Source organism: Enterobacter cloacae complex sp. P13B, assembly GCF_014895915.1.
GTDB classification, from domain to species: Bacteria; Pseudomonadota; Gammaproteobacteria; order Enterobacterales; family Enterobacteriaceae; genus Enterobacter; species Enterobacter bugandensis.
In genome coordinates this window covers 798-44554 of record NZ_JADBQN010000031.1, presented here as the reverse complement: position 1 = coordinate 44554, position 43757 = coordinate 798, and the positions used below count along the sequence as shown (strand labels likewise).

The 43757-nt window shown below is 58.4% G+C and carries 35 protein-coding genes and 1 pseudogene; 13 read left to right on the top strand and 23 right to left on the bottom strand.

The features are described from left to right. Window positions 1–102: 102 nt before the first annotated feature. Window positions 103–546: an Lrp/AsnC family transcriptional regulator gene (locus tag IM273_RS13860; RefSeq protein WP_041909598.1), complete on the bottom strand. Its 444-nt coding sequence runs from the start codon at window positions 544–546 to the stop codon at window positions 103–105. A 107-nt stretch (window positions 547–653) separates the two neighbouring features. Here IM273_RS13860 and IM273_RS13855 point away from each other — a divergent pair, with 107 nt between their 5' ends. Beyond that, entirely contained in the window at window positions 654–1550 is an 897-nt protein-coding gene (locus IM273_RS13855; protein WP_028013441.1) for a DMT family transporter, read from the top strand. Here IM273_RS13855 and narI read toward each other — a convergent pair. The 5 genes from narI to IM273_RS13830 all read right to left on the bottom strand — a co-directional run bounded on the left by narI (window position 1547) and on the right by IM273_RS13830 (window position 9986). Beyond that, window positions 1547–2224 (bottom strand): respiratory nitrate reductase subunit gamma, encoded by a 678-nt coding sequence (narI, locus tag IM273_RS13850; RefSeq protein ID WP_193051685.1) that lies wholly within the window; start codon window positions 2222–2224, stop codon window positions 1547–1549. The two genes, IM273_RS13855 and narI, sit on opposite strands and share 4 nt — an antisense overlap. Further along, window positions 2224–2934: a nitrate reductase molybdenum cofactor assembly chaperone gene (narJ, locus tag IM273_RS13845; RefSeq protein WP_193051684.1), complete on the bottom strand. Its 711-nt coding sequence runs from the start codon at window positions 2932–2934 to the stop codon at window positions 2224–2226. Before narJ ends, narI begins: the two co-directional genes overlap by 1 nt. Next, window positions 2931–4466, bottom strand: coding sequence for a nitrate reductase subunit beta (narH, locus tag IM273_RS13840; protein ID WP_028013444.1), 1536 nt, complete (start codon window positions 4464–4466; stop codon window positions 2931–2933). The genes narJ and narH overlap by 4 nt, the downstream gene beginning before the upstream one ends. Further along, on the bottom strand, window positions 4463–8206 hold the full coding sequence (locus IM273_RS13835) for a nitrate reductase subunit alpha (protein WP_193051683.1): 3744 nt from the start codon (window positions 8204–8206) through the stop codon (window positions 4463–4465). The genes narH and IM273_RS13835 overlap by 4 nt, the downstream gene beginning before the upstream one ends. A 382-nt stretch (window positions 8207–8588) precedes the next feature. Then, the gene (locus tag IM273_RS13830) at window positions 8589–9986 is read right to left on the bottom strand and encodes a NarK family nitrate/nitrite MFS transporter (RefSeq protein ID WP_047364940.1); all 1398 of its coding nucleotides are present in this window, start codon (window positions 9984–9986) and stop codon (window positions 8589–8591) included. A 309-nt stretch (window positions 9987–10295) separates the two neighbouring features. Here IM273_RS13830 and narX point away from each other — a divergent pair, with 309 nt between their 5' ends. Further along, complete coding sequence (gene narX / locus IM273_RS13825; RefSeq protein ID WP_069732828.1) at window positions 10296–12092, top strand: nitrate/nitrite two-component system sensor histidine kinase NarX; 1797 nt, start codon at window positions 10296–10298, stop codon at window positions 12090–12092. Continuing rightward, the gene (narL, locus tag IM273_RS13820) at window positions 12085–12735 is read left to right on the top strand and encodes a two-component system response regulator NarL (RefSeq protein ID WP_003856701.1); all 651 of its coding nucleotides are present in this window, start codon (window positions 12085–12087) and stop codon (window positions 12733–12735) included. Before narX ends, narL begins: the two co-directional genes overlap by 8 nt. A gap of 3 nt (window positions 12736–12738) precedes the next feature. On the opposite strand, the gene IM273_RS13815 is transcribed toward narL, so the two are convergent. From IM273_RS13815 to nasR, 7 genes are all read right to left on the bottom strand, one after another. Continuing rightward, window positions 12739–14145: a YchO/YchP family invasin gene (locus IM273_RS13815; protein WP_059354254.1), complete on the bottom strand. Its 1407-nt coding sequence runs from the start codon at window positions 14143–14145 to the stop codon at window positions 12739–12741. 75 nt (window positions 14146–14220) lie between these two features. Continuing rightward, window positions 14221–16719 (bottom strand): nitrate reductase, encoded by a 2499-nt coding sequence (locus IM273_RS13810; protein ID WP_193051682.1) that lies wholly within the window; start codon window positions 16717–16719, stop codon window positions 14221–14223. Beyond that, on the bottom strand, window positions 16716–20702 hold the full coding sequence (nirB, locus tag IM273_RS13805; RefSeq protein WP_193051681.1) for a nitrite reductase large subunit NirB: 3987 nt from the start codon (window positions 20700–20702) through the stop codon (window positions 16716–16718). Before nirB ends, IM273_RS13810 begins: the two co-directional genes overlap by 4 nt. Before the next feature lie 13 nt (window positions 20703–20715). After that, entirely contained in the window at window positions 20716–21504 is a 789-nt protein-coding gene (locus IM273_RS13800; RefSeq protein ID WP_028013451.1) for an ABC transporter ATP-binding protein, read from the bottom strand. Window positions 21505–21513: 9 nt separating this feature from the next. Then, the gene (ntrB, locus tag IM273_RS13795) at window positions 21514–22392 is read right to left on the bottom strand and encodes a nitrate ABC transporter permease (protein WP_028013452.1); all 879 of its coding nucleotides are present in this window, start codon (window positions 22390–22392) and stop codon (window positions 21514–21516) included. A gap of 2 nt (window positions 22393–22394) precedes the next feature. Next, a complete protein-coding gene (locus tag IM273_RS13790; protein WP_126325878.1) occupies window positions 22395–23642 on the bottom strand; it encodes a CmpA/NrtA family ABC transporter substrate-binding protein in 1248 nt (415 codons plus the stop codon). 227 nt (window positions 23643–23869) lie between these two features. Continuing rightward, on the bottom strand, window positions 23870–25054 hold the full coding sequence (nasR, locus tag IM273_RS13785) for a nitrate regulatory protein NasR (RefSeq protein ID WP_193051680.1): 1185 nt from the start codon (window positions 25052–25054) through the stop codon (window positions 23870–23872). A 73-nt stretch (window positions 25055–25127) separates the two neighbouring features. On the opposite strand from nasR, the gene IM273_RS13780 reads away from it, so the two are divergent. From IM273_RS13780 to IM273_RS13770, 3 genes are all read left to right on the top strand, one after another. Beyond that, window positions 25128–25481 carry a DsrE/DsrF/TusD sulfur relay family protein gene (locus IM273_RS13780; protein WP_028013455.1) on the top strand — a complete coding sequence of 118 codons (354 nt, stop codon included), beginning with the start codon at window positions 25128–25130 and terminating at the stop codon, window positions 25479–25481. Window positions 25482–25587: 106 nt separating this feature from the next. Continuing rightward, window positions 25588–27372, top strand: a complete 1785-nt coding sequence (locus IM273_RS13775) for a methyl-accepting chemotaxis protein (RefSeq protein WP_193051679.1) — start codon at window positions 25588–25590, stop codon at window positions 27370–27372. A 194-nt stretch (window positions 27373–27566) separates the two neighbouring features. Continuing rightward, window positions 27567–27806: a DUF1883 domain-containing protein gene (locus tag IM273_RS13770; RefSeq protein WP_013096243.1), complete on the top strand. Its 240-nt coding sequence runs from the start codon at window positions 27567–27569 to the stop codon at window positions 27804–27806. A 29-nt stretch (window positions 27807–27835) separates the two neighbouring features. Here IM273_RS13770 and IM273_RS13765 read toward each other — a convergent pair whose 3' ends face one another. Both IM273_RS13765 and chaB read right to left on the bottom strand, forming a co-directional pair. Next, window positions 27836–28531, bottom strand: coding sequence for a gamma-glutamylcyclotransferase (locus IM273_RS13765; RefSeq protein WP_028013457.1), 696 nt, complete (start codon window positions 28529–28531; stop codon window positions 27836–27838). A 177-nt stretch (window positions 28532–28708) separates the two neighbouring features. After that, entirely contained in the window at window positions 28709–28939 is a 231-nt protein-coding gene (chaB, locus tag IM273_RS13760; RefSeq protein ID WP_014884191.1) for a putative cation transport regulator ChaB, read from the bottom strand. 269 nt (window positions 28940–29208) lie between these two features. Here chaB and chaA point away from each other — a divergent pair, with 269 nt between their 5' ends. After that, on the top strand, window positions 29209–30309 hold the full coding sequence (gene chaA, locus IM273_RS13755) for a sodium-potassium/proton antiporter ChaA (RefSeq protein ID WP_041909576.1): 1101 nt from the start codon (window positions 29209–29211) through the stop codon (window positions 30307–30309). Window positions 30310–30383: 74 nt separating this feature from the next. Here chaA and kdsA read toward each other — a convergent pair whose 3' ends face one another. From kdsA to hemA, 6 genes and pseudogenes are all read right to left on the bottom strand, one after another. Continuing rightward, window positions 30384–31238: a 3-deoxy-8-phosphooctulonate synthase gene (kdsA, locus tag IM273_RS13750; RefSeq protein ID WP_028013459.1), complete on the bottom strand. Its 855-nt coding sequence runs from the start codon at window positions 31236–31238 to the stop codon at window positions 30384–30386. A gap of 36 nt (window positions 31239–31274) precedes the next feature. Further along, window positions 31275–32084 (bottom strand): invasion regulator SirB1, encoded by an 810-nt coding sequence (sirB1, locus tag IM273_RS13745; RefSeq protein WP_028013460.1) that lies wholly within the window; start codon window positions 32082–32084, stop codon window positions 31275–31277. 32 nt (window positions 32085–32116) lie between these two features. After that, window positions 32117–32209: pseudogene (locus IM273_RS22455) on the bottom strand (siroheme synthase); the annotation flags it as partial. Window positions 32210–32217: 8 nt separating this feature from the next. Then, on the bottom strand, window positions 32218–33048 hold the full coding sequence (gene prmC, locus IM273_RS13740; RefSeq protein WP_193051678.1) for a peptide chain release factor N(5)-glutamine methyltransferase: 831 nt from the start codon (window positions 33046–33048) through the stop codon (window positions 32218–32220). Then, window positions 33048–34130 carry a peptide chain release factor 1 gene (gene prfA, locus IM273_RS13735; RefSeq protein WP_021240360.1) on the bottom strand — a complete coding sequence of 361 codons (1083 nt, stop codon included), beginning with the start codon at window positions 34128–34130 and terminating at the stop codon, window positions 33048–33050. Before prfA ends, prmC begins: the two co-directional genes overlap by 1 nt. Before the next feature lie 41 nt (window positions 34131–34171). Then, a complete protein-coding gene (gene hemA, locus IM273_RS13730; RefSeq protein ID WP_021240361.1) occupies window positions 34172–35428 on the bottom strand; it encodes a glutamyl-tRNA reductase in 1257 nt (418 codons plus the stop codon). Between the two features lie 201 nt (window positions 35429–35629). Here hemA and lolB point away from each other — a divergent pair, with 201 nt between their 5' ends. The 4 genes from lolB to dauA all read left to right on the top strand — a co-directional run bounded on the left by lolB (window position 35630) and on the right by dauA (window position 39984). Then, window positions 35630–36241 carry a lipoprotein insertase outer membrane protein LolB gene (gene lolB / locus IM273_RS13725; protein WP_028013462.1) on the top strand — a complete coding sequence of 204 codons (612 nt, stop codon included), beginning with the start codon at window positions 35630–35632 and terminating at the stop codon, window positions 36239–36241. Continuing rightward, window positions 36238–37107: a 4-(cytidine 5'-diphospho)-2-C-methyl-D-erythritol kinase gene (gene ispE, locus IM273_RS13720; protein WP_063437396.1), complete on the top strand. Its 870-nt coding sequence runs from the start codon at window positions 36238–36240 to the stop codon at window positions 37105–37107. The genes lolB and ispE overlap by 4 nt, the downstream gene beginning before the upstream one ends. Window positions 37108–37232: 125 nt before the next feature. Further along, window positions 37233–38180, top strand: coding sequence for a ribose-phosphate diphosphokinase (gene prs / locus IM273_RS13715; protein WP_003856663.1), 948 nt, complete (start codon window positions 37233–37235; stop codon window positions 38178–38180). Window positions 38181–38304: 124 nt separating this feature from the next. Next, the gene (gene dauA / locus IM273_RS13710) at window positions 38305–39984 is read left to right on the top strand and encodes a C4-dicarboxylic acid transporter DauA (RefSeq protein WP_193051677.1); all 1680 of its coding nucleotides are present in this window, start codon (window positions 38305–38307) and stop codon (window positions 39982–39984) included. On the opposite strand, the gene IM273_RS13705 is transcribed toward dauA, so the two are convergent. Both IM273_RS13705 and ychH read right to left on the bottom strand, forming a co-directional pair. Next, the gene (locus IM273_RS13705) at window positions 39970–41028 is read right to left on the bottom strand and encodes a MerR family transcriptional regulator (protein WP_193051676.1); all 1059 of its coding nucleotides are present in this window, start codon (window positions 41026–41028) and stop codon (window positions 39970–39972) included. The two genes, dauA and IM273_RS13705, sit on opposite strands and share 15 nt — an antisense overlap. A gap of 120 nt (window positions 41029–41148) precedes the next feature. Further along, a complete protein-coding gene (gene ychH / locus IM273_RS13700) occupies window positions 41149–41424 on the bottom strand; it encodes a stress-induced protein YchH (protein ID WP_008499505.1) in 276 nt (91 codons plus the stop codon). Window positions 41425–41698: 274 nt separating this feature from the next. Between ychH and pth the strand changes: the two genes are divergently transcribed. Then, on the top strand, window positions 41699–42283 hold the full coding sequence (pth, locus tag IM273_RS13695) for an aminoacyl-tRNA hydrolase (protein WP_008499504.1): 585 nt from the start codon (window positions 41699–41701) through the stop codon (window positions 42281–42283). A gap of 126 nt (window positions 42284–42409) precedes the next feature. Continuing rightward, window positions 42410–43504: a redox-regulated ATPase YchF gene (ychF, locus tag IM273_RS13690; RefSeq protein ID WP_003856650.1), complete on the top strand. Its 1095-nt coding sequence runs from the start codon at window positions 42410–42412 to the stop codon at window positions 43502–43504. The last annotated feature ends 253 nt before the right edge of the window (window positions 43505–43757 follow it).

Below are 43757 nucleotides of genomic sequence, written 5' to 3'. Positions count from 1 at the left end.
ATCCTTCCCCCACCACCATCACTTCAAAAAACCCGAACAAAATCGAACCGAGTCCGCCTTCGTAGGCCGGGTAAGGCGCAGCCGCCACCCGGCGACAGACAACTACATTGGCGGCAAACGACGCTTCACTGGCGAACTTTTCACAATCGACGTATTACATTGGGCATGCTCTGCCAGCCCGTCCAGCAGCGCATCCAGTTGTTCTATCGATCGCACCACCAGCCTAATCACAAAGCAGTCTTCCCCGGTCACCTTGTCGCTCTCAATACACTCCGGCATCGCCTGTATGTATTTATCCACCTTATGCAACAGCCCCGGCAAAGGCCGCACGCGTACCAGCGCCTGCAGCGTATACCCCAGCGCCGCCAGATTCACCCGTGCGCCATACCCCTGAATCACACCGCGCTCTTCCAGCCGCTTCAGACGCTCTGCCGTGCTGGGTGAGGTCAGCCCGATGCGGCCGCTGAGCACCTTCAACGACATGCGCGCATCCTCAACCAGGCAGGCTAAAATTTGCCGATCGATATCATCAATAAGGTATTCCACTCGTTTCACCTAATTTAAAAATGCAATTAACACCTTCAACCTTATCTCATCCCTGTAAAACCCAACAGCGATTTCCGACAATAGCGTTATTAATCAGGAGGTGAATAATGCGTGATTTACATAAAGGCGTCTGGCAGATGAGTCTGGCGATGTTAATTTCCGGCTCTATCGGCGCGTTTGTTTTGCTCAGCGGTCTGCCGGTGACGGAAGTGGTGTTCTGGCGCTGCCTTATTGGGGCAATAGCGCTTTTCATTTTTATCCGGATAAGTCAAAAGCCCTTTAGCCCCCTCACCCGCACCACGCTGCTGCTGGCGATTCTCGGCGGTGTGGCATTAGTGGTGAACTGGCTGCTGCTCTTCGCAGCCTATGAGCGGATCTCTATTGGTCTTTCGACCGTGGTCTATAACACCCAGCCGTTTATGCTGGTCCTGATGGGGATGTTTTTAGGCGAGCGCGTCAGCGTGGTGAAATGGGGCTGGCTGTTCCTCGCCTTCGGCGGCGTGGTGATACTGCTCTCCAGCGAGCTGACCGGCACCCACGACACTGAATGGCTGGAGGGTATCGGTCTTGCAATGGCCGCGGCTTTCTTCTACGCGCTGACGGCAATCATTGCGCGCAAACTGAAAACAATCGCACCGCAGCATATTGCCTTTATTCAGGTGCTGACGGGCGTCGTGATGCTTATGCCGTTTGCCAGCCGGCCGTCATTTTCCGGTGATTTTCCCTGGCCGATCCTGCTGACGCTCGGCATCGTCCATACCGGCATTATGTATCAGCTGCTCTACAGCGCGATTCAGAAGCTACCTACCCCCATTACCGGCTCCCTGTCGTTTATCTATCCGGTGGTGGCGATCGTTGTCGATAACCTGGTGTTCGGACACTCGCTGAACCTGACGCAGCTGGCGGGCGGCGCGTTGATCCTGTTTGCTGCAGCGGGCAACAACCTGGGCTGGGGCGAAAAAAAACCCCGCGAATGCGGGGTTGGTATCAAGACGCTGAATTAGCGACGGGCACGCACAATCTGGTATTTGCGCGTCAGGTACTCCACCGGCGCGCTCCAGATATGCACCAGACGGGAGAACGGGAACAGCACAAACAGCGTCATCCCCAGCACAAGGTGAACACGGAAGATAAACGCCACGCCCTCCAGGTGCTCAGACGCTCCGCCGTGGAAGGTCACGACGGACTGCGCCCACCCCACCAGCTTCATCATTTCACTGCCGTCCATATGCTGCGCAGAGAATGGAATAGTCAGCAGACCCAGCGCGCACTGCACCATCAGCAGGGAGAGGATCAGGATGTCCGCTGCAGTGGTGGTTGCACGCACGCGCGGGCTGAACAGACGACGTTTCAGCAGCAGCAGGCCACCCACAAGGGTCATCACACCGCAGGTACCACCGGCGATCATCGCCATCTTCTGCTTCACTTCAATCGGCAGCCACGCTTCGTACATCCAGTGCGGCGTCAGCATCCCAAGGAAGTGACCGGCAAAAATCCCCAAAATACCGATGTGGAACAGGTTAGACGCGACGTGCATCCCTTTGCGGTCCAGCATCTGGCTGGAGGCAGCACGCCAGGTGTACTGGCCGTAGTCATAGCGCAGCCAGCTTCCCACCAGGAACACGGTGCCCGCGATATACGGGTAAATGTCAAAGAAGAACATATTCAGGAAGTGCATTAGTGCCGTCCTCCGTTAGAGATATTCAAATATTGCGGGGCAACCGCGTCGGCAAAACGACGCTGGTGAGCGGAGATTTCAGACTCGCCGCAGTTCTGGTCAGCAAAGAATTTCACCTGCTCTTCTTCCCAGACCGCATCCAGCGCTTGCGGGGTATCGTCGCGGGCTTCATCCGCGATTTTCTCCGCCACTTTTTCACTGTCTACAGAGGCGTTCGCCAGCTTCACCAGCAGATCGAACAGTACGGCATAGCGGCTCTCGCGCTGCTGTAGACGCGCGCCGAGCAGCGCAAGAATCGGGGCGATATCCTGCAGACCGCCCAGCGCCTCTTCTTTCGGCAGCTGCGCCAGATACTCCAGGTACAGCGGCAGGTGGTCCGGAAGCTCGCGGCTGTCGAGCTGCAGGCCGTGCTGCTCGTACTGGGCCATCAGGTCCACCATCGCCTGACCGCGGTCGCGGGATTCCCCGTGAACGTGTTCAAACAGCAGCAGCGACGTCGCGCGCCCTCGGTCAAACAGCTGGCTGTAGTCCGCCTGCGCGTCGAGCAGATCGCGTGCCAGCAGATCGCGGAGGAAAACGCCCAGCTTCTGGGCATCCTCTTTATCCAGGTTTTCAGATGACGCGAGTGCATCAAAGAGTTCCTGTTGATGCTGCGCAAGCGCAGCGTCAGGGTACTCGAGCAGGCGCGAAACAATGACGAGTTCGATCATTGGTGCGGCTCCGTTTTGCTGGTCACATCCATCGCGTCGATGCGGCGGCTGTTGAACAGGTTGAATTTACTGTCTGACCCGTGGCAACCGTCGCCAAAGGTAAAGCCACACCCGCTTTTCTCCGGGAAGGCCTCGCGGGCCAGCTCGCGGTGGCTGCTTGGCACCACGAAACGATCTTCGTAGTTAGCGATTGCCAGATAGCGGTACATCTCCTGCGCCTGCGCTTCGGTCAGGCCGACCTCTTCCAGCGCGCGGGTATCGTTAACGCCGTCAACGGTTTCCGCACGTTTGAAGTGACGCATTGCCAGCATACGTTTTAGCGCCAGCAGCACCGGCTGGGTATCTCCGGCGGTCAGCAGGTTTGCCAGGTACTGAACCGGGATACGCAGGCTTTCCACGTCTGGCAGAATACCGTTGCTGCCCAGCTCACCCGCGTCCGCCGCAGACTGAATCGGAGACAGCGGCGGCACGTACCAGACCATCGGCAGGGTGCGGTATTCCGGGTGCAGCGGCAGAGCCAGCTTCCAGTCCATCGCCATTTTGTACACCGGCGACTGCTGTGCGGCGTCGATGACGCTCTGCGGAATGCCGTCTTTCAGCGCCTGCTCAATCACCTTCGGATCGTTCGGATCGAGGAAGACGTCCAGTTGACGCTGATAGAGATCTTTCTCATTCTCGGTGCTTGCGGCATTCTCAATCGCGTCCGCGTCGTACAGCAGCACGCCGAGGTAACGAATACGACCTACGCAGCTCTCGGAGCAGACGGTCGGCATACCGGCTTCGATACGCGGGTAGCAGAAGATGCACTTCTCAGACTTACCGCTCTTCCAGTTGAAGTAGATTTTTTTGTACGGACAGCCGGTGATGCACATGCGCCAGCCGCGGCACTTGTCCTGGTCGATCAGTACGATGCCGTCTTCTTCACGCTTGTAGATGGCACCGCTCGGGCAGGTCGCGACGCACGCCGGGTTCAGGCAGTGTTCGCACAGGCGCGGCAGATACATCATGAAGGTGTTTTCGAACTGGCCGTACATCGCCTTCTGCATGTTCTCGAAGTTCTGGTCTTTGGCGCGCTTTTCGAACTCGCCGCCCAGAATTTCTTCCCAGTTTGGACCGCTGGTAATTTTGTCCATGCGCTGACCAGTGATCAGCGAGCGAGGACGGGCGATCGGCTGGTGTTTGCTTTCCGGCGCGTTGTGCAGGTTCTGGTAGTCGTAATCAAACGGCTCGTAATAGTCCTCAATGCCCGGCAGGTGCGGGTTAGCGAAGATTTTACCCAGCAGCATTGCGCGGTTACCCATGCGCGGCTGCAGCTTGCCGTTGATTTTGCGGATCCAGCCGCCCTTCCACTTCTCCTGGTTTTCCCAGTCGGTCGGGAAGCCGGTGCCCGGCTTGCTTTCCACGTTGTTGAACCAGGCGTACTCCATACCTTCGCGGCTGGTCCAGACGTTTTTACAGGTGACCGAGCAGGTATGACAGCCGATGCATTTATCCAGATTCAGCACCATGCCGACTTGTGAACGAATTTTCATTTTACGCTCTCCTGTACCTGGTCATTACCTTCGCCGTCTAACCAGTTAATATTCTTCATCTTACGTACCACCACGAACTCATCGCGGTTCGATCCTACGGTGCCGTAGTAGTTAAAGCCGTAGGCCAGCTGCGCATAGCCACCGATCATGTGGGTCGGCTTCGGCGTAATACGGGTCACGGAGTTGTGAATACCGCCGCGCTGCTCGGTGATCTCTGAACCCGGCAGGTTCACGATACGTTCCTGCGCGTGATACATCATGGTCATCCCGGCCGGTACGCGCTGGCTCACCACCGCACGCGCCGTCAGGGCGCCGTTGCTGTTGAACACTTCAATCCAGTCGTTATCTTCGATACCCAAGTCTTTGGCGTCCGCTTCGCTCATCCAGACAATCGGACCACCGCGCGACAGGGTAAGCATCAGCAGGTTGTCGCTGTAGGTGGAGTGGATACCCCACTTCTGGTGCGGCGTCAGGAAGTTCAGCGCCTTCTCAGGGTTACCGTTCGATTTCGCGCCCATTACCGCTTTCACGGAGCGGGTGTCGATTGGCGGACGGTACACCAGCAGGCTTTCACCGAAGTCGCGCATCCACTGGTGGTCCTGATACAGTGACTGACGGCCGGAAAGCGTGCGCCATGGGATCAGCTCGTGAACGTTGGTATAACCAGCGTTATAGGACACATGCTCATCTTCCAGACCAGACCAGGTCGGGCTGGAGATAATCTTGCGCGGCTGGGCCTGAATATCGCGGAAGCGGATTTTCTCTTCCTCTTTATTCTTCGCCAGATGCGTGTGGTCGCGACCGGTAAATTCACTCAGGGCCGCCCACGCTTTCACCGCCACGTGGCCGTTGGTTTCCGGTGCCAGAGTCAGGATCATCTCCGCCGCATCAATTGCCGTGTTGAGCATTGGCTGGCCTTTGGCCGGGCCGTCTGCTTTGGTGTAATTGAGCTTGCGCAGCAGGTCCATTTCGCTCTGGGTGTTCCAGGCGATGCCTTTGCCGCCGTTACCGATTTTCTCCATCAGCGGACCAATAGAGGTAAAGCGCTCGTAGGTTGCCGGGTAATCACGTTCAACCGGAATGATGTGCGGCGCGGTCACGCCCGGGATCAGGTCGCATTCGCCTTTTTTCCAGTCCTTCACGTCAAGCGGCTGCGCCAGTTCGGCTGCGGAGTCGTGCTGGATTGGCAGCGTCACCACGTCGGTCTCTTTGCCCAGGTGACCTACGCAGACTTCGGAGAATTTCTTCGCGATGTCTTTGTAAATATCCCAGTCGCTTTTCGATTCCCACGCCGGGTCAACGGCGGCAGACAGAGGGTGAATAAACGGATGCATGTCCGAGGTATTCATGTCGTCTTTTTCGTACCAGGTGGCGGTTGGCAGCACGATATCGGAGTACAGGCAGGTGCTGGACAGACGGAAGTCCAGCGTCACCACCAGATCCAGCTTGCCGTCCAGACCGTTGTCTTTCCACTCCACTTCTTCTGGCTTCACGCCGCCCTGCTTGCCGAGGTCTTTACCCTGAATACCGTTCTCGGTGCCCAGCAGGTATTTCAGCATGTACTCGTGACCTTTACCGGACGAGCCCAGCAGGTTGGAGCGCCAGATGAACAGGTTGCGCGGATGGTTTTTGCCGTTCTCAGGCTGTTCTGCCGCGAAGCGGATGGAGCCTTCCTTGAGCGATTTCACGGTGTAATCCACCGGCGACATGCCCGCTTGCTTCGCCTCTTGTGCAATGCGCAGCGGGTTAGTGCCCAGCTGCGGCGCAGACGGCAGCCAGCCCATGCGTTCAGCGCGCACGTTGAAATCAATCAGGTGGCCGCTGTAGCGGGATTTATCCGCCATCGGCGACAGCAGTTCCTGCGCGGTAACCGTCTCGTAGCGCCACTGGCTGGAGTGGTTATAGAAGTAGGAGGTGCTGTTCATGTGACGTGCCGGACGCTGCCAGTCAAGGGCAAACGCCAGCGGCTGCCAGCCGGTCTGCGGACGCAGTTTTTCCTGGCCCACATAGTGCGCCCAGCCGCCGCCGCTCTGACCGACGCAGCCGCAGAAGATCAGCATGTTGATCAGACCGCGATAGTTCATATCGAGGTGATACCAGTGGTTCAGACCGGCACCCACGATGATCATCGAGCGACCGTGGGTCTTGTCGGCGTTTTCCGCAAACTCGCGGGCGATACGAACGATCTGCGCGCGCGGTACGCCGGTGATCTGCTCCGCCCAGGCCGGGGTGTAGGCCTTCACGTCGTCATAGCTGGTTGCGCAGTTTTCGTCGTTCAGACCGCGCTCCAGGCCGTAGTTCGCCATGGTCAGGTCATAGACGGTGGTGACCAGCGCGGTAGAACCGTCGGCCAGCTGCAGGCGTTTAACCGGCAGCTTGTGCATCAGCACGTTTTTTAGTTCGACCTTGTTGAAGTGCTCGGAACCTTCACCACCAAAGTATGGGAAGCCAACCTCGGCGATCTCGTCCTGGCTGCCCAACATGCTGAGGCGCAGCTCCGTCTCTTCACCGGTGGTGCCGTTGCGCTGCTCAAGGTTCCACTTGCCCTTCTCGCCCCAGCGGAAGCCGATAGAGCCGTTTGGCGCCACCAGCTCGCCGTTGCTGTTATAGGCAACGGTTTTCCACTCAGGGTTGTTTTCCTGGCCCAGCGCGTCCACCAGATCGGCGGCGCGCAGCGTGCGGCCCGCGGCATAGTAGCCCTCACGCTCTTCCAGCATCACCAGCATCGGCATGTCGGTGTAGCGACGCACGTAGTCGGTGAAGTACTGGCTCGGTTTGTCGAGGTGGAATTCGCGCAGCATGACGTGGCCCATCGCCATCGCCATCGCGGCATCGGTACCCTGTTTCGGTGCCAGCCACAGGTCGCACAGCTTGGCGATTTCCGCGTAGTCCGGGGTGACCGCAACGGTTTTTGTCCCTTTGTAGCGTACTTCGGTAAAGAAGTGCGCGTCCGGGGTACGGGTCTGCGGAACGTTAGAGCCCCAGGCGATGATGTAGCTGGAGTTGTACCAGTCGGCGGATTCCGGCACGTCGGTCTGCTCACCCCAGGTCTGCGGAGAGGCAGGCGGCAGGTCACAGTACCAGTCGTAGAAGCTCAGGCAGGTCCCGCCGATAAGCGACAGGTAGCGCGCGCCGGAAGCGTAAGAGACCATCGACATCGCCGGGATTGGCGAGAAGCCCGCCACGCGGTCAGGACCGTAGGTTTTTACGGTATAGACGTTGGAGGCGGCAATCAGCTCGTTCACCTCTTTCCAGGAAGATCGAACGAAACCACCGCGACCGCGCGCCTGCTTGAAGCTTTTCGCTTTGTCGGCATCTTCAATGATAGAGGCCCACGCATCAACCGGGTCGCTGTGCTGCACTTTCGCTTCACGCCACATTTTCATCAGGCGTTTGCGCATCAGCGGGTATTTCAGACGGTTGGCGCTGTAGAGATACCAGGAGTAGCTGGCCCCGCGCGGGCAGCCGCGCGGTTCATGGTTCGGCATATCCGGACGGGTGCGCGGATAGTCGGTCTGCTGCATTTCCCAGGTCACCAGACCGTTTTTAACGAAAATCTTCCAGCTACATGAGCCAGTGCAGTTTACGCCGTGGGTAGAACGGACGACTTTGTCATGCTGCCAGCGCTGGCGGTAACCGTCTTCCCAGTCCCGGTTGGTATCCAGAACCTGGCCGTGCCCATCGGCAAAAGTTTCACCCTTCTGTTTGAAGTAGCGAAACCGGTCCAAAAATTTGCTCATCGGGTATCTCCTGTATGGAGCCTGTGGCTCTCTAAATCGACATTGCTGATTTGCAGCGAAGGTAACGCCCTGAAAGAGGGGGAGAATTGATAACGATCAAGACGAAGAGGGACTGTAAAAGGAGGGGTTAGACCAAATACCACCAAAGCGGTATATTTTTAAAACGAATAAATGAATGATTTATAAAGATATTTATCATTCATCGTACAATAACCCCGGCAAAATTTAACATCTCAGGTATTAAGGGGTAGACATCCCTGCAAAGCGATGGCGATCACGGTGTTACCCGCAGATGACTGCTGTAAAAGCTTTCAGTATGTTGTAACTATTATTCAGTCGAAAAAAAACGCGGCCCGAAGGCCGCGTTAACGGATAATCACACTTACTTATTTTTCTTGGTATTACGGCCATATACCAGCCACGTAATCACGACGCAGGCGATATAGAAGACGAGGAAGACTTTCATGGCGCCAGCCGGAGATCCGGTCAGGTCAAGCGAGATGCCGAACGCTTTCGGAATAAAGAAGCCGCCAATTGCGCCAATAGCCGAGATAAAGCCCAGGGCCGCAGCCGTATCCGTCGCCGCTTCACGCATAGCCTGCTCTTCGCTTCCGCCCTGCGCTTTCACGCGATCCATCGTCAGCTTGCGGAAGATCACGGAGATCATCTGGAAGGTGGAAGCACTCCCCAACCCGGCCGTCAGGAACAGCACCATAAACACGCCGAAGAAGGCAAAGAAGTTACCGCCCTGCCCGTCAGAAGGCAGCGTCAGGAACAGCAGCGCGCAGAAGACTGCCATCACAATAAAGTTCACCAGCGTAACGCGAGTCCCGCCCAGACGGTCAGAGATCATGCCGCCCAGCGAACGCGCCAGTGCGCCAATGAACGGACCGAAGAAGGCGAATTGCAGGATCTGCACGTCCGGGAACTGGGTTTTCGACAGCATGGCAAAGCCCGCTGAGAAGCCGATAAACGAACCGAAGGTAGCCAGATACAGCAGCGCCATCACCCACAGGTGTCCACGCTTCAGCACCGGAAGCTGCTCGCTCAGGGATGCTTTCGACGCGCTCAGATCGTTCATAAAGAACCACGCAGCGAGGGTGAACACCACCAGGAACGGAACCCAAATCCAGGCCGCGTTCTGCAGGTAGAGGGAAGAACCATCCGCCTGCTCAACGCCGCCGCCACCGAAGGCGGCAAAAATAGAAACAGAGATCGCCAGCGGCGCAATCAACTGCATCACGCTTACGCCCATGTTGCCCAGACCGCCGTTAATACCCAGCGCGCCGCCCTGCTTCGCTTTCGGGAAGAAGAAGCTGATGTTCGCCATGCTGGAGGCGAAGTTAGCGCCGGCGAAACCGCACAGCAGGGAGATAATCACGAACACGCTGAACGGCGTGGAGGTATCCTGCACCGCGAAACCTAGCCACACGCAAGGGACGATCATGATGCCCGTACTGAACGCCGTCCAGCGACGTCCACCGAATACCGGGACCATAAACGCGTAAGGGACACGCAGCAGCGCGCCAGACAGCGACGGCAATGCGGTAAGCATAAACAGCTGATCGGTCGTGAACGTAAACCCTACTTTCGGCAGGTTTACCGCGACCGCGCTAAACAACATCCATACGCAAAACGCTAAAAGCAGACACGGAACGGAAATCCACAGATTCCGGCTTGCTACACGATGGCCGCGCTGTTGCCAGAACGCCGGATCCTCTGGACGCCAGTCTGTAATAACGGCACCATTTTCCCTTTCGGGAGCGGATGAGTGACTCATAGACACCTCTGATTCTCGAATGATGCTGCAAACATTAGGGTTTTAGGGCGGCGGTAAGTTGATATAAATCAAAGGAAAAGTGCGGGGATTTGCGGCGCAAAAAAAGGGGTTATCCTTAGTGAGTAGGATAATTCGGTAAAAAAGACGTGGTTTTTCACTGCACTGAAGGTTCCTTGCTACCACCGCTTCTTCACCTATACTCCGTTGGCAATTTAGGGGTAATCCTTTATTGGTATGGGTATACTCCAGGGTATGCACCAGAATAGCGCCATTCCTGCAAGCAGGCCACGTCAGGAGCCCGGCAACTCTATGTTAAAAAGATGTTTATCACCGCTGACTCTCGTCAATCAGCTAGCCCTGATTGTTTTGCTGTCTACCGCCCTTGGCGTGGCCGGCATGGCGATTTCCGGCTGGCTGGTACAAGGGGTACAGGGTAATGCACATGCCATCAACGAGGCAGGTTCTCTACGCATGCAGAGTTATCGTCTGCTGGCGTCGGTCCCCCTGACGCAGGACGATCGGCCCTTAATTGATGAAATGGAGCGCACGGCCTTCAGCCCCGAACTGGAAAACGCCGCCATTCGCGCCGGCCAGCAGTCCCAGCTGAAAGCCCTGCAGGGCTACTGGCACACCCAGCTGGAACCCGGTCTGAAACAGGCGCGCAGCACCGAAACCGTTGCGCAGGACGTAGCGGGTTTCGTCTCCCGCATTGACGCGCTGGTCTCCTCTTTCGACCAAACCACCGAATTACGCATCGACCGGGTGGTAATGGTACACCGTGCCATGGCGCTGTTTATGGGCCTGCTGCTGATCTTCACCATTATCTGGCTCCGGGCGCGGCTGCTGAATCCCTGGAAACAGCTGCTGGCGATGGCGCGCGCCGTAACGAACAGAGATTTTACCCAGCGCACGCACATCAGCGGCCGCAACGAGATGGCCATGCTCGGCCAGGCGCTGAACACCATGTCGGCGGAGCTCTCCGAAAGCTACGCGGTGCTGGAGCAGCGCGTGCAGGAAAAAACCGCCGGGCTGGAGCAGAAAAATGAGATCCTCTCCTTCCTGTGGCAAGCCAACCGTCGGCTGCACATGCAAGTGCCGCTATGTGAACGCCTTTCGCCGGTGCTTAACGGCCTGCAAAATCTGACCCTGCTGCATGACCTGGAGCTGCGGGTTTACGATGTGGAAGATGAAGATAATCATCAGGAGTTTACCTGTCAGTCCGACATGTCCTGCGATGATAAAGGCTGCCACCTGTGCCCGCGCGGCCTGCCGCTGCAGGCTTCTGGCGGCACTACCCTGAAGTGGCGGCTGACGGACAGCCACACCCAGTACGGTATTCTGCTGGCCACCCTGCCAGCCGGACGTCATCTGAGCCACGACCAGCAGCAGCTGGTAGACACCCTGGTTGAACAGCTAACGGCCACGCTGGCGCTCGACAGGCACCAGGAAAAACAGCAGCAGCTGATCGTCATGGAAGAGCGCGCGACCATCGCCCGCGAGCTCCACGACTCTATCGCCCAGTCGCTCTCCTGTATGAAAATGCAGGTGAGCTGCCTGCAGATGCAGGACGCGGAAATGCCGGAAAGCAACAAACAGCTGCTGAGCCAGATCCGCAACGAGCTGAACACCTCCTGGATACAGCTGCGCGAGCTGCTGACCACCTTCCGCCTGCAGCTGACCGAGCCGGGGCTGCGCCCGGCGCTGGAATCCAGCTGCCAGGAATTTAGTGCCCGGCTTGGCTTCCCGGTGAAGCTGGATTACCAGCTGCCGCCGCGGTTTGTCCCTTCCCATCAGGCGATTCATCTGCTGCAGATCGCCCGCGAAGCGCTGAGCAACGTGCTCAAACACGCTGAAGCGACGGCGGTTACGGTTACCGTCAGCCAGCACGCTAATCAGGTCAGGCTGACGGTTCACGACAACGGTCGCGGCGTGCCGGAAAATGCCGAACGCACTAACCACTATGGTTTAATCATTATGCGAGACCGCGCCCAAAGCCTGCGCGGTGATTGCCAGGTTCGACGGAGAGAGACGGGTGGCACGGAAGTTGTGGTCACCTTTATTCCCGAAAAACCGCTTACAACTGCTCAAGGAGAAACCCATGACTAATCAGGAACCGGCATCCATCCTGTTGATCGACGACCATCCGATGCTGCGTACTGGCGTAAAACAGCTGGTCAGCATGGCACCCGACATTACCGTGGTGGGCGAAGCCAGCAACGGTGAACAGGGTATTGAGCTGGCCGAATCCCTCGATCCGGATCTGATCCTGCTCGATCTCAACATGCCCGGCATGAACGGTCTGGAAACCCTCGACAAGTTGCGCGAGAAATCCCTTTCCGGTCGCGTGGTGGTCTTTAGCGTCTCCAACCACGAAGAGGATGTGGTCACGGCGCTGAAGCGCGGCGCGGATGGCTATCTGCTGAAGGATATGGAGCCAGAAGACCTGCTGAAGGCGCTGCAGCAGGCCGCCGCAGGCGAGATGGTGCTGAGCGAGGCCCTGACGCCGGTGCTGGCCGCCAGCCTGCGGGCGAACCGCGCCACCTCTGACCGCGACGTCAGCCAGTTAACCCCGCGCGAACGCGATATTCTGAAGCTGATTGCCCAGGGCCTGCCGAACAAAATGATCGCCCGCCGCCTGGATATCACCGAAAGCACGGTTAAAGTGCACGTGAAGCATATGCTCAAGAAAATGAAGCTAAAATCCCGCGTTGAAGCCGCGGTGTGGGTCCATCAGGAACGTATTTTTTAAGCATTACTCATCCGGCAGCAGCTTCCAGCGCGGGTCGTCGTCAGGTAATGCGACCAGCGGCTGCACCACAGCGAGCGTGATCTCATTGGATGAGACGCGCTGGCCCTTCGCATCTTCCACCACCGCCGAGAGATGCCAGCGGTTTGTCGCCCCTTCAGCGTCATTCCAGGCAGGCATGATCACGCTCCAGCCGTCGGTGCTGTCACTTTTACCCGGGGACGTCAGGCTCAATGCCTGGGTATCACCCTGCCAGTGGATCTGACGAATTCCGTGAGTGCTGCGAACCTGCAGCTTCAGCATGACGGTTTCGCCCCCTTTGAGATCCCACGGCGGGGTTGCCAGCCAGACGGAGAGCGTTTTACGCTGGCGGAACTCCATCACCGGCAGGCTGTTACGCTCCGGCGAGTCATAGCGGCTTCCGCGCAGGGATCGCGTGGCCGCGACCTCTCCGGCGGAGAGCTGCTTAACCAGCGGCACGCCGAAGCGATAGTTGAGCTTCAGCCCGAGGTTATTCTGGCTCTCTCCGCTTTCGCCCTGCTTATGCCCGGCGGTCAACGTCACCAGCGGCACGGGGGTATAGTTAAGCCCGAGATTGACCGCCACCGGGTTGTGATACCCGGTTCCGCTGTTGAAGAGGTCAACGTTGTCGCCAAAATATTGCTCAAAGCTGACGCTGGTGTTCAGGTGATGAAACCACGGCAGCCAGGCTTTGGCGGTCACGTCATATCCCCGCGCCATGCGCTGCTCCTGGACGTCAGAGCTGTCGCGCCAGCCGGCAAAAGGCTGATAATAGTTAGCCGACAGGCGCAGATTTTCTCCCCACACCTCCGCACCCAGCCCGGCACGCTGCAGGTTCTCATCCAGCAGATTGTCGTAAAAGGTGTTGTAGCCCAGCAGCCATTTTCCGGCCACCCAGCGCTGGCCGATTCCGGCGTTACTGACCAGGCCATCCGTCTGCTGCGTCAGGCCGAGCTGGCTCCAGCTCAGGTAACGGTTGTTATCGTTCCAGGGGATAAACCAGCTCCCACTGCTGCCGTTGAATTTCCCGTCGTTATCCACCAGCAAATTGACGCTGGCATTCCCCCAGGGTGACAGCCAGGATTCAATCTGCTGGTTCACCTCGCCGCTCACCGCGTCGCGCACCTGACCAAAGGCAAACTGCCGCGCCTGCTCGCCCGTAGTCAGGCCGTTGTCGGTCATACTGGCTTCACCAAAGGCTTTCGCCATTTCGGCGAGATGCTTTTCCCCTTCCCCGGTGGGGGCTGCCATACCGAGATCGGGGAGATTATCCCCGTTATTATCAAAGGGATTTTGTGCCTGCTGGATAAAGGAATTCGGCGCACCGTGAACGGCTCCGGCAGTAACAAGGGAGAGTAAAACCAGCGTTCGGAAAGGGGGAGAAACAGTCATCAATGTCGTAAGAATTACCCGGTGCTTACGTAAGAACACCAGGTACCTTAACGTGATTTCTCCCTCTTTGCAGCTTTACGGGGAATTTTCCGGAATTTCCTGAAACATTGTTTTGAGCTCAGGCACGCACGAACCGCAGTTCGTGCCGCACCGTAGCGTCGCCCCCAGCGCGGTAACGGAACCGCAGCCTCCGGCAATCGCCTCCCGTATCGCGTTTTCTCCAACGCTGAAACAGCTGCAGATGATGCGCCCCGGATCTGTAACCTTCCCCACGCCCTGCCCGTTCAGCAGCGCATGGCGCTCAGCGGGTGTCGAGGGTGGTGACTGAAAAGCGGCTTCTATCACCGGGTGCGCCAGATCGGGCAAGGCGGTCCCTTCCCAGAAACCCAGCATCAGATGGCCGTTATGCCAGGCCAGTACGCTGCTGCGTTCCCCGGTTTGCGCAACCTGCAGCTGCCAGCCCCGGCCGCTGGCATAGTCCATGACCCACGACAGCAGCGGCTTTTCACCCGCTATCGTCATTCGCGAGGCTTTACGCCACCAGTGAACCCAAGAGGGGATTTCCGGCCATTCCCGGGCATAGAGCTCCCCCTGCCAGGCGGGCTGCCAGGGCATGATTCTGACGGCGGTTTGCTTACTCTCCGGCTGCCCGGAAGCCGGATCGATGCGCCCTTCCACCAGCGCGTTAACCTTTCCCTGGCGGGCAAACTCAGCGTTCCAGTGCATAGGAGCAAACGCTTCGCCTTCCCGTATTCCGTCGTTGATTCGTACTCTGGCCACCATCACGCCGCGCGGCGAGCCGATCCGCGCCAGCTGGCCGTCGCACAGTGAAAACCGAATGGCGTCTGCGGCGCAGACCTCAACAAACGGCTCCGCGATATGCTGCATCAGCCGGGGCACGTATCCCGTACGGGTCATGGTGTGCCACTGGTCGCGGATACGGCCAGTGTTGAGGATCGCCGGGTATAGCGCGGTAGCCGTCGCGCCGTGCGGCAGCGGATCGACAGGCACTACGTTTCGACGCGGTAAATTTCCCGTCGGCCACTGGTACGGCTCAAGCGTCTCCCACGCTTCACGGGTTAACCCCGCCAGTTCCTGAAGGTTCAACGCCCGCGCACCGTCATTTTCAAACGCCGTCAGCGCCGCATGTTCGCAAAAAATCTCCTGCGGATGTTGCCAGGCAAAGGCCTCGCCGTAGCCCAGCCGTTTTGCAATCTGAGCCACGATCCACCAGTCCGGCTTCGCCTCACCCGGCGCGGGCAGAAACGCGCGCTGGCGCGAAATGCGCCGCTCGGAATTGGTCACCGTGCCGTCCTTCTCCCCCCAGCCCAGCGCCGGAAAACGGATATGGGCGAACCGGCTGGTGTCGGTATCTTTCATCACCTCAGAGACAATTACCAGCGGACAGGCCGCCAGCGCCTGACACACCGCGTGGCTGTCCGGCAGCGATACGGCAGGATTGGTGCCCATGATCCACACCGCCTTCACCTCGCCGCGGGCGATGGCGTCAAACAGTTCCACCGCCATCAGCCCCGGCGTCTGCGCCAGCCGTTCCGTTCCCCAGAAACGCGCCACCCGCGAAAGATCGTCCGGCTCGAAGCTCATATGCGCCGCCAGCTGGTTCGCCAGCCCGCCCACTTCCCGGCCGCCCATGGCGTTTGGCTGTCCGGTCAGCGAAAATGGGCCGCAGCCCGGACGGTTGAACTTCCCGCTGGCAAGATGCACGTTAATGATGGCGCTGCACTTGTCGCTGCCGCTGGAGGACTGGTTGATCCCCATGGTGTAGAGCGTAATGGCGCGAGGCACGGTAACAAACCAGTCGTAAAAGGTACCAATATCCTCTGCCGGAAGGTCGCAAAACGCCGCCACGCGGGCAATCGGCCACTCATCAGTGCCCTGGATCAGATTGAGCAACCCCACAAACAGCCCGGCGTCGCTGCCGGGTTTAAGCGCCAGATGCAGGTCGGCAATATCGCAGGTAGCGGTTTTACGCGGGTCAATCACCACCACCTTCATCTGCGGGTTGTTGTGCTTTGCCTGCACCAGGCGCTGATAGAGCACCGGATGCGTCCAGGCCGCGTTCGAGCCGGCCAGCACCACCAGATCGCTGTTTTCCACATCCTCGTAGCTGCACGGCACCACGTCTTCGCCAAAGGCGCGCCTGTAGCCCACCACCGCCGAGGACATGCAGAGCCGGGAGTTGGTATCGATGTTCGCCGCGCCGATAAACCCTTTCATCAGCTTGTTGGCGGCATAGTAGTCCTCGGTTAACAGCTGGCCGGAGGCGTAAAACGCCACCGCCCGTGGCCCCCATGTGTCGATGATCTCCCGCAGTCGCTCGCCCGCCGCGTTCAGCGCCTGGGACCAGTCCACCTCAAGTCCATCGACAACGGGGTACAGCAATCGCCCCTGCAAGCCCGTTGTCTCCCCCAGGGCCGATCCTTTCACGCACAGGCGGCCAAAGTTTGCAGGGTGGGTGTCGTCCCCCCGAACGCTGACCGCTCCATCCTCCACGCTGGCGATCACGCCGCAGCCGACCCCGCAGTAGGGGCACGTTGTCCTGGTTTCCGTCATGAGGCCTCCGCGCGCATCACCAGCTCTTCGTTGCCGACCCACACCTTGCCATTTTCAATTTTGACCGGCCAGGCGCGCACCGCGGGTTCGCCGTTCTCCACCTGACAGCCGTCGCGCAGGCGAATGCGCTGCTTGTAGAGCGGAGAAATAACCACCGGTTCGCCCGCCGCATCGCCGAGGATGCCGCGTGACAGCACATTCGCACTGCTGCCCGGCTCCAGGTCGTCCAGGGCATAAACGGACGTGCCAAAGCGGAACAGCGCGATCGGTTTACGGCCAAGACGCGCGCCAATGCCCGCCTGCTCCGGGATATCGTCAATGCCGCAGATTTCCTGCCAGCGCTTGCTTTCGTCCGACGGCGCGACGTTCACCGCGGTGCGGAACAGCGCCAGGCGGTCAGGATCGTTGAGCGTGGTTTGCCATTCGCATTGGTACGTCTCGACTACCCGGGCCATCTCCTGCTCAAGCTCGTGGGCGATGCCGAGACTGTCGTTGAGGATCACCTCACGCAGATAGTCGAGGCCGCCCTCCAGGTTGTCCATCCAGGTACTGGTGCGCTGCAGGCGATCCGCCGTGCGGATGTAGAACATCAGGAAACGGTCTACGGTGCGGATCAGCGTTTCGTCATCCAGATCGCTGGCGAAGAGATCCGCATGGCGAGGCTTCATCCCGCCGTTGCCGCACAGATAGAGGTTCCAGCCTTTGTCCGTGGCAATTACCCCCACGTCCTTGCTCTGCGCCTCCGCGCACTCGCGGGTGCAGCCGGAAACGGCCATTTTGATTTTGTGCGGGGCGCGCAGGCCCTTGTAGCGGTGCTCCAGCCTGACCGCGAGACCAGTGGAATCCTGCACGCCGTAGCGGCACCAGGTCGACCCGACGCAGGATTTCACCGTGCGCAGGGATTTCCCGTAAGCGTGCCCGGTTTCAAACCCGGCCTCCACCAGCGCCTGCCAGATCTCAGGCAGCTGTTCCAGGGTGGCGCCAAACAGGTCGATACGCTGCCCGCCGGTGATTTTGCTGTACAGGCCGTAGCGTTTCGCAATCTGGCCGATGGCGATCAGCCCGTCGGCGGTCACTTCTCCTGCGGGCATGCGCGGCACGATGGAATACGTCCCGTCCTTCTGGATATTGGCGAAGTATCGGTCGTTGGTATCCTGCAACGGCAGGTGCGCCGGTTTGAGCAGATACTCATTCCAGCAGGAGGCCAGCACGGACCCCACCAGCGGCTTACAGATCTCGCACCCGTGCCCCTGACCGTAGCGGCTGATAAGCTGGTCGAAGGTTCGGATATGGTTGACGCGTACCAGATGGTAAATCTCCTGGCGCGAGTACGGGAAGTGTTCGCAGATGTCCTTTTTCACCTCCACGCCCTGCTCGGCAAGCTGGAACTCCATCACCTGCTTCACCAGCGCGCTGCAGCCCCCGCAGCCGGTCGCCGCTTTGGTGCACTGCTTAACGGCGCCGATATCCGCTGCGCCCGCGCTCACCGCCCGGCAGATATCGCCTTTGCTGACGTTATGACACGAACAGATCTGCGCGCTTTCCGGCAGCGCCGCCACGCCCAGCGCTTTTGGCGCGCTGCCTGACAACGCGGGTAGTATCAGCGTTTCCGGCTCTTTCGGCAGGCTGATGCCGTTAAGCATCATCTGCACCAGCGTGGCGTATTCGCTGGCATCGCCCACCAGCACGCCGCCGAGCAGCGTTTGGCCGTCGTGGCTGACCACGATTTTCTTGTAGATTTGCTGCGGGCCGTGCGTCCACTGGTAGCTTAGCGCCCCCGGCGTGCGCCCGTGAGCATCGCCAAACGACGCCACGTCCACGCCGAGCAGCTTGAGCTTAGTGCTCATATCTGCCCCGGTGAAGGTCTTATCTTCGCCCGCGAGCGCGGCGGCGGCCACGCGCGCCATCTGGTAGCCCGGCGCCACCAGGCCAAAGATTTTCCCCTCCCACAGGACGCATTCACCGATGGCAAGCACGTTCGAATCGGAGGTCCGGCAGGCGTCATCAATGCAGATCCCGCCGCGCTCGCCAATAGCCAGCCCGCTGCTGCGCGCCAGCGCGTCCTGAGGACGAATACCGGCAGAGAAGACCACCATGTCCGTTTCCAGCTGTTCACCGTCGGCGAAGCGCAGCACCAGCCCGTCGTCCGTCGCAGCAATTTCCGTGGTGGCTTTACTGGTGTGAACGCCAACGCCCAGCGCCTCGATTTTCCTGCGCAGCATCGCCGCGCCGTCATTATCAAGCTGCACCGCCATCAGATTGGGCGCAAACTCCACCACGTGGGTTTCCAGCCCGAGCTGTTTCAGAGCATTAGCGGCTTCCAGCCCGAGCAGGCCGCCGCCAATCACCACGCCACGACGCGAGCCCGCCGCGTGGGCCGCTATGTTGTCCAGGTCGTCAAGGGTGCGGTAGACAAAGCAGCCCGGCAGATCGTTGCCCGGTACCGGTGGTACGAACGGGTATGAGCCGGTCGCCAGCACCAGCTTGTCCCAGTGGGTCTCATGCCCGCTGGCGGTACGCACCACGCGCGCGTCGCGATCGATAGCGACGATCTGCTGCGAGAGGCGCAGCTCAATGCCGTTATCGGCAAAGAACTCTCCCTCCACCAGCGAGAGCGACGCCGCGCTTCGGCCGCCAAAGTATTCCGACAGATGCACGCGGTCATAGGCGGCATAGCGCTCCTCACCAAAGACAACGATCTGATACTGCTGATGCAGATTGCGGTTAACGCAGTCTTCGAGAAAATGATGGCCGACCATACCGTGCCCAACCACCACCAGAGTAGGTTTTGTCATAGCGTTCTGTCCTGCAACCTGCGGTTGCGTAGTGAAACGATCGAACAGCCAGTCCGCGCGTGCGGGCGCAGCCGTTGCCAGTAAATCGGTAAATGTTGCCGCGCTGCGGCAGTCGCCCATCAGCAGCACGCCAGCCAGCGCACCCTGATGGATCAGTAACCGACGATAGTGACGGGTTAGCGGATCCCAGGAACTCCAGACCACATCGTCCTCCTGCACCGCCGTGCGCCCGAGGCTGAACAGCTCCACGCCCGTCACCTTGAGGCGCACGCCGTTGTCGGTGAGGGCAAACGGCGCGGCTGTGTCGCCCGCCAGCCGCGCGGCGAGAATATCCGCCTGCGTCATACAGGGGGCGACCAGGCCAAAGGTCTGGCCGTCAATTTCGCAGCACTCGCCAATGGCGTAGACATCCGGTGCGGAGGTCCGCATCTGGCTATCCACCACGATGCCGCGCGCGCAGCGAACATCGCTGGCCCGCGCCAGCGCGACGTTGGGCTGCACGCCGGTCGCCAGCACCACGCGCGCAGCGGCGACGCGGCGTCCGTTGAACAGCGTCACGCTATTCCCGTTAATCGCCGCGATGCCGGAGGCGAGTTCAGAGCGCACGCCCCGCGCCGCCAGCGCCTCTTCAAGCAGTACGCCCGCCTGCTGGTCCAGCTGCTGCTCCATCAGCCACGGGCCGCGATGAACGAGCGTGACGTTGTCACCTGAACGAGCCAGCGCTGCCGCCGTCTCTACGCCGAGCACGCCGCCCCCCAGCACCACCGCCGGACCGGCGATCGCCTGAATGGCGCGGGTATCCTCCAGGGTACGGAACGTGAAGACGTGCGGCGCATCGCCCCCAGGAATCGGCGGCACAAACGGCGTTGACCCGGTGGCAAATACCAGCGCATCCCAGCCCAGCGTGCGGGCGGTGGTTTGCACTTCCCGCGCGTCCACGTTCACGGCGAGTGCCTTTTCGCCCCGCAGCACCGTCACGCCGCGCTCCTGGTACCAGTGGTCATCCTGAAGGCAGATGCCCGCAGCCGTTTTTTCCCCTCCCAGCACCGGCGAAAGCTGGATGCGGTTATAGGCATGCTCCGGCTCGTCACCGATGACGGTGATAGCGAACCGACCGGAAGCTCGCCCGGTGAGCGAAGCAATCAGCCGGGTTGCCGCCATGCCATTCCCGATAATGACCAGTCGCATCAACGCCCCCTCGTTACGCCGCTTTCGGCTGTTTTTCGTAGAGGAAATGGAGGATCTGCTGGCGCATGTGGTGATAGCGGCTGTCTTCCGCCAGCTGCACCCGGTTGCGCGGGCGCGGCAGGTCAACGCGCAGGATCTCCCCGACGGTGGCCGCCGGGCCGTTGGTCATCATCAGCACGCGATCGGAGAGCAGCACCGCCTCGTCCACGTCGTGGGTAATGAGCACGATGGTGGTGTTCAGCGCCTGCTGGATCTGCATCACCGAGTCCTGCAGATGGGCGCGCGTCAGCGCATCCAGCGCGCCGAACGGCTCATCCATCAGCAATACTTTCGGCTTCATCGCCAGCGCGCGGGCAATCCCGACGCGCTGCTTCATGCCGCCGGAGATCTCCCCCGGACGCTTGTGCAACGCGTGGCCCATCTGCACGCGGTCGAGGTTGTGCTCGATCCACTCTTTGCGCTCGGCCTTGCTCATGGTGTGACGGAACACCTGATCCACCGCCAGCGCCACGTTGTCGAAGCAGGTCAGCCACGGCAGCAGCGAATGGTTCTGGAACACCACCGCGCGCTCGGGCCCCGGCCCGGCGATTTCGCGGTTGTCGCAAATCAGCCCGCCTTCCGTCGGCAGCGCGATCCCGGCGATAAGGTTAAGCAGCGTCGACTTGCCGCAGCCGGAGTGGCCGATAAGACTCACGGTTTCGCCCTCGTGGATATCAAAAGAGACGTTCTGCAGCGCCAGAAACTCGCCGCTGGCGGTGGAAAAACGCTGGCTCACGGCCTGGACCTGAATTAATGGTTTCATGTTCGCTCCTTATTTTTCCTGCCAGCTAAAGCGACGGGCGATCAGCATCAGCCCCTGCTCCAGCAGCAACCCGACCACGCCGATGATGACGATGGCGATCAGAATGTTTTCGACGTTGAGGTTGTTCCACTCGTTCCAGATCCAGAAGCCGATACCCAGCCCCCCGGTCAGCATCTCGGCGGCGACAATCACCAGCCAGGCGATGCCGATGGAGAGGCGCACCCCGGTCAGCACAGCGGGTAGCACAGCCGGGAAGAGTATGCGGCGCATGATCGTCCACTCGGAAAGCTGCAATACGCGGGCGACGTTGAGGTAGTCCTGCGGAATGCGGCGCACGCCTTCGGCGGTGTTGATCACCATCGGCCAGATAGAGCAGATGAAAATGGTCCAGCTCGACGCGGGCTCCGCTTTCTGGAACAGCAGCAGGCCGATGGGCAGCCAGGCCAGCGGGCTGACCGGCCGCAGAAGCGCAATCAGCGGGTTGAACATGCGCGAGAAAAAGGTGAAGCGGCCAATCAAAAAGCCCAGCGGAATACCCGCCAGCGCTGCCAGGCCAAAGCCGATGGCGACGCGCTGCAGTGAAGCAAGCACGTTCCAGCCAATGCCCATATCGTTAGGCCCGTCGCGATAAAACGGGTCGGCAAACAGGGTAATGGCGGAATCAAGCGTGCTGAGCGGCGTCGGGAAGCCTTTGCTGTTTATCGCCGCCAGTTGCCAGAGCACCACCAGCAGCCCGAGGCCGAGCAGCGCCGGGATAACGCGCTGGAAAAAGTCGTTCATCCGGCGCGCTAAGGCGGGCGGACGGCGGCGAACTTGTACCGGAGGCAGGACAATCACTTCCCCGCTCTCTGGCGTCTCTTGTGGTTTCGTGTTTTGCAGATGCGGCATAATCAGGCCCCTTTACGGTGAATAGCGAAACGGCTGGCGTACCCTTCCGGATCGGTGCCGTTCCAGACGGTGCCGTCCATCAGCGTGCTGCTGCGGAACGGTGATGACGGCGTGGACACGCCCCCGACGGCGGTGGCGGCATCCTGCCAGACCGCGGTCTGGTTGATGCGCTGCGCGATGCCCGCGTAGTCCGGCGCGGCTTTGAGCAAGCCCCAGCGGCGGAACTGGGTTAAGAACCACATGCCGTCGGAGAGATACGGGTAGCTCACAGCCCCCTCGTTGAAGAAGCGGATCGGGTGCGCGTCCTGCCAGCGCTGGCCCAGGCCGTTGTCGTACTCGCCGAGCATACGCCCGGTGAGATACTGTTCTTTGCAGTTGAGCCACGCCCGGCGGGAGAGAATCTGCGCGGTTTCGCGTTTGTTTTCCGGGGACGCCTCGATCCAGCGCGCGGCCTCCAGCACCGCGCTCACCAGCGCCCGGGCGGTGTGCGGTTTTTTCTCCACCCAGTCGCGACGCGTGCCGAGGATCTTTTCCGGATGATCGGCCCAGATGGACTGCGACGTGGCGGCGGTAAAGCCGATACGGTCGTTAATCGCGCGCGCGTTCCACGGCTCGCCGACGCAGAAGCCCACCATGTTGCCGATGCGCATGTTCATCACCATCTGCGGTGGCGGCACCACCACCGTGCGCACGTCGTCAAAGGGGTTAATGCCCGCGCTGGCCAGCCAGTAGTAAAGCCACATGGCATGCGTCCCGGTCGGGAAGGTGTGCGCGAAGGTGTAGGTTCCCGGCGCCTGCTGCCCGATCAGCGTTTTCAGCCCGTCGAGATCGCGAACGCCCTTCTCCGCCAGATCGCTTGAAAGCGTGATGGCCTGGCCGTTCTGATTGAGCGTCATCAGGTTCGCCATCTGCTGCGGCTTGCCGGCGATGCCCAGCTCCAGCCCGTACAGCAGACCGTAAAGAATGTGTGCGGCGTCCAGTTCTCCCGCCACCAGCTTGTCGCGCACCGCCGCCCAGCTCGCCTCTTTGGTGGGAACGATGGTGATACCGTATTTTTTATCAAAGCCTTTTAACGCTGCGATAACCACCGGCGCGCAGTCGGTCAACGGGATAAACCCGACGCGCACCGTCTCCTGTTCCGGTTTATCTGAGCCAGCCGCCCAGGCAGCCTGCATAACACCCGGTAACAGCGCTGCGCCACTCGCCAGCATGCTGGCCTGCAAAAATCGCCGTCTCGACAAATCCGCCATAACCGCTCCCGAAAAAAAGCCAAAAAAAAGCGCCCGCCGTGCCGAAGCACCGCTGGACGCCTTTATCCCGAAGACAAATGCACCGCCGTTGGCGCACCGTCAAAAATGGTTAATTAAATAATGCAAAGCCAGTGCCAGGTTTGAAGACCCTCTTTCAGGGCCGAAAACCGGGTTTTGCCCGCGTTCGCGCACCTCAATCAAGCATAAAATGCCCGCTGATTGTGCAGCTACTCCTTTGGTGTTACCTGCCAGACGCTCTTCACCGTAAGCAGCGCGCGGGCGATATCGACCATGCGCTGGTTCTTGTCCATCGCCATTTTGCGCAGCGTCGTCCAGGCCTGTTCTTCACTCATGTTCTGGTGGGTCATCAGCACGCTTTTGGCTTTATCAATGGTTTTGCGCTCCTCAAGCGTATCGCGCAGCGACGCGAGCTGGCGAGAAAGCTGCTCTATCTCTCGTGCCTGCTGGCGAACCAGGGTCAGCAGCGGTTTATCCGGGTAGTGCGCCAGCAGATCGTCCTGTTCATCCCCGGGAAGCGGGTATGCCTCGTCGCGCCGAATACGCTCATCCACCGCGACCATCAGATCGGCGATGATCGTCTCCTCCAGCGCGCGCAGATGCTCCAGCCGCGCCGTTTGCAGCGCAAACCAGGCGAGTGCGGTATGGCCATTGTCTGCGGCAGGCTGGCGGGTACAGGCCACGCGCCGGAGCTGCTCCGTCTCACGATCGGGCTGACAATTAAGGGAGAACGAAGTCTGCACGTCGGCCTGGCTGTGGGAGAGAAAGATCTCAAAGCAGGCCTGCTGCCCGTCAATGCGGTCAACCAGCCGCTGGCGGGTCACATCCTCGAAAAAGCCCTGCGTGAAGCCAATCGCCCCCAGGGCCCGCTCTTGTCCCGCCAGCTCTTTCCCCTGCATCAGGCTATATAGCGCGACGAAACGGCCCGCGATTTGCGGGTCGTCAATGCTGTCATTAAGCTGCGGTACGATACTGAGCAGGTGGCGCAGCATGCGGGAGTAGTGCTCCATTGCCTGCGGAGCCGTCAGCGTTTGCCGATTTACACCGTCGCGCAGCGCAGGAAGCGTCTCCAGCGTGAGCAGCGCATTGCCGATACGTTCGCAAACGGCGCTTCCCGGAAAGGCGGACTGTTTTCCAAGAATGTCGTTCAGTGCAGCAAGGTTTTCGTCCACCAGCGCCCGGCTGGCTTTGCATTCAGGCGCATAGAGCTTACCCTGTGAGCAGAGCCAGACGTTAGATGCGCCGCGCTCGCACTGGAGCATATGCACCAGTTGGCTAATACCGCGCACCAGCACGTTCAGCTGCGCCAGCCTGCTGAGCTGCTCCCGGCGCATCCGCCTTGCGCGCTGGAGCCATTCGGTTGCACCTGGCGAAATGCCAGCCATTAATGTCATGCTTACTCTCCCGGACAGCGAAACTCCGGGGAAATTAAGCAATATTCGTGCCTTTATAAGAACAGGAGTCAACATGCAGAAGATTGTGATCGTCGCCAACGGGGCGGCCTATGGCAGCGAATCCCTTTTCAACAGCCTGCGCCTGGCGATCGCGCTACGCGAAAAAGAGAGCGACCTGGTACTGCGGATATTTTTAATGTCCGATGCCGTGACCGCCGGGCTGAAGGGTCAAAAACCGGCGGAAGGCTACAACATTCAGCAGATGCTGGAGATCCTGACCGCGCAGGACGTGCCGGTAAAACTCTGTAAGACCTGCACCGACGGGCGCGGCATTACCGGGCTGCCGCTGATCGAGGGCGTAGAAATCGGTACGCTGGTTGAACTGGCCGAATGGACGCTGACCGCGGATAAAGTATTAACTTTTTAATAATAAACCCGTAAAAATATTATTTTCTTATGGACGCGGTTTCAGCATCAAGTTTACCTGCGGGGTTGCCGATAGGCATGGAAACAACACAGCAGGTATTTCACTTATGTTCAGATCCATTCGCGCACGCATTATCGCCGCGACGACAGGCTGCCTCGTCGTCGCCCTTCTTCTCAATACCGTAATTAACTTCCAGGTCACGCGCCAGGATAACCAGCAGTCCCAGCGCGATATTCTGACCAGCACCAGCGCCAGCCACAACATGGCGATTGCCGACTGGGTCAAAAGCAAAATGACGGTGATTACCTCCGCGCAGAGCATCGCGCTGGCTGACGATCCGGTTCCGGCGTTTAAGCAGCTTGCCCTGGCGGGCGGTTTCACCAACGTTTACGTGGGCTACGCCAGCAAGACGGCGAAATTCTCAGACCCGACAGGCGTCCCGGCGGATTATGACCCCACCGTTCGTCCCTGGTATCAACAGGTGGTGAGCACGGACGGCCCGGTGGTAACGGCACCCTACGTTGATGCCGGGACCGGGAAGCTGGTGGTCACGTTTGCCGTGCCGGTGAAGGAGAATGGCGCTCTGAAAGCGGTGGTGGCGGGCGATGTCGCTATGGATAGCGTGGTGGCGAACGTGCGCGGGATCCACCCCACGCCGGCCAGCAGCGGGTTGCTTCTGAACAGCGACGGCACGGTGATTGCCGCCAACGAGCCGGCCCTGACGCTGAAGCCGTTTGCCGAGACGATCAAAGGCATCGACCTTGCGGCGCTGAAGAGCGGTAACCCGGTCGACGGAACGCTGAATGACGAGGAAAAAACCTTTATCGCCTCAGCCGTGCCGGGCACGAACTGGCTCCTGGTCGTCGCCCTCGACAGCAGCGATGCCACCTCCGGCATGCGTTCCCTGCTGAAAGCGTCGGCGATTTCGCTGGTGATCCTCGCACTCCTGAGCGGCGCCATTGTTCACGTCCTGATTGCCCGCCTGCTGAAGCGCCTGTCCGACATTCGCGACGCGATGCACAACATTGCCAACGGCACTAACGATCTGTCCCAGCGCCTGCCGGACAGCGGCGATGACGAAGTGGCGCAAATTGCGCAGGCGTTTAACGCCTTCAGCGATAAGCTCTCGGTGGTGATGGTTCAGCTCCGCGACGCCAGCGCCTCGGTGAAAAACGCCGCGCAGGAGATTGCGGCAGGTAACCAGGATCTCTCCGGACGTACCGAGCAGGCGGCGTCCAGCCTTCGCGAAACCGCCAGCGCCGTGGAAGAGATCACCGCCTCTGTCACCCAGTCGAATGAATCGGCAGCAGAAGCCAACGATCAGGCCAGCAAAGCCTCTGCGGCCGCAGCGCGCGGCGGTGAGGTGGTTTCGCAGGCCATCAGCACCATGCAGTCCATCGAAGTGGCGTCCGCTAAGATTGGCGATATCACCAGCGTGATCGACGGCATCGCCTTCCAGACCAACATTCTGGCGCTGAACGCCTCCGTCGAGGCGGCGCGTGCCGGTGAGCAGGGCCGCGGGTTCGCCGTGGTCGCCGGTGAAGTGCGGAACCTCGCCAGCCGCAGCGCCCAGGCGGCGAAAGAGATCAAATCGCTTATCGACTCCACCACCGACAGCGTGGCCACCGGCTCGCGCTACGTGCATCTGGCCGGGGAAAGCATGGATGAGATCCGCTCCAGCATCGGCAGCGTCTCCGGCATCATGCGCGAGATCTCGATTGCCACCAGCGAGCAGATGAAAGGCATTCACGAGATCAACCACGCGGTGACCCATCTCGACAGAATGGTGCAGCAGAACGCCGAACTGGTGGTGCAGTCCGCCGCGGCCGCCAGCGCATTGCAAAGCCAGGCGGGCGACCTTGCTGAAACCGCCGGCCATTTCCGCATTTAATTTTCTTCAGGCGCGCGTTAAACAGGGTAAACGCGCGTCAGCTGAAAGGTTTCAGGAATTTTGTCATTTTTGTTTAATCGTTATGCCATTTTTTGATCAAAATCAGCATCCCTCGCTCCCCGCTTTGGTGTTATGCAATGAGTATTTTGTGAACAACATCACGCTCGGGATGGGCAAAATCGACGGGGTAGAAAATGGCACTGGTGAAAACAAGTTTGAAACTGTTTGGCGGGGATACGGTGGTGGTGCGTTGCTCAGAGCGCTGTCGTATTCATCTGATGAGTGCGAAAGCACAGAAACAATCCCAGGCGGATATTCTGACCGTGCAGGATGACAAGGCCTGGCTTACCGTGCCGTATACCGGCACGTGGGATGTGCTGATCGACAGCCACAGCCAGTCGCTGGAGCATTCGGTCAGCTACGTGGCAGCGTAATTTAAACGCCCGGCTCGCCGGGCGTATTCTCAGGCAAAACCCGGTCGCAGCGTGCTGTTGAGCGGGTTCCCTTCCAGCAGCGCCTTCACTTTCACCACCAGCTCATTCAGACAATCGTCCTGCATGCCGAGGCGGGTCAGCTCCTGATCGAGGGAGAAGAGATATTGCGCGTTGGTGCCCAGCGGCCCGCTGGCGGCGGCAATTAACGGGGCAATCACCTGCGTGCGGGTGTCCGCTTCATACAGCGGGTGGCGCGGATCCATAATAAATACCAGCGCGTTAACGGTGCGCCCGTCGTCGAGCTCCAGCTTGCACCAGCTCGGCATATAGCAGCCGGTGATCATCTCGCGCTTCCAGAGCAGCGTCAGCTCCTCTTCGAGCGTGGCATCCGGAAGGCGATACGCGACGCCCGTGGTGCGTCCGCCCTCTTTTAGTGCAAGCATGCGCCCTGGCTGACAGGCGCTGCCGCGTCCGGCCGTCAGGCGCAGGCAAAATGCGCGATGCCAGCCGGGCAGCGTGCCGGTTGCCGATTCAACAAATTCGAGAGCCGGGTTCCACATCAGTGAACCGTAGCCAAAAATCCATACCGGGCCATCATCCGGGCGGCAGGCAAGCGTAGCAGCGAGCGACGCCGCACGTTGTTCAGCTGACCAGAGAAGCGATTCCTCAATAGCACCAAATGCCGTCTTACAATCTGCCTTCATTAAGAAATCACGCGTTAACACTTTCCACCTCCGCCACTGCATGCTTCCTTGCGACATCTGTAATTCGCCTTCCCGGCATTCTGTGCTGGTCATTTTGCCAGCAGTCAAATTACGATAAGCAATTAGCGGACCAGTTGCAATACAACGGCAGTTCAACCGCCTGAAAAGTCAAAATGAAGGCAGCGAATAATTTCACGGCTATTTCTTCTTATGCCATTTATCATCGTCTCCTTTCTCATAGTCATGTTTTACTGCGGCCCAGGCGACCTTGTGCGCCGTCTCTTCCCGGCTGGCATCATCCCGCCGATCGTCTTTATCTTTGTACTGATCCCAGGCGCTGTTAAACGCTTCTTTGTAGATATCCTGCGCGTGTTCGGGCAGGACGTTTTTCACGTTATCGGGTAATTCGCGTTTCGTTTTATATGGCATCACTAACCTCTCTTTTGCCTAAAGAGTTAAGTGTGGACGACGATACGCCGGTGTGCCAGCCGGTCATAAACAATGAACGGATGAATTCCATAATTCATTGTTATTAAATATATATTTAAAAGAAACATCTTATTATAGGCATTAAACAAGAAAACCATAACAAAGGGTAAAATTAAGTAAAAAATAAAGGTTATTTAACAGATTTCTGTTAATTTATTGCCCTTAAAATCTATCTATAATTACAAGCACCTGCATTGATGGAGAAGCACATGACAGCAACACACGAGGCGGTAAAGACCCGCCACAAGGAGACGTCTCTCATTTTCCCGGTTCTGGCACTGGCTGTGCTGCTCTTCTGGGGAAGCAGTCAGTCACTGCCAGTGGTGGTTGGTATCAATATTCTTGCCCTGGTCGGTATCTTAACCAGCGCATTTAGCGTCGTTCGCCATGCGGACGTATTAGCCCACCGCCTGGGCGAGCCTTATGGCTCTTTAATTCTCAGCCTTTCCGTCGTTATTCTCGAAGTCAGCCTGATTTCCGCGTTGATGGCAACCGGCGATGCCGCCCCGACCCTGATGCGCGATACGCTTTACTCCATCATTATGATTGTGACGGGCGGCCTGGTAGGCTTCTCTCTGTTACTGGGCGGACGCAAATTTGCGACCCAGTACATGAATCTTTTCGGCATTAAACAGTATCTGATCGCCCTCTTCCCGCTGGCCATCATCGTACTGGTCTTCCCGATGGCGCTGCCGGGGGCAAACTTCTCCACCGGCCAGTCGCTGCTGGTCGCGCTGATTTCCGCCGCCATGTACGGCGTGTTCCTGCTCATTCAGACCAAAACGCACCAGAGCCTGTTTGTTTACGAACATGAAGATGACAGCGACGACGATGACCCGCACCACGGCAAGCCGTCGGCCCACAGCAGCGCGTGGCACACGGTTTGGCTGATCGTGCATCTGATTGCGGTGATTGCCGTCACCAAGATGAACGCCAACCCGCTGGAGACGCTGTTAACCGAGCTGAACGCGCCGGTGGCCTTTACCGGTTTCCTGGTGGCGCTGCTGATCCTCTCCCCTGAGGGTTTAGGTGCGCTGAAGGCGGTGCTGAACAATCAGGTGCAGCGTGCGATGAATCTGTTCTTCGGCTCCGTGTTGGCGACCATTTCACTCACCGTACCGGTGGTGACGCTGATCGCCTTTATGACCGGTAACGAGCTGCAGTTTGCGCTGGGCGCGCCGGAGATGATTGTGATGGTGGCCTCGCTGCTGCTGTGCCAGATTTCATTCTCCACTGGCCGCACCAATGTACTGAACGGCGCGGCGCATATGGCGCTGTTTGTAGCGTATTTGATGACGATCTTTGCGTAGTCTTTTTGCCCAGCGGCGCTGCGCTTACCCGGCAATATGTCCCATAAAAAAACCCGCCGAAGCGGGTTTTTTTATTAGTTGCTGGTATCCAGCTCGTCGAAGCTTTTCACCAGATCGTCAATCGCTTTGATCTGCTTCAGGAACGGCTCCAGCTTATCCAGAGGCAGCGCGGATGGGCCATCGCATTTCGCGTTAGCCGGATCCGGGTGCGCTTCAATGAACAGACCTGCCAGGCCGGTCGCCATACCGGCGCGCGCCAGCTCGGTCACCTGAGCACGACGGCCACCAGAGGCTGCACCAAACGGGTCGCGGCACTGCAGCGCGTGGGTCACGTCAAAGATCACCGGCGACTGGTTAGAGACGTTCTTCATCACGCTGAAGCCCAGCATGTCCACAACCAGGTTGTCGTAACCGAAGTTAGCGCCACGGTCGCACAGAATAATCTTGTCGTTACCGCCTTCGATAAACTTATCAACGATGTTACCCATCTGGCCAGGGCTCACGAACTGCGGTTTTTTCACGTTGATCACGGCACCGGTTTTCGCCATCGCGGCAACCAGGTCGGTCTGACGCGCCAGGAACGCCGGAAGCTGGATTACGTCTACCACGTCTGCCACAGGCTGCGCCTGCCAGGACTCATGCACGTCGGTGATCACTTTCACGCCAAACGTCTGCTTCAGCTCCTGGAAAATTTTCATCCCCTCTTCCAGGCCAGGGCCACGGTAAGAGTTGATGGAGGAGCGGTTGGCTTTGTCAAAAGAGGCTTTAAACACGTACGGAATGCCCAGCTTCTGGGTCACGGTCACGTAGTGCTCGCAGATACGCATGGCGAGATCGCGGGATTCCAGCACGTTCATACCGCCAAACAGCACGAACGGCAGGTCGTTTGCTACCTTGATATCACCAATGCTAACCACTTTTTGTTTCATAGGATCGCCTTATTCAGGTGTGAATCGGAATTAAGATTAATGCAGTGTAATTTGTTTGTGCGAGATCGCGTTGATCTGCGCGCGAATCATTTCGCTAATCGGATCTTCCGGACACTGCTCGACGAAATAGCTCAAATCGTTCAGCGCCACGTGCTCGCAGTCGAGCTGGGCATAGATAAGCCCGCGGTCGCGAATTTCGTACGGATCTTCCGGATTAAACTGCAGCAGCACTTCACTGGCACGCAAGGCCAGCTCCATCTGACGCTCTTCCATCAGCGCTGACTTCAGCGTATCCAGCAGCTTGCGAATGACTTCGGCGTTGTCTGCTTCGTCGAGATCTTCGTTAAAGAGCTCGGCCACCGGGCTGATGTTGCCTTTCAGCCAGACGTCCAGCGTATGCTCATCCAGCGTATCGCCGTTAAACGGATTAATGAGCCACATCTCACCGTCCAGCCACTCCGCACGCAGGATCATCTGCGTCGGGAAAATAACCGGCACCAGCGGAATATCCAGGCGGTGCGCAACCCAAAGCAAAATAGAGCCCAGCGCAACGGCGCTGCCCTGACGATTTTTTAAGACCTGGTCCAGCCATAATGCGTCAGACAGGCGATACACGCCACGCGTGTCGCAGAAACCCCATTCGCCGTAGAAAAGCTCCAGAAGCTTCTCTAATTGCCAGTCCTGCGGGCGCGCCTGATTGATCTCTTCACGCGCCAGGCTGACCAGATTCTCCAGCTCATCGTAGACGTACTGCGACGTAAAATCGTCGCGTATCATCTCCGAAATCAGGATCATGCCATCGCAAAGCGGCACTTTATTAAATTCGAAATCGGCTAAGGACCTCATGACTTACCCCAGTAACGACTGAGCGAACAATGACGCTCAGACGCGATAAAACTCAAAACGATGTAGATGATAACGCCAAACTGCCTTTCAGTCAGCCTTACGCCTTTATCAGTAAATGGCAGATACCCGGAACTCAAGACCACTGCCCCAGCGTCAGGCGTTCGTTGCCGCCGTAGTCGCGGCAGGTTTCGACAGCGGCGTAGCCTGCCTGGGTAAACAGTGCCCGCACGGATTCTCCCTGCGTCCAGCCATGCTCCACGAGCAGCCAGCCGCCGGGAAGCAAATGCTCTCGTGACGTTGTCACAATGTGATCAAGATCGGCTAATCCCGCGTTGGCGGCCACGAGCGCCGTCAGCGGTTCGAAGCGAATATCCCCCTGCGCAAGGTGCGGATCATGTTCGTCAATGTAAGGAGGATTGCTGACAATCATCGCAAATGAGCGGTTCTCCAGCGCGGCAAACCAGCTGCTTTGCAGCACCGTTACGTTGCTGAGCCCGAGACGTTCCACGTTACGCAGCGCCAGCGCCACCGCGTCGGGCATCACATCCACTGCCGTCACATCGCAGTCAGGCCGCTCGGTGGCCAGCGCCAGCGCGATAGCACCTGTTCCCGTCCCGAGATCGAGAATGCGGCAGGCCGCTGCGGGTAAACGTGCCAGCGCCTGCTCCACCAGACACTCGGTATCCGGACGCGGGATCAGCGTTGCCGCCGAGACGTAAAGCGGTAGCGACCAGAACTCGCGCTCACCGACAAGGTGCGCCACCGGCTCGCCGTTTTTACGGCGGGCAAGCAGCGCGGCGAGCCGTGCTTCCTGATCTGCGGTCAGCTCAGTTTCGCCGAATGCCAGCAGGTACGTGCGGGCTTTACCCGTCACATGCTCAAGCAAAATTTCGGCGTCGCGCTTCGGGCTTTCGCTTTTGCAAAGCTCACCGGCCGCCTCGCGTAACCAGCGCTGAAAATCCATTATTCCTGCTCGGACAGCGCCGCCAGCTGGTCGGCCTGGTATTCCTGCACGATAGGCTCAATCAGCATATCCAGCTTCCCTTCCATCACCTCGTCCAGACGGTACAGGGTCAGGTTGATGCGGTGGTCGGTCACGCGCCCCTGAGGGAAGTTGTAGGTGCGGTTACGGTCGCTGCGATCGCCGCTGCCCAGCAGGTTACGACGCGTAGAGGCTTCCGCCTGCTGACGCTTCGCCATTTCCGCCGCGTGGATGCGCGCGCCCAGCACGGACAACGCTTTGGCTTTGTTTTTGTGCTGCGAACGTTCGTCCTGACACTCCACCACGATGCCGGTCGGCAGGTGGGTAATGCGGATGGCGGAGTCGGTGGTGTTAACGTGCTGACCGCCCGCCCCGGAGGAGCGGAAGGTATCAATACGCAGGTCCGCCGGGTTGATGTCCGGCAGTTCCGCTTCCGGCAGCTCCGGCATCACCGCCACCGTACAGGCGGAGGTATGAATACGGCCCTGAGATTCGGTGGCCGGAACGCGCTGCACGCGGTGACCGCCGGATTCAAACTTCAGACGACCGTATACGCCGTCGCCGCTGATCTTGGCGATAACCTCTTTGTAGCCGCCATGTTCGCCTTCGTTGGCGCTCATGATCTCCACGCGCCAGCGGCGCGATTCGGCGTAGCGGCTGTACATGCGGAACAGATCCCCGGCAAAGAGCGCCGCTTCGTCACCGCCGGTACCGGCGCGCACTTCGACAAACGCGTTACGTTCATCGTCCGGATCTTTCGGCAGGAGCAGCACCTGAAGCTGCTGCTCCATCTCTTCGGAACGCGCTTTTGCATCCTGCAGCTCTTCCTGCGCCATCTCGCGCATCTCAGGATCGTCGAGCATCATCTGCGCGGTTTCAATATCTTCCTGAACCTGTCGCCAGTCGGTAAAGCATTTTGATACATCACTCAACTGCGCATATTCACGCGAAAGCGCGCGAAAACGTTCCTGGTCTGCGATAGTCCCGGCATCGCCGAGCAGCGCCTGTACTTCTTCATGGCGCTCGTGCAGAGCTTCCAGTTTAGCGACGATAGAAGGCTTCATAGGCGTAAGTGCACCTTGTCTTAGAAAATGGGTATAGGGCGCTATTCCAGCCCGAGGCTGTTGCGCAGAATAGTCAGGCGTTCATCATCCCCGTCACGGGCAGCCTGTTGAAGAGATTTGGTTGGCGCATGGATCAGGCGGTTGGTCAGCTTCCACGCCAGATCCTGCATAATCGCCTGCGCGTCGCCGCCCTGTTCCAGGGCCGCTAACGCTTTGGCAGTCAGGTCATCACGCACCTGCTCCGCCTGCCCGCGGTACTCGCGGATGGTCTCGCTGACGCTTTGCGCGCGCAGCCAGGCCATAAATTCGCTGGTTTCCTGCTCAACAATGGTTTCCGCCTGCACCGCCGCCGCTTTACGCTGGGCGAGGTTGTGCGAAATAATGCTTTGCAGGTCATCCACGCTGTAAAGATAGGCGTTAGCCAGCTTGCCAACCTCTGGCTCAACATCGCGCGGAACGGCGATATCCACCAGCAGCATTGGCTGATTACGGCGGGATTTCAGCGCACGCTCCACCATCCCTTTACCGATGATCGGCAGCGGGCTGGCGGTAGAGCTGATAATAATGTCCGCCTCTTTCAGACGTTCATCAATATCGCTCAGCGCAACCACCTCGGCACCCACTTCGTCCGCCAGCACCTGCGCGCGTTCGCGGGTGCGGTTCGCGATAATCATCTTTTTCACTTTATGCTCGCGCAGATGGCGCGCCACAAGCTCGATGGTTTCGCCCGCGCCTACCAGCATCACGGTGACGGTCGACAGGGATTCAAAGATTTGCCGTGCAAGGGTACAGGCCGCGAAAGCAACAGAAACCGCACTGGCACCAATGTCGGTTTCGGTTCGCACACGCTTCGCCACGGAGAAGGACTTCTGGAACATACGCTCCAGCTCGCTGGCCTTGAGATGCCCTTTCTGGGAATCTGCGAAGGCTTTTTTTACCTGGCCGAGGATCTGCGGCTCGCCAAGCACCAGCGAATCCAGACCGCTGGCGACGCGCATCAGATGGCTGACCGCATCGTTATCCTGATGCCAGTACAGGCTGTTACGCAGCTCGTCTTCGTTGAGATTGTGGTAGTCACATAGCCAGCGGATCAGCGCGTCGTGCAGGTTATCCTGCTCTTCCACGCTCAAATACAGCTCGGTACGGTTGCACGTCGAAAGCACCACGCCACCCTGCACCATCGGCTGTGCAAGCAGGCTGTCCAGCGCCAGGTCAAGCGTATCCGGCGAAAACGTAACGCGTTCTCGCAGCGAAACCGGGGCCGTTTTGTGGTTGATGCCGAGTGCTAATAGGGTCATGTTGAGCGGGAGTAGTACCAGCGTTAATAAGGTTAGCAGGACGCATCATACAGGATGCGCGAGATCAATAAAAGAGACCGCCTCCTTTCGGAGTAATAGGTTACTCAACGCTTTGAGATAATTTGAACGTAGACGGTAGCACTGCGGGGCGCTAGCATTAACAGTTATAACTGCAACGTATCTCAAGGATTTGTCCTCATTATGACCCGACTGATTCGCCTGCTGCCGCTGGCAGCACTGGTTCTGACCGCCTGTACTGTCACCCAACCAAAAGGCCCGGGCAAAAGCCCTGATTCACCGCAGTGGCGTCAGCACCAGCAGGACGTCCTTAATTTGAAGCAGTACCAGACGCGCGGCGCCTTCGCGTATCTCTCTGACGAACAAAAGGTTTATGCCCGCTTCTTCTGGCAGCAAACGGGGCAGGACAACTATCGCCTGCTGCTGCTGAACCCGCTTGGCAGCACCGAGCTGGAGCTTATCGCCAAACCGGGCGAAGCGCAGATCACCGATAACAAAGGCCAGCATTACACGGCGACCGATGCTGAAGAGATGATTGGCAAACTGACCGGGATGCCAATTCCACTGAACAGCCTGCGCCAGTGGATCCTCGGCCTGCCGGGCGAAGCGACCGACTATACGCTTGACGATCAATACCGTCTGAGCCAGGTCAACTACACCCAGAACGGCAAAACCTGGAAAGTGGTGTACAGCGCCTATGACAGCAAGAGTAAACCGTCGCTGCCATCAAACATGGAGCTGACCCAGGGCAGCCAGCGCATCAAGCTGAAAATGGACAACTGGATCGTTAAATGATGACCCACTGGCCTTCTCCGGCAAAACTGAACCTGTTTTTATACATCACCGGCCAGCGTGCTGACGGCTATCACACTCTGCAGACGCTGTTTCAGTTTATTGACTATGGCGACACGATTGCCATCGAGCCGCGTCAGGATGGGCAGATTTGCCTGCTGACGCCGGTCGACGGCGTGGCGCATGAGGACAACCTGATCGTCCGCGCCGCGCGCCTGCTGATGAAAGCCGCCGCGGAATCGGGCCGTCTGCCGGCGGGAAGCGGTGCGGATATCCGCATTGACAAGCGTCTGCCGATGGGTGGCGGTCTCGGCGGGGGCTCATCCAACGCCGCCACCGTGCTGGTTGCGCTGAACCACCTCTGGGGCTGCGGGCTGTCGACGGATGAACTGGCTGGTTTGGGCTTAACGCTGGGCGCAGATGTCCCTGTGTTTGTTCGCGGCCACGCGGCCTTTGCTGAGGGCGTGGGCGAGATCCTTTCCCCGGTCAACCCGCCGGAAAAATGGTATCTGGTTGCCCACCCCGGCGTGAGCATTCCGACCCCGGTCATCTTTAAAGATCCTGACCTGAAAAGAAATACCCCGGTACGGTCAATAGAAACGTTATTAAATTGTGAATTCAGCAACGATTGCGAGGATATCGCAAGAAAACGTTTTCGCGAGGTTGATGCGGTGCTTTCCTGGCTGTTAGAATACGCGCCGTCGCGCCTGACCGGTACAGGGGCCTGTGTCTTTGCTGAATTTGACACCGAATCCGCCGCCCGTCAGGTGCTTGAGCAAGCGCCGGATTGGCTGCATGGTTTTGTAGCGCGCGGGATGAACACCTCCCCCCTACAGCAGGCCATTCTGGCGCAGACTGAGTTTCGGTGACAACGTCACCCTGTTCCAGACGTTGCATCGCGCTCTTTAATACACCGCCTGGATAGCCTTCGCTTAGGCCCCGCAGTTTGCGGCGAACGCTATCCACCACTGGACGCATGCCTGAGGTTCTTCTCGTGCCTGATATGAAGCTTTTTGCTGGTAACGCCACCCCGGAACTAGCACAACGTATTGCCAACCGCCTGTACACTTCCCTCGGCGACGCCGCCGTAGGTCGCTTTAGCGACGGCGAAGTCAGCGTACAAATCAACGAAAATGTACGCGGTGGTGATATTTTCATCATCCAGTCCACCTGTGCTCCAACAAACGACAACCTGATGGAACTGGTTGTTATGGTCGACGCCCTGCGTCGCGCTTCCGCAGGCCGTATCACTGCTGTTATCCCTTACTTTGGTTATGCCCGCCAGGACCGTCGCGTCCGTTCCGCGCGTGTGCCAATCACCGCAAAAGTTGTCGCTGACTTCCTGTCCAGCGTCGGCGTTGACCGCGTACTGACCGTTGACCTGCACGCAGAACAGATTCAGGGCTTCTTCGATGTCCCGGTTGATAACGTATTCGGCAGCCCAATCCTGCTGGAAGACATGCTGCAGCTGAACCTGGACAACCCAATCGTGGTATCTCCGGACATCGGCGGCGTGGTACGTGCCCGTGCTATCGCTAAGCTGCTGAACGATACCGACATGGCGATCATCGACAAGCGTCGTCCGCGCGCTAACGTTTCTCAGGTGATGCACATCATCGGTGACGTAGCTGGCCGCGACTGCGTGCTGGTTGACGACATGATCGATACCGGCGGTACGCTGTGTAAAGCCGCTGAAGCGCTGAAAGAGCGCGGTGCCAAGCGCGTGTTCGCTTACGCGACCCACCCGATCTTCTCCGGTAATGCCGTGAACAACCTGCGCAACTCCGTCATTGACGAAGTTGTGGTATGCGATACCATCCCACTGAGCGACGAGATCAAGGCACTGCCAAACGTGCGTACCCTGACCCTGTCCGGGATGCTGGCCGAAGCGATTCGTCGTATCAGCAACGAAGAATCCATCTCTGCAATGTTCGAACACTAATCGAACACGGCCAAAAAACCCGCTGCGGCGGGTTTTTTTGTCTCTGGGTTTTATTTGTATGATTAATGCCTCCTTCACCTGCCATTCATATGACAGATGATGCGCACACGGATGATAGATAATTGTGAAAAACGTAGCCTCCTCACATGTTCTGCCCTTTCGCGCCCTCATCGACGCCTGCTGGAAAGAGAAGTACACCTCGTCACGCTTTATCCGTGACCTGATTGCCGGGATCACCGTCGGAATTATTGCCATCCCGCTGGCGATGGCGCTGGCGATTGGCAGCGGCGTTGCGCCACAGTACGGTCTGTATACCTCGGCCGTTGCCGGGATTGTTATTGCCCTGACGGGCGGCTCGCGCTTCAGCGTCTCCGGCCCGACCGCCGCCTTTGTGGTGATCCTCTACCCGGTTTCACAACAGTTTGGTCTGGCAGGCCTGCTGGTTGCCACCCTGATGTCCGGCGTCTTTTTGATTCTGTTCGGTCTGGCCCGTTTTGGTCGCCTGATTGAATATATTCCTCTTTCCGTGACGCTGGGGTTCACTTCGGGGATTGGGATCACCATCGGAACCATGCAGATCAAGGATTTCCTCGGCCTGCAGATGGCTCATATTCCGGAACACTATTTGCAAAAAGTGGGGGCGCTGTTTATGGCGCTGCCAACGGCCAACCTGGGCGACGCCGCCATCGGAATAGTCACCCTGGGGACGCTGATCGTCTGGCCTCGCTTCGGTATTCGCCTGCCGGGCCATCTGCCCGCCTTGCTGCTGGGCTGCGCGGTGATGGCTATCGTCAATATGTTCGGTGGCCATGTCGCGACTATCGGCTCGCAGTTCCACTATGTTCTGGCGGACGGTTCGCAGGGTAACGGCATTCCACAGCTGCTGCCGCAGCTGGTGCTGCCGTGGGACATGCCTGGTTCGAGCTTCACCCTGAGCTGGGATTCCCTTCGCGCCCTGCTGCCCGCCGCGTTCTCTATGGCGATGCTGGGAGCGATTGAATCCCTGCTGTGCGCTGTGGTGCTCGACGGCATGACCGGCACCAAGCACAAAGCCAACAGCGAGCTCGTCGGCCAGGGGTTGGGTAACCTCGTCGCACCATTCTTTGGCGGGATTACCGCCACGGCAGCCATCGCCCGTTCAGCGGCCAACGTGCGCGCGGGGGCGACCTCCCCCGTTTCAGCGGTTATCCACTCCCTGCTGGTGATTCTGGCGCTGCTGATCCTTGCCCCGCTGCTCTCCTGGCTGCCGCTTTCCGCCATGGCCGCCCTGCTGCTGATGGTGGCCTGGAACATGAGCGAGGCGCATAAGGTGGTGAACCTGCTGCGCCGTGCGCCGAAAGACGACATCATCGTGATGCTAATCTGCATGTCGCTGACCGTGCTGTTCGACATGGTTATCGCCATCAGCGTCGGGATCGTGCTTGCGTCCCTGCTATTTATGCGCCGCATCGCGCAGATGACGCGCCTCTCGCCGGTTAACGTGGAGGTGCCTGAGGATGTGCTGGTGCTGCGCGTGATTGGCCCGCTCTTCTTTGCCGCGGCGGAAGGATTGTTCAGCGATCTGGAGTCCCGCATCGCGGGGAAACGGGTTGTGGTGCTGAAGTGGGATGCCGTCCCGGTTCTGGATGCCGGTGGTCTGGATGCCTTCCAGCGCTTTGTGAAACGTCTGCCGGAAGGCTGCGAGCTGCGGGTAAGCAACCTGGAATTCCAGCCCCTGCGCACAATGGCGCGTGCGGGCGTGCAGCCGATCCCTGGCCGCCTTGCCTTTTATCCTAACCGTGAAGCCGCGTTAGCGGATCTGTAAGTTACCTGATGCAGAGAAACGTCTCTGCATCATCACCCCGATCGCCTGCTGGAGCCATGCAAGCACGGCAGGCGTCATCCAGGTTCCTTTCATCAGATGTGGCTCCTGCTGCATAGCCGTACGAAACTTTTGCTGAGTTTCGGGGTTGGTGCCTGCGTAGGACTGGAACAATGCCAGCCAGTTTTCAGCGAGCTTTTGCGCTTCCGCCGAGGCAGGATCGCTATTTTCCCGCTGCGCCTGATGCAGTTTCGCCACCAGCGGCGGCCACTCCATCATGCGGTCAAAATAATGCGCCCGGGTAAAGGCCATCTCTTCGGCAGTGAGATACTTCTCCCATATCCTGAGCTTAGATTCCGCAAACGCGCGCGTGATGTAATCTGTCATCTCCGGGGTGATGCCGGTCTGCGCCTGCATCTGTGGCTCTACGCTGTGCATCTCGTTCAGCCGGGTGAGAAACTCCGGTTTGCCCGCCGTGTCCTGTTCAAGACGTTCCATCCAGCGGGTCGCCAGATCCATCGCCCGCGTGTCAGTAACGGGTATATCATGTTCCAGCAGCGCGTTAGCCTCTGCCACCAGCCCTGACCAGATAGCCGCCAGCGCATCCTTCTGTACCGCAAACGGCAACTGCTGTAATTCTTCTTTGCTAAACCAGCGATCGTACATATTCATTAACTCCAGAGTCTGTAGCCAGGACTCCAGATCCGGCGTTGCATCGTCGGTAAGCCCGGTACGCAGCTCCACCAGCCGGTCGCGCAGCGTGTGTATACTGCGCAGCTGTTTATCCAGCAGCGTGATTTGCGCATCGAGTAGCTCGGTCAACGACAGCGACTCCTTTTCCAGAAAATCCCTGATTTCGGCAAGTTCCAGCCCCGCTTTTGCCAGCGCCTGGATCATGTGCAGACGCTGTACATCCGCCAGGTTGTAAAGCCGGTAACCTGCCGCGCTTCTGGCAGAAGGCAGCAACAGCCCTGTTTGCTCGTAGTGATGCAATGTCCGCACGGTGATACCGGCTCGTTTCGCCAGCTCACCCACCTGAATCAACATAACTGCTCCTTTTTACTTTGCCAGTGCCACCACTCTGGAGCCTTACGTTACGTGAGGGTCAATATGCTATGCAAAAAAAACGACTCCGGATGGAGTCGTTTCGATGTTCTTCATCATGCACTAGCTGTGCTTATGCTGGTCGCGACGACAGCGTTTGTCGTAGTGGCGCACCCACCAGTATTTATCGCAGACTTCCTCATGTCCGCTTACGCGCGCCCCGGCGAGCCACAATACTGCACCGAGGAAGATGCTCAATACCGCGCCATGCGCGAAGTATTGTGGGAGATCAAGCTGCGGCAGCTGGTTTAAAATGGAATAACCTACGCCGACTACCATCACGAAGAGCCCCAACCCCATCAGCACGTTACCGAGTAACGAAGCGTTTTTGCGTTTCATGTGTCACCTCCGGAACTTTGGGTTGTCAGGGGAAAAGCCCCTAATCCTTGTGTGTAAAGTATAGACAACGCCCCTTTTATGAGTTGCGTGAATGATCACAATTACAGATAACTCCCAGACAAAAATTTACAAATAACATGTTGAACAACTTGAAATTCTAATTGTTCAGATAAGTAATTATTTGCTTCTCGCTGTGACGAACGCAGAATTTTGTCAAGCGGCGCGCCAGACAGTAAACTACGCGCCAGATCTGGAACCCATTAGGAATTGAATCGTGACGATTAAACTGATTGTCGGCCTCGCCAACCCGGGCGCGGAGTATGCGGCCACCCGCCACAACGCCGGAGCCTGGTACGTCGATCTGCTGGCCGAACGGTTACGTGCTCCCCTGCGTGAAGAACCTAAATTCTTCGGCTACACCTCACGTATCAACCTTGCTGGCGCGGATGTTCGCCTGCTGGTGCCGACCACCTTTATGAACCTGAGTGGTAAAGCGGTGGCGGCGATGGCAACGTTTTATCGCATCAACCCGGATGAAATTCTGGTCGCCCACGATGAGCTGGATCTCCCGCCTGGCGTAGCAAAATTCAAGCTGGGCGGCGGGCACGGCGGCCACAACGGTCTTAAAGACATCATCAGCAAGCTGGGCAATAACCCGAATTTCCACCGTTTGCGCGTGGGAATCGGCCATCCGGGCGATAAAAACAAAGTTGTCGGTTTCGTGCTCGGTAAACCCCCGGTTTCCGAACAAAAACTGATTGACGAGGCGGTAGACGAAGCGGCGCGCTGCACTGAAATCTGGCTGCAAGACGGCTTAACTAAAGCGACAAATCGCTTACACGCTTTCAAAGCGCAATAATCCGCCGGATACGGCTTTTTTACCGCGCGTGATGCGGGTTACGTGTATAATAGGCGTAGTTATTTACTTTTCATCAATCGGTTATCGTTAACGGATTGATTATCAAGATATTAAGGTGATTTAGAAATGGGATTCAAATGCGGTATCGTCGGTCTGCCAAACGTGGGCAAATCCACCCTGTTTAACGCGCTTACCAAAGCGGGTATCGAAGCGGCGAACTTCCCGTTCTGTACCATCGAACCGAACACCGGCGTGGTGCCAATGCCGGACCCGCGTCTGGACCAGCTTGCGGAAATCGTGAAGCCGCAGCGCATTCTGCCAACCACCATGGAGTTCGTGGACATCGCGGGCCTGGTGAAGGGTGCCTCCAAAGGCGAAGGTCTGGGTAACCAGTTCCTAACCAACATCCGTGAAACCGAAGCGATCGGGCACGTTGTGCGCTGCTTCGAGAACGACAACATCATCCACGTTAATAACAAAGTGGATCCGGCTGACGACATCGACGTCATCAACACCGAGCTGGCGCTCTCTGACCTCGACACCTGCGAACGCGCCATTCACCGCGTGCAGAAGAAAGCGAAAGGCGGCGATAAGGATGCGAAAGCGGAACTGGCTGCGCTGGAAAAATGCCTGCCACAGCTGGAAAATGCCGGCATGCTGCGCGCGCTGAAAAACCTGACTGACGAAGACAAAGCGGCGATCAAATACCTGAGCTTCCTGACCCTGAAGCCAACCATGTACATTGCCAACGTTAACGAAGACGGTTTCGAGAACAACCCGTACCTGGACAAAGTGCGTGAAATCGCCGCGGCGGAAGGTTCTGTGGTTGTGGCGGTTTGCGCTGCCGTTGAATCCGATATCGCCGAGCTGGACGATGCCGACCGTGAAGAGTTCATGGCCGAGCTGGGTCTGGAAGAGCCGGGCCTGAACCGTGTGATCCGCGCGGGCTATGAGCTGCTGAACCTGCAGACCTACTTCACCGCAGGCGTGAAGGAAGTGCGTGCGTGGACCATCCCTGTGGGTGCAACTGCGCCTCAGGCGGCTGGTAAAATTCACACCGACTTCGAGAAAGGCTTTATTCGTGCGCAGACCATCGCGTTTGAAGACTTCATCACCTACAAGGGTGAGCAAGGCGCGAAAGAAGCAGGCAAGATGCGTGCGGAAGGAAAAGATTATATCGTTAAAGATGGCGACGTGATGAACTTCTTGTTTAACGTTTGAGTTGTTTTTAATGGGAAAAATCCACGCTTTGGCGTGGATTTTTTTTCGAGATAAATTCCCCTGATAGTATTAATTTAAAAAATACCTTCTTTGAGAGGATGATCTTTTATTCCTCCCCAAGGGTCATCTAGCAAAAACTTAGCAGCAATAGCTTCTTTTGCCGATACAAGAGTGAAATTATAGTAAATTTCATCTCCTTCACAAATTTCATAAAAGAGTGAATAAACTTTTTCGTTCACATCTATATTTAAAT

Coding starts and splice junctions, on each gene's coding strand:
- IM273_RS13855 (WP_028013441.1), top strand. CDS start 654: ATGCGTGATTTACATAAAGGCGTCTGGCAGATGAGTCTGGCGATGTTA.
- narI (WP_193051685.1), bottom strand. CDS start 2,224: ATGCACTTCCTGAATATGTTCTTCTTTGACATTTACCCGTATATCGCG.
- narJ (WP_193051684.1), bottom strand. CDS start 2,934: ATGATCGAACTCGTCATTGTTTCGCGCCTGCTCGAGTACCCTGACGCT.
- narH (WP_028013444.1), bottom strand. CDS start 4,466: ATGAAAATTCGTTCACAAGTCGGCATGGTGCTGAATCTGGATAAATGC.
- IM273_RS13835 (WP_193051683.1), bottom strand. CDS start 8,206: ATGAGCAAATTTTTGGACCGGTTTCGCTACTTCAAACAGAAGGGTGAA.
- IM273_RS13830 (WP_047364940.1), bottom strand. CDS start 9,986: ATGAGTCACTCATCCGCTCCCGAAAGGGAAAATGGTGCCGTTATTACA.
- narX (WP_069732828.1), top strand. CDS start 10,296: ATGTTAAAAAGATGTTTATCACCGCTGACTCTCGTCAATCAGCTAGCC.
- narL (WP_003856701.1), top strand. CDS start 12,085: ATGACTAATCAGGAACCGGCATCCATCCTGTTGATCGACGACCATCCG.
- IM273_RS13815 (WP_059354254.1), bottom strand. CDS start 14,145: ATGACTGTTTCTCCCCCTTTCCGAACGCTGGTTTTACTCTCCCTTGTT.
- IM273_RS13810 (WP_193051682.1), bottom strand. CDS start 16,719: ATGACGGAAACCAGGACAACGTGCCCCTACTGCGGGGTCGGCTGCGGC.
- nirB (WP_193051681.1), bottom strand. CDS start 20,702: ATGCGACTGGTCATTATCGGGAATGGCATGGCGGCAACCCGGCTGATT.
- IM273_RS13800 (WP_028013451.1), bottom strand. CDS start 21,504: ATGAAACCATTAATTCAGGTCCAGGCCGTGAGCCAGCGTTTTTCCACC.
- ntrB (WP_028013452.1), bottom strand. CDS start 22,392: ATGCCGCATCTGCAAAACACGAAACCACAAGAGACGCCAGAGAGCGGG.
- IM273_RS13790 (WP_126325878.1), bottom strand. CDS start 23,642: ATGGCGGATTTGTCGAGACGGCGATTTTTGCAGGCCAGCATGCTGGCG.
- nasR (WP_193051680.1), bottom strand. CDS start 25,054: ATGACATTAATGGCTGGCATTTCGCCAGGTGCAACCGAATGGCTCCAG.
- IM273_RS13780 (WP_028013455.1), top strand. CDS start 25,128: ATGCAGAAGATTGTGATCGTCGCCAACGGGGCGGCCTATGGCAGCGAA.
- IM273_RS13775 (WP_193051679.1), top strand. CDS start 25,588: ATGTTCAGATCCATTCGCGCACGCATTATCGCCGCGACGACAGGCTGC.
- IM273_RS13770 (WP_013096243.1), top strand. CDS start 27,567: ATGGCACTGGTGAAAACAAGTTTGAAACTGTTTGGCGGGGATACGGTG.
- chaB (WP_014884191.1), bottom strand. CDS start 28,939: ATGCCATATAAAACGAAACGCGAATTACCCGATAACGTGAAAAACGTC.
- chaA (WP_041909576.1), top strand. CDS start 29,209: ATGACAGCAACACACGAGGCGGTAAAGACCCGCCACAAGGAGACGTCT.
- kdsA (WP_028013459.1), bottom strand. CDS start 31,238: ATGAAACAAAAAGTGGTTAGCATTGGTGATATCAAGGTAGCAAACGAC.
- sirB1 (WP_028013460.1), bottom strand. CDS start 32,084: ATGAGGTCCTTAGCCGATTTCGAATTTAATAAAGTGCCGCTTTGCGAT.
- prmC (WP_193051678.1), bottom strand. CDS start 33,048: ATGGATTTTCAGCGCTGGTTACGCGAGGCGGCCGGTGAGCTTTGCAAA.
- prfA (WP_021240360.1), bottom strand. CDS start 34,130: ATGAAGCCTTCTATCGTCGCTAAACTGGAAGCTCTGCACGAGCGCCAT.
- hemA (WP_021240361.1), bottom strand. CDS start 35,428: ATGACCCTATTAGCACTCGGCATCAACCACAAAACGGCCCCGGTTTCG.
- lolB (WP_028013462.1), top strand. CDS start 35,630: ATGACCCGACTGATTCGCCTGCTGCCGCTGGCAGCACTGGTTCTGACC.
- ispE (WP_063437396.1), top strand. CDS start 36,238: ATGATGACCCACTGGCCTTCTCCGGCAAAACTGAACCTGTTTTTATAC.
- IM273_RS13705 (WP_193051676.1), bottom strand. CDS start 41,028: ATGTTGATTCAGGTGGGTGAGCTGGCGAAACGAGCCGGTATCACCGTG.
- ychH (WP_008499505.1), bottom strand. CDS start 41,424: ATGAAACGCAAAAACGCTTCGTTACTCGGTAACGTGCTGATGGGGTTG.
- ychF (WP_003856650.1), top strand. CDS start 42,410: ATGGGATTCAAATGCGGTATCGTCGGTCTGCCAAACGTGGGCAAATCC.